The sequence below is a fragment of the Virgibacillus dokdonensis genome, assembly GCF_900166595.1.
GTDB lineage: Bacteria > Bacillota > Bacilli > Bacillales > Amphibacillaceae > Virgibacillus > Virgibacillus dokdonensis.
Genome location: NZ_LT745763.1, coordinates 807402 through 865072 on the forward strand (window position 1 = coordinate 807402; position 57671 = coordinate 865072).

Annotated in this window: 50 protein-coding genes, 14 tRNA genes, 3 rRNA genes and 1 pseudogene (1 of these 68 only partly in view); 50 read left to right on the forward strand and 18 right to left on the reverse strand. The window is 37.5% G+C overall.

Annotation, left to right across the window (positions count from 1 at the left end; translation table 11 throughout):
* On the reverse strand, positions 1-1286 hold the 5' portion of the coding sequence (locus tag B2C77_RS05490; RefSeq protein ID WP_077702737.1) for a heavy metal translocating P-type ATPase. Its footprint begins 589 nt before the window's first position; 1286 of the gene's 1875 nt are visible here — the first part of the coding sequence; it begins with the start codon at positions 1284-1286; its stop codon lies beyond the left edge, outside the window.
* 567 nt (positions 1287-1853) lie between these two features.
* Between B2C77_RS05490 and B2C77_RS05495 the strand changes: the two genes are divergently transcribed.
* The 3 genes from B2C77_RS05495 to B2C77_RS05505 all read left to right on the forward strand — a co-directional run bounded on the left by B2C77_RS05495 (position 1854) and on the right by B2C77_RS05505 (position 5035).
* A complete protein-coding gene (locus B2C77_RS05495; protein WP_077702738.1) occupies positions 1854-2732 on the forward strand; it encodes a transporter substrate-binding domain-containing protein in 879 nt (292 codons plus the stop codon).
* Between the two features lie 307 nt (positions 2733-3039).
* Complete coding sequence (locus B2C77_RS05500) at positions 3040-3735, forward strand: amino acid ABC transporter permease (RefSeq protein ID WP_077702739.1); 696 nt, start codon at positions 3040-3042, stop codon at positions 3733-3735.
* A gap of 733 nt (positions 3736-4468) precedes the next feature.
* Positions 4469-5035, forward strand: coding sequence for a Uma2 family endonuclease (locus tag B2C77_RS05505; protein ID WP_077702740.1), 567 nt, complete (start codon positions 4469-4471; stop codon positions 5033-5035).
* Positions 5036-5234: 199 nt separating this feature from the next.
* On the opposite strand, the gene B2C77_RS05510 is transcribed toward B2C77_RS05505, so the two are convergent.
* The gene (locus B2C77_RS05510) at positions 5235-6410 is read right to left on the reverse strand and encodes an MFS transporter (RefSeq protein WP_077702741.1); all 1176 of its coding nucleotides are present in this window, start codon (positions 6408-6410) and stop codon (positions 5235-5237) included.
* A 410-nt stretch (positions 6411-6820) separates the two neighbouring features.
* Between B2C77_RS05510 and B2C77_RS05515 the strand changes: the two genes are divergently transcribed.
* From B2C77_RS05515 to B2C77_RS05570, 12 genes are all read left to right on the forward strand, one after another.
* Positions 6821-7213: an OsmC family protein gene (locus B2C77_RS05515; protein WP_073011308.1), complete on the forward strand. Its 393-nt coding sequence runs from the start codon at positions 6821-6823 to the stop codon at positions 7211-7213.
* Between the two features lie 120 nt (positions 7214-7333).
* Positions 7334-8080, forward strand: a complete 747-nt coding sequence (locus B2C77_RS05520) for a YfkD family protein (protein WP_414930284.1) — start codon at positions 7334-7336, stop codon at positions 8078-8080.
* 291 nt (positions 8081-8371) lie between these two features.
* Positions 8372-9673: a Na+/H+ antiporter family protein gene (locus tag B2C77_RS05525; protein ID WP_077702743.1), complete on the forward strand. Its 1302-nt coding sequence runs from the start codon at positions 8372-8374 to the stop codon at positions 9671-9673.
* A gap of 167 nt (positions 9674-9840) precedes the next feature.
* Entirely contained in the window at positions 9841-10632 is a 792-nt protein-coding gene (pdaA, locus tag B2C77_RS05530; RefSeq protein ID WP_077702744.1) for a delta-lactam-biosynthetic de-N-acetylase, read from the forward strand.
* A gap of 256 nt (positions 10633-10888) precedes the next feature.
* Complete coding sequence (mbcS, locus tag B2C77_RS05535) at positions 10889-12466, forward strand: acyl-CoA synthetase MbcS (protein WP_077702745.1); 1578 nt, start codon at positions 10889-10891, stop codon at positions 12464-12466.
* Between the two features lie 678 nt (positions 12467-13144).
* Positions 13145-15280: an ATP-dependent Clp protease ATP-binding subunit gene (locus tag B2C77_RS05540; RefSeq protein WP_077702746.1), complete on the forward strand. Its 2136-nt coding sequence runs from the start codon at positions 13145-13147 to the stop codon at positions 15278-15280.
* Positions 15281-15611: 331 nt separating this feature from the next.
* Complete coding sequence (locus B2C77_RS05545) at positions 15612-16484, forward strand: ComEC/Rec2 family competence protein (protein WP_077702747.1); 873 nt, start codon at positions 15612-15614, stop codon at positions 16482-16484.
* Positions 16485-16549: 65 nt separating this feature from the next.
* Positions 16550-17395 carry an SPFH domain-containing protein gene (locus tag B2C77_RS05550; RefSeq protein WP_077702748.1) on the forward strand — a complete coding sequence of 282 codons (846 nt, stop codon included), beginning with the start codon at positions 16550-16552 and terminating at the stop codon, positions 17393-17395.
* Positions 17396-17411: 16 nt separating this feature from the next.
* A complete protein-coding gene (locus tag B2C77_RS05555) occupies positions 17412-17591 on the forward strand; it encodes a type II toxin-antitoxin system antitoxin (RefSeq protein ID WP_077702749.1) in 180 nt (59 codons plus the stop codon).
* 282 nt (positions 17592-17873) lie between these two features.
* Entirely contained in the window at positions 17874-18242 is a 369-nt protein-coding gene (locus tag B2C77_RS05560) for a GntR family transcriptional regulator (protein ID WP_077702750.1), read from the forward strand.
* A complete protein-coding gene (locus tag B2C77_RS05565) occupies positions 18239-19114 on the forward strand; it encodes an ABC transporter ATP-binding protein (protein ID WP_077702751.1) in 876 nt (291 codons plus the stop codon). The genes B2C77_RS05560 and B2C77_RS05565 overlap by 4 nt, the downstream gene beginning before the upstream one ends.
* Positions 19098-19799 (forward strand): hypothetical protein, encoded by a 702-nt coding sequence (locus B2C77_RS05570; protein WP_077702752.1) that lies wholly within the window; start codon positions 19098-19100, stop codon positions 19797-19799. The genes B2C77_RS05565 and B2C77_RS05570 overlap by 17 nt, the downstream gene beginning before the upstream one ends.
* 72 nt (positions 19800-19871) lie before the next feature.
* On the opposite strand, the gene B2C77_RS05575 is transcribed toward B2C77_RS05570, so the two are convergent.
* The 6 genes from B2C77_RS05575 to B2C77_RS05600 form a co-directional block, all read right to left on the reverse strand.
* Positions 19872-20651, reverse strand: a complete 780-nt coding sequence (locus tag B2C77_RS05575; RefSeq protein ID WP_077702753.1) for an ABC transporter permease — start codon at positions 20649-20651, stop codon at positions 19872-19874.
* The gene (locus tag B2C77_RS05580; protein ID WP_077702754.1) at positions 20648-21556 is read right to left on the reverse strand and encodes an ABC transporter ATP-binding protein; all 909 of its coding nucleotides are present in this window, start codon (positions 21554-21556) and stop codon (positions 20648-20650) included. Before B2C77_RS05580 ends, B2C77_RS05575 begins: the two co-directional genes overlap by 4 nt.
* Positions 21557-21760 carry a PLDc N-terminal domain-containing protein gene (locus tag B2C77_RS05585; protein ID WP_077702755.1) on the reverse strand — a complete coding sequence of 68 codons (204 nt, stop codon included), beginning with the start codon at positions 21758-21760 and terminating at the stop codon, positions 21557-21559. It abuts the gene before it with no gap.
* Positions 21761-21774: 14 nt separating this feature from the next.
* Positions 21775-22869: a DUF1648 domain-containing protein gene (locus tag B2C77_RS05590; protein ID WP_077702756.1), complete on the reverse strand. Its 1095-nt coding sequence runs from the start codon at positions 22867-22869 to the stop codon at positions 21775-21777.
* Positions 22866-23261: a GntR family transcriptional regulator gene (locus B2C77_RS05595; RefSeq protein WP_077702757.1), complete on the reverse strand. Its 396-nt coding sequence runs from the start codon at positions 23259-23261 to the stop codon at positions 22866-22868. The genes B2C77_RS05590 and B2C77_RS05595 overlap by 4 nt, the downstream gene beginning before the upstream one ends.
* A 236-nt stretch (positions 23262-23497) precedes the next feature.
* Complete coding sequence (locus B2C77_RS05600; protein ID WP_077702758.1) at positions 23498-23911, reverse strand: helix-turn-helix domain-containing protein; 414 nt, start codon at positions 23909-23911, stop codon at positions 23498-23500.
* A gap of 148 nt (positions 23912-24059) precedes the next feature.
* On the opposite strand from B2C77_RS05600, the gene B2C77_RS05605 reads away from it, so the two are divergent.
* Entirely contained in the window at positions 24060-24368 is a 309-nt protein-coding gene (locus B2C77_RS05605; RefSeq protein ID WP_077702759.1) for a hypothetical protein, read from the forward strand.
* Positions 24369-24474: 106 nt separating this feature from the next.
* Here the strand turns inward: B2C77_RS05605 and B2C77_RS05610 are convergent, their stop codons facing one another.
* Entirely contained in the window at positions 24475-25365 is an 891-nt protein-coding gene (locus B2C77_RS05610; protein ID WP_077702760.1) for a TIGR01777 family oxidoreductase, read from the reverse strand.
* Positions 25366-25805: 440 nt separating this feature from the next.
* Here B2C77_RS05610 and recX point away from each other — a divergent pair, with 440 nt between their 5' ends.
* Positions 25806-26627, forward strand: a complete 822-nt coding sequence (gene recX / locus B2C77_RS05615; RefSeq protein WP_077702761.1) for a recombination regulator RecX — start codon at positions 25806-25808, stop codon at positions 26625-26627.
* Positions 26628-26772: 145 nt separating this feature from the next.
* The gene (locus B2C77_RS05620; protein ID WP_077702762.1) at positions 26773-27111 is read left to right on the forward strand and encodes a YfhH family protein; all 339 of its coding nucleotides are present in this window, start codon (positions 26773-26775) and stop codon (positions 27109-27111) included.
* A 334-nt stretch (positions 27112-27445) separates the two neighbouring features.
* Here B2C77_RS05620 and B2C77_RS05625 read toward each other — a convergent pair whose 3' ends face one another.
* On the reverse strand, positions 27446-28432 hold the full coding sequence (locus tag B2C77_RS05625) for a metal-dependent hydrolase (protein ID WP_077702763.1): 987 nt from the start codon (positions 28430-28432) through the stop codon (positions 27446-27448).
* 162 nt (positions 28433-28594) lie between these two features.
* Here B2C77_RS05625 and mutY point away from each other — a divergent pair, with 162 nt between their 5' ends.
* Positions 28595-29683 (forward strand): A/G-specific adenine glycosylase, encoded by a 1089-nt coding sequence (mutY, locus tag B2C77_RS05630; RefSeq protein ID WP_077702764.1) that lies wholly within the window; start codon positions 28595-28597, stop codon positions 29681-29683.
* A gap of 140 nt (positions 29684-29823) precedes the next feature.
* On the opposite strand, the gene yfhS is transcribed toward mutY, so the two are convergent.
* Positions 29824-30000, reverse strand: coding sequence for a mother cell protein YfhS (gene yfhS / locus B2C77_RS21585; RefSeq protein ID WP_164085468.1), 177 nt, complete (start codon positions 29998-30000; stop codon positions 29824-29826).
* A gap of 243 nt (positions 30001-30243) precedes the next feature.
* Here yfhS and B2C77_RS05635 point away from each other — a divergent pair, with 243 nt between their 5' ends.
* The 3 genes from B2C77_RS05635 (at position 30244) to B2C77_RS05645 (ending at position 33273) form a co-directional block, all read left to right on the forward strand.
* Positions 30244-30423, forward strand: coding sequence for a gamma-type small acid-soluble spore protein (locus tag B2C77_RS05635; RefSeq protein ID WP_073011385.1), 180 nt, complete (start codon positions 30244-30246; stop codon positions 30421-30423).
* 321 nt (positions 30424-30744) lie between these two features.
* A complete protein-coding gene (ntdP, locus tag B2C77_RS05640; RefSeq protein WP_077702765.1) occupies positions 30745-31272 on the forward strand; it encodes a nucleoside tri-diphosphate phosphatase in 528 nt (175 codons plus the stop codon).
* A gap of 237 nt (positions 31273-31509) precedes the next feature.
* Positions 31510-33273, forward strand: a complete 1764-nt coding sequence (locus B2C77_RS05645; protein ID WP_077702766.1) for an ABC transporter ATP-binding protein — start codon at positions 31510-31512, stop codon at positions 33271-33273.
* A gap of 291 nt (positions 33274-33564) precedes the next feature.
* On the opposite strand, the gene B2C77_RS05650 is transcribed toward B2C77_RS05645, so the two are convergent.
* The 6 genes from B2C77_RS05650 to B2C77_RS05675 all read right to left on the reverse strand — a co-directional run bounded on the left by B2C77_RS05650 (position 33565) and on the right by B2C77_RS05675 (position 40055).
* Positions 33565-33810: a DNA alkylation repair protein gene (locus B2C77_RS05650; protein ID WP_077702767.1), complete on the reverse strand. Its 246-nt coding sequence runs from the start codon at positions 33808-33810 to the stop codon at positions 33565-33567.
* 180 nt (positions 33811-33990) lie between these two features.
* The gene (locus B2C77_RS05655; RefSeq protein WP_077702768.1) at positions 33991-35286 is read right to left on the reverse strand and encodes a glutamate-1-semialdehyde 2,1-aminomutase; all 1296 of its coding nucleotides are present in this window, start codon (positions 35284-35286) and stop codon (positions 33991-33993) included.
* Positions 35287-35495: 209 nt separating this feature from the next.
* A complete protein-coding gene (locus B2C77_RS05660; RefSeq protein WP_077702769.1) occupies positions 35496-37418 on the reverse strand; it encodes an ABC transporter permease in 1923 nt (640 codons plus the stop codon).
* Positions 37393-38169 (reverse strand): ABC transporter ATP-binding protein, encoded by a 777-nt coding sequence (locus B2C77_RS05665; RefSeq protein WP_077702770.1) that lies wholly within the window; start codon positions 38167-38169, stop codon positions 37393-37395. Before B2C77_RS05665 ends, B2C77_RS05660 begins: the two co-directional genes overlap by 26 nt.
* A 183-nt stretch (positions 38170-38352) precedes the next feature.
* Positions 38353-39357 carry a sensor histidine kinase gene (locus B2C77_RS05670; protein ID WP_073011405.1) on the reverse strand — a complete coding sequence of 335 codons (1005 nt, stop codon included), beginning with the start codon at positions 39355-39357 and terminating at the stop codon, positions 38353-38355.
* The gene (locus B2C77_RS05675) at positions 39357-40055 is read right to left on the reverse strand and encodes a response regulator transcription factor (RefSeq protein ID WP_077702771.1); all 699 of its coding nucleotides are present in this window, start codon (positions 40053-40055) and stop codon (positions 39357-39359) included. The genes B2C77_RS05670 and B2C77_RS05675 overlap by 1 nt, the downstream gene beginning before the upstream one ends.
* Before the next feature lie 407 nt (positions 40056-40462).
* On the opposite strand from B2C77_RS05675, the gene B2C77_RS05680 reads away from it, so the two are divergent.
* The 4 genes from B2C77_RS05680 to perR all read left to right on the forward strand — a co-directional run bounded on the left by B2C77_RS05680 (position 40463) and on the right by perR (position 43400).
* The gene (locus tag B2C77_RS05680) at positions 40463-40888 is read left to right on the forward strand and encodes a potassium channel family protein (RefSeq protein WP_077702772.1); all 426 of its coding nucleotides are present in this window, start codon (positions 40463-40465) and stop codon (positions 40886-40888) included.
* A 57-nt stretch (positions 40889-40945) separates the two neighbouring features.
* Positions 40946-41416: a thioredoxin-dependent thiol peroxidase gene (gene bcp, locus B2C77_RS05685; RefSeq protein WP_073011413.1), complete on the forward strand. Its 471-nt coding sequence runs from the start codon at positions 40946-40948 to the stop codon at positions 41414-41416.
* A gap of 613 nt (positions 41417-42029) precedes the next feature.
* A complete protein-coding gene (locus B2C77_RS05690; protein WP_077702773.1) occupies positions 42030-42581 on the forward strand; it encodes a cob(I)yrinic acid a,c-diamide adenosyltransferase in 552 nt (183 codons plus the stop codon).
* Positions 42582-42941: 360 nt separating this feature from the next.
* Entirely contained in the window at positions 42942-43400 is a 459-nt protein-coding gene (gene perR, locus B2C77_RS05695; protein ID WP_073011417.1) for a peroxide-responsive transcriptional repressor PerR, read from the forward strand.
* A gap of 218 nt (positions 43401-43618) precedes the next feature.
* Here perR and B2C77_RS05700 read toward each other — a convergent pair whose 3' ends face one another.
* On the reverse strand, positions 43619-44011 hold the full coding sequence (locus B2C77_RS05700) for a YgzB family protein (RefSeq protein ID WP_077702774.1): 393 nt from the start codon (positions 44009-44011) through the stop codon (positions 43619-43621).
* Between the two features lie 324 nt (positions 44012-44335).
* On the opposite strand from B2C77_RS05700, the gene B2C77_RS05705 reads away from it, so the two are divergent.
* The 24 genes and pseudogenes from B2C77_RS05705 (at position 44336) to B2C77_RS05820 (ending at position 57471) form a co-directional block, all read left to right on the forward strand.
* Positions 44336-45202: a nucleotidyltransferase-like protein gene (locus tag B2C77_RS05705; protein ID WP_077702775.1), complete on the forward strand. Its 867-nt coding sequence runs from the start codon at positions 44336-44338 to the stop codon at positions 45200-45202.
* Positions 45203-46048: 846 nt separating this feature from the next.
* Positions 46049-47613, forward strand: a 16S ribosomal RNA gene (locus B2C77_RS05710).
* Between the two features lie 238 nt (positions 47614-47851).
* A 23S ribosomal RNA gene (locus B2C77_RS05715) occupies positions 47852-50771 on the forward strand.
* A 157-nt stretch (positions 50772-50928) separates the two neighbouring features.
* A 5S ribosomal RNA gene (gene rrf / locus B2C77_RS05720) occupies positions 50929-51044 on the forward strand.
* Together the 16S, 23S and 5S rRNA genes with 14 tRNA genes alongside form the textbook arrangement of a ribosomal RNA operon.
* 23 nt (positions 51045-51067) lie before the next feature.
* Positions 51068-51142 (forward strand) — tRNA-Asn (locus tag B2C77_RS05725).
* 2 nt (positions 51143-51144) lie between these two features.
* Positions 51145-51236 (forward strand) — tRNA-Ser (locus B2C77_RS05730).
* Between the two features lie 24 nt (positions 51237-51260).
* Positions 51261-51335, forward strand: a tRNA-Glu gene (locus tag B2C77_RS05735).
* Between the two features lie 5 nt (positions 51336-51340).
* Positions 51341-51416, forward strand: a tRNA-Val gene (locus tag B2C77_RS05740).
* Positions 51417-51489: 73 nt separating this feature from the next.
* Positions 51490-51566 (forward strand) — tRNA-Met (locus B2C77_RS05745).
* A 17-nt stretch (positions 51567-51583) separates the two neighbouring features.
* Positions 51584-51660 (forward strand) — tRNA-Asp (locus B2C77_RS05750).
* Positions 51661-51696: 36 nt separating this feature from the next.
* Positions 51697-51772 (forward strand) — tRNA-Phe (locus tag B2C77_RS05755).
* A gap of 18 nt (positions 51773-51790) precedes the next feature.
* A tRNA-Tyr gene (locus B2C77_RS05760) sits at positions 51791-51875 on the forward strand.
* A gap of 11 nt (positions 51876-51886) precedes the next feature.
* Positions 51887-51960: transfer RNA gene (locus B2C77_RS05765), tRNA-Trp, on the forward strand.
* An 8-nt stretch (positions 51961-51968) separates the two neighbouring features.
* Positions 51969-52041: transfer RNA gene (locus B2C77_RS05770), tRNA-His, on the forward strand.
* Between the two features lie 12 nt (positions 52042-52053).
* Positions 52054-52128, forward strand: a tRNA-Gln gene (locus B2C77_RS05775).
* Positions 52129-52132: 4 nt separating this feature from the next.
* Positions 52133-52207 (forward strand) — tRNA-Gly (locus tag B2C77_RS05780).
* A 16-nt stretch (positions 52208-52223) separates the two neighbouring features.
* A tRNA-Cys gene (locus B2C77_RS05785) sits at positions 52224-52297 on the forward strand.
* A 9-nt stretch (positions 52298-52306) separates the two neighbouring features.
* Positions 52307-52391: transfer RNA gene (locus tag B2C77_RS05790), tRNA-Leu, on the forward strand.
* Positions 52392-53003: 612 nt separating this feature from the next.
* Positions 53004-53602 (forward strand): annotated as a pseudogene (locus B2C77_RS05795) (Type 1 glutamine amidotransferase-like domain-containing protein).
* 72 nt (positions 53603-53674) lie between these two features.
* Complete coding sequence (locus B2C77_RS05800; RefSeq protein WP_077702776.1) at positions 53675-54448, forward strand: DJ-1/PfpI family protein; 774 nt, start codon at positions 53675-53677, stop codon at positions 54446-54448.
* Positions 54449-54527: 79 nt separating this feature from the next.
* Positions 54528-55064 carry a GNAT family N-acetyltransferase gene (locus B2C77_RS05805; RefSeq protein WP_077702777.1) on the forward strand — a complete coding sequence of 179 codons (537 nt, stop codon included), beginning with the start codon at positions 54528-54530 and terminating at the stop codon, positions 55062-55064.
* Between the two features lie 206 nt (positions 55065-55270).
* Positions 55271-55840 carry a putative glycolipid-binding domain-containing protein gene (locus B2C77_RS05810; RefSeq protein ID WP_077702778.1) on the forward strand — a complete coding sequence of 190 codons (570 nt, stop codon included), beginning with the start codon at positions 55271-55273 and terminating at the stop codon, positions 55838-55840.
* Positions 55841-55946: 106 nt separating this feature from the next.
* The gene (locus tag B2C77_RS05815; protein WP_077702779.1) at positions 55947-56471 is read left to right on the forward strand and encodes a GrpB family protein; all 525 of its coding nucleotides are present in this window, start codon (positions 55947-55949) and stop codon (positions 56469-56471) included.
* A 118-nt stretch (positions 56472-56589) separates the two neighbouring features.
* Positions 56590-57471: a phosphotransferase gene (locus B2C77_RS05820; RefSeq protein ID WP_077702780.1), complete on the forward strand. Its 882-nt coding sequence runs from the start codon at positions 56590-56592 to the stop codon at positions 57469-57471.
* Positions 57472-57671 lie beyond the last annotated feature (200 nt).

Consider the following 57671-nt stretch of genomic DNA (forward strand, 5'->3'; position numbering starts at 1 on the left):
GAAGCAAGTTGCTTCGTTATATCCTCAAAATCCGCTTCATAACCAATATAATCAGGCTTACCAATCTCCCAAGTTTCATCCTCAATTACGGCTGAAATACCGTTTCCAGTAAGCGTAGAAACTTGAATATCTTGTAACGAAGTACCTATTTGTTGTTGCTTGCCAAATGTAACTATAGCGTAGGCAAGAGGGTGTGTTGAATCTTGCTCCATAGCCATTGCAATAGGTAATACATCCTCTTGCTTATGATCTGGATGTACATGAAAATCAGTCACTTCCGGTTTCCCTTTCGTTAATGTACCTGTCTTATCAAATGCAATGGCATGAATATGTCCCATGTTTTCAATGTGGACACCCCCCTTAAATAGAACCCCTGCTCTTGCGCTTTTAGATATGGCGGATAAAGTAGCTGGCATAATGGAGGCTACAAGGGCACATGGAGAAGCAACAACGAGTAAGATCATAGCTCGATAAATACTTTCCTGAAGTGTCCAGTCAAACAAAAGATGGGGAATGAACATCATCAAGACGACAACAATTAATACGATTTTCACGTAAGCTCCTTCAAACTTTTCAATAAATAACTGGGAAGGAGATTTTTCATCTTGTGCGGATTGAATCATTTGGATGATTTTTTGGAATAGCGTTTGATTTGCTGCTTTCGTAATTTCGATATATATCGAACCATCCAAAGCAACTGTTCCTGCAAAAACTTCTTCATTTTCTGTTTTTCGAACCGGAATAGATTCTCCGGTAATGGCACTTTCATCTATGGATGTTGCTCCACGGGAAATGATCCCATCTGCAGGGATTCGCTCTCCGGCACGTACATAGATCATGTCACCTATTTGTAAAGACGAAACAGTAACCATTTCTTTTTGATCGCCATTCATTCGTAATGCTTCTTCAGGTTGTAATTTCATAAGTGAGGATATTTCTTTGTTACTTTTATTCATCGTATACGTTTCAAGCGCACCTGATAAAGCAAAAATAAAGATTAGAATGGCACCTTCTGTCCAATAACCAATTGCAGCAGCACCAATCGCGGCGAATATCATTAACATTTCTACATTTAAGTCTTTATTACGTATGGTTTCTGTAATTCCTTCTTTTGCTTTGGCATACCCTCCGATTACAAATGCGACGAGATGAAGGGTAACCCATAAAGCGTCAGACAGATGATTTTCGAATGTCCAAGCAATTGCAATAAGTAACCCACTAAATAGAGCTGCAATTAGCTCTTTATGTTCAGATATTTTTTTCGTTATCTTTGTTTCGGTTAACATGATCGGCCTCTCCTATCGTTACTTATTGTTAAAAAGTTTACGGTTTTTTAACGGAGGGGTGAGAAGACACACAGAATGCATGGCTAAAATTAAATTCCCCAACCTAAAAAACAATACGCCTTTTTTCTATAATTATTATTATATAATATTTATTGTTATATTATCATAATGGGTGAGATTGTCAAGACCGCATATGCTTATTTTACCATGAAACTGTGCTTGAATTTGCTTTTTTGCATTAAAAATTAGCCTAATACAACAATAATAGCACTTTTTTAGAAAAATTAATAAAGTAAATGTCGCTTATTTTATTAATTGATAGAAATTATCAATTAATAATTTTATAAAAAGTATGTGTGTAAGCCATTTGTTTTGAAAAAATATTTTCATTTAAATATATATAACAATTGAAAATGTGTGTACATAAGTAAGTTGTTGTTTGTACTTATGCTTCCCTAACAATTAGAGTGAAAGGATAACAAGTTGTTTCTATTCCCCTTTAATTTATATGTATATTCTGTTACAATCCGATATGTACTTATAAATACAACAGATGGAGGAGTCATGATGAAATATATAAAGATATCCTTGATTTTAATTGCTTCAATAGTGTTTATTACTGCTTGCTCTAACAGTTCAGGTGATTCAAACAGTGAGGGTGAAAATGGTGAAACAGATAAGAGATGGCAAGAGGTAAAAGAAAAAGGAGAGTTAGTTGTTGGGACGTCCGGTACACTAATAGCAGCCTCCTATTATGATGGGGAAGAAGAAAGTGAGGAGCAATTGACGGGATATGATGTAGAAGTAATGCGTGAAGTTGCTAAGCGTTTAGATGTAGATATTTCGTTTGAAATTATGGGAATCGACAGCATGTTACCCGCCATTAAAAGTGGCAGAATTGATGTTGCAGCAAATGATATTGAAGCAACAGACAAGCGAAAAGAGTCCTTTAACTTTAGTGAGCCTTACAAATATTCTTATTCTACCATGGTAGTGCGAAAAGAAGATAATTCTGGAATTGAATCGCTAGAAGATTTAAAGGGGAAAATAGCTGGTGGTGGAGCCACTACTATATATAGTCAAATTGCCGAACATTTTGGCGCAGAAGTAAAAACGTACGGAAATGCTCCGAATGAGGCTTATTTACGTGATGTTCACAACGGTAGGTCAGATGTTATCGTAAACGATTATTATTTATCTAAATTTGGTGTCGCAGGATTTCCAGAGTTTGATATTCATCTTCATCCAGATTTAAAGTTTCACCCAACAGAACAAGCTGTAGTAATTCCAAAAGATGCAGACATGCTTACTGAAAAAATAAATGATGCTTTAGCTGCAATGAGAAAAGATGGGACGCTATCAGAGTTAGCTAAGAAATTCTATCAAGAAGATGCTTCTCAAAAACCTGAGGGTGATATACAAGAAATTGAAGGATTAGATTTATAATTCATATAAACGAATTTTTAATTAGTTGGGGTTTTCTTTCATCCGCACTAATTATTAATCGACCAGGGATATGACTTCAGCCTTTTATGAAAAAAGGCATTTAGGTGCTGTTACCTCCCACTTAGAATTTTCCCATACTAGTGGGAGTCTTATAGCGCTTTACACCCGGAATAACCGGTTTAGAAGCCATTTTTAAGGCCATCCACAGTATCTGGATGGCTTTGTTACAAAATAGGAGAGCTTTTACAAACAAACTCTTGTATATAAGCGATAGCTTTTCCTATACGTGTGACAGAAAGGGAGATGAATGGTGCAAACATTCCAATTTAGTGACATATTTGATGTTCAGTTAGCGATAGATAATCTTCCGTTTGTATTGAGCGGACTGCCAATGACTTTACTTGTCTCGGTTATTGGTATGCTATTGGGGCTTGTTTTAGGGCTATTGCTTGCTTTAGCGCGAAATGCTTCTTATTTTTTCTTGCGCTTACCTGCTAGATTATACATATCGTTTATGCGGGGGACGCCAATCCTTGTTTTTTTGTTCATTCTGTATTTTGGACTTCCGGTTATTGGGATTAAATTGACAGCATTCATGGCAGCTTGCTTAGGGTTTGGTTTAAATAGTGCTGCGTATATTGCTGAAATTGATCGTGCCTCGTTGAATAGTGTAGATAAAGGACAATGGGAATCAGCAAAAGCATTAAATTTAACTTATTGGCAGACGTTGCGAAAAGTTATCTTGCCACAAGCGACTAGAATTGCTATTCCACCATTAACAAATGTATTTATGGATTTAGTCAAAGCTACTTCGTTAGCAGCTGTGATTACGGTCCCAGAGCTGTTCCAAAAAACACAAATTGTTGCAGGTAGAGAATTTGATGCCATGACGATGTATATTCTCGTAGCGCTCATTTATTGGCCGCTATGTATCGTTATTGCTTTTATCCAAGAACGTTTAGAAGCACGCTTCAGTAAATATGTCGTGCATGAAGCAGTTTAAGTTTTTTTACTATAATATTTAAAGGTTTATCGTATAAGAAAATAAAAACTACAGCTTTTGCCAAGTATTATGGGGAAAGCTGTAGTTTTTCTAATCTAGGAAGTAAAAAGTTTAGTCTATCACAGTAATTGTAACTATGGTATATTTAGTATTTTGCTCATTGCATTAACCGTATGGAAAGGTAGTCGTTTTATTTAATGTGTCCAACTGCCGATGTACTTTGGGAAAATCTCCATCTCTAAACGAATGAACTGTTCCACTGCAAAGGATACTTTGCCACGTATATAGTTCGATTTATTAAAATTCCTTTGAAATCATACATAGTCTGATTTTAATTTACTCAGCTTAGCTTGTAATAATTTTTTAATCCTTTCCCTATATCTCCTTACAATGAGTTTATTGGGAGTAAATGTATAAATTTGTCAAATAGCTGAAGTTCACAATTATTCATAAGTCAATTATTACATTTTAAAGTTATCATTTATCGTGCCAACACTGAAACTGAAATCGCAATAAAATCCACTTATACTTCCATTGATTCAGAGTTGCCATACTTTAAAAACTTTCTCTTATATACGGCAACATTAAACCTTTTAAATATCTATTTCAAAGTGTACATTTTTGCTTAACATGTGTATGAACATTACAAGGTGATACGGACCCTTCCCCAAGGTTGGTGTAACTTTTCAAATGACAGATAATACTATACAATTAAAAAAAGGGTGTGAGTAAAATGAGTTTACCAAACGAAGAACTTGTCTCCTTAAAAAAATTTTACCAAATGCGGGAGCAGACCGATCAGCTCCTTGAATATATTGATGGCGTCGTTTACATGTCGCCCTCACCCTCCACCGTTCATCAACGGCTATCTATGCGATTAGCCGCGCAATTATATAACCTATTAGAAAGCGGTGATTGTGAGGTTTTCTCGGCGCCGTTTGATGTGAAACTAAGTAATGAAAATATTCCTGGAGATAAAGTGGTTATCCCTGATTTGTCTGTCATCTGTGACAAAAGTGGCTTGGATGATCAACAATATACAGGTGCTCCTACAATGATTATTGAAATAATTAGCCCATCCAATCAGGCACATGACCTTATTACAAAATTGAATTTATATATGCAGTATGGGGTCAAAGAATATTGGATTGTGAACCCCCTGCTCAACACAATCATGGTATATGCCTTGAATGAAAAAGCGAAATACGAACAGAAAGACATTGTCCGTGAAAAGGGTATCGTCACATCATCAGTGCTTCCTGATTTTTCAGTTGATGCTGAGAAGTTTTTTCAGCAATAACAGCGTTACGCGGGGATGGTTCTCTCGTCCCTAAAAAAGTCAGTCCAAATGTAACATCTGGACTGACTTTTTGCGCTATAGGAACGTATAATCTTTTATGGATTATAATATAAGCAAAACGACGAAAGCCGCTTCTGCTCGTCGAAAATTCGCTCATCCTCGCGTAAAACTCGCTCATTAAGTTCTAATAATTTCCTTTTTACGTCCCCACTCGATTTGTTTCGTGTTGGGTGTTCTTCTTTACTAACATAGCTACTGTAATCAACATTAAGATAAAGCTTATAAAATAAAAGAATGAAACGCGTTCAAAAACGTCAATAAAATAACCGCCAATAAAAGGTCCGCTAATGCTACCAACACTAAACATGATGCCAACCATTAAATTTCCAGCTGGAAGTAAGTTTCCGGCGAGTAAATCTGTCATATAAGAGATACCTAAGGAAAACAAAGAACCTACACACATTCCTGCTAAAGTGAACAGGATAAATAAAGCAAGGGCAGAAGACTCTAAAATGGCAGTAAACAGAAAACATAGCGAACCGAGCGATAATACAGTTATTAGTACCGATCTTCTACCGAATTTATCGCTTAATGCACCTAACGGGAATTGGGTAATTAAGCTACCTGCTGCAAAGCAAGGAATAATGAGTGAAAGTGTATGAACATCATGCCCAATACGCAGGCCATAGATAGGGAAAATGCTATGTAAAGAGGCCTCTAAGAAACCATATCCAAAACCAGGTAACATCGCAATCCAGGCTATTTTAAAGGTTTGTTTAAAGCGTTGCATTGAACTTGTCGGATAAACTGGGTCTACAGATTGTTCAGGCCATTGATTACGAAGGAAAAACAATAATAGCCAGACGGTGAAGCTCAAAGCTGCAGAAGCTAGAAAAGGCACCGATTGGTGAATGGATAAAAGTCTTGTCATTAATGGACCTATAGCAAAGCCTGCTCCAAACGATAAACCATAAAGAGCAATACTTCTTCCTCTTGTTTCCGCTGTAGCTGTTGCCGTTATCCATGTTTGTGTGCCAAAATGCAACATTTGGTCACCAATTCCTATAATAAGTCGCAATATAAACCAAAACCATAAAGACTCCCATACTGGAAATATAGCCAAAGAAAGGATGACGAGCAAACCGCCGACAAAAATCATTGGTTTAAAACCAAATTTTCGCATTGGCTTTTCCATAAATGGAGAAGCGATTAAAACTCCAATATATAATCCTGTTGCATGCAAGCCGTTAATAGAAGAGGCTACGCCATTTTGTTCAAGAATAATAGAAATTAATGGTAATAACATTCCTTGTGAGAAACCAGATATAAATACAAGCGCAATTAGTATCCACAAACGATATTTGGTCAGTTGCATGATGGACTCTTCCCTTCTGAGTGGTTCTCTGTTGTTTGTTGACTTGGCAACTCTTTAGGATGCTTGAGCTGTGAAACAACAATCTTCACTGGATGACGTTTTTTGGGGTGAAATATTATTATGTGTATCTGTCTTTTGGTTCTAATAAATTAAGTAAATTGGTGTGGCAACATTACTATTGTATCAATGTGGCAGTTCGTATTGTTGTTTTTATAAGGATCGTAGCTTCTAAAACGACAAGGTGGTAAACAATTACTTGCCCATACAAACCGTTAATTCGATCCTGTAATTGGATAAACCTAGCAATAATTTACTAGGAATAGAGGAAAAGGTCAATTATTGTGAATAAATTGGCCATATCGTTTATGATAAAAAGGAGAAGTATATTAAAAAATAGGAGGGAAGTTCTGATGAAATTACATTTAAAAGAACATGGTTTTAGAACTGAATTAGACTTTGGTCAGTTAGATATTTCTGGAGATGAGGAATTTGGCTTTCGCCCGTATCAACTAATGGTTGCTTCGATCGCTAGTTGCAGTGGTTCAGTCTTTCGTCAAATCCTTCAAAAGCAGCGCACAGACGTTCATGACATGCAAATTAATGCTACTGTTGAAAGAAATAAAGATGAAGCAAACCGCATCGAGAAAATAGCGCTTACTTTTATTATTAAAGGTAGTCATTTAGATGCAGAAAAATTGTACAAAAGCTTACATGTAGCCCGTAATAACTGCTCTATGGTGCGTTCTGTGGAGGACAGTATTGAAATTGTAGAGAGAATAGAAATTATTGAACTTAGCAGATGATTTGTTCACGTAGGTATAAAATTCATATGTCAGAAAAAGCTAAGAAAAAAAGAAAGGGTTTGACATATGAACAGACTGAAGCATTCTATTTTCCTGATTCTTTTTGTTTCTTTCATAGTTATGGTGCTTGGACCAAATCAATTACTAGCTGAAGAAAAGAAAGAGACTTCTTTTAATATCCCTAGCCATGTACTAAATATTTCAAAAGATAATACTTTTCCTAATTCTACAGAGGATGAAGAAGTAATTGAGCCAAGTGAATTAACGAAAGAATTAACAGATAGTTTAGATATTAAAATTGAAAATCCAGTGTTAATTAAAATGTTAAATGAAACAACTTTAAACCCATCTCCAATTGCTTTTGGTTATCGAGGAATGGTTTATTTAGGACGTTGGCCATTAAATTATGAATCGCTGGAAACAACGATTAATTGGGAATACCAGCAAGTAAATAAAAATGAGTTGAATAATACAAGTGGGTCAGAGCCTCAAGAAATAAACTATATACAACAAGAACAAAAAGAAATCAAAGGAGCATTGACGAATAAAATCAGCAAACCATCTGATGTGAAAAAAATGATGTTGCTCACAGCAAAAGAAAAAACGAAACTGCCTCTTTCGTATCAGACAGTTATTGGAAAAAACACAAAAAAAGATAATACGTATAAAGTGCCCAGTGATAAACTTGCCGTTCTCCAATCGTATGCGCCAGCAGTAAATGAAAAAGGACAAGTTACATTTGGGGAAGTATATGTGAAGTTAAAGGGATCCGATAAATCCATTGCTGTCAAAAACGTGACGAAACAAGGAATTGGAGCTTGGATTCCCATTCAAGATCATGTCTCCTTCTCTTATAAATTAAAATAATGTTTAAAACAAAAAAAGCTATCGCCCTAGCGATGGCTTTTTTTACATTTGCTCTATAACGAATGGAAGGATTCGCTTTCCATTTTCTAATTAGAATATCTTGGCTTGTAAGCAAGTATTGTGTGATAGTTTTTCTCTAAGGAAGTAAACGTTTGAAAATCATATTTCCTTTACCATAAGCGTATAATAAATTTGAAAAATACTGAAAATGTAAGAAAGGGTTGATTTTTTCTCTTTAATACTTTATCATAATGAAGTACTAAAGAGATGCGAAAGTGGGGAAGAAATAAAATGGAATGGGTCGTCCTTATATCTGTTCTCATATTAACCATATTAAGTTTGTTACGTGTAAATGTCATTATCGCTATTATTGCAGCTGCGATTAGTGCTGGTTTGATGTCTGGGCTAAATATAAAAGAAGCTGTTGAACTGTTAGTTAGTGGAATGGGTGGTGGTGCCAATACTGCATTAAGTTATATATTATTGGGTGCTTTTGCTGTAACAATTAGCTATACAGGTATTACATCATTATTAGTAACTTACCTTATTCGAATATTATCAGGTAAAAAGACGATGCTTTTACTCGTAATAGCAGCTGTAGCATCACTATCACAAAACGTCATTCCTGTTCACATTGCATTTATTCCAATACTTATCCCACCTTTATTGCCACTATTTGATAAAATGCGATTAGATCGGCGTGCAGTGGCGACGGCATTAACGTTTGGGTTAAAAGCTCCCTATATTCTAATTCCGGCAGGATTTGGCCTCATTTTCCATGAAACGATTGTGGAGAGTATGAAGCAAAATGGGGCGAGTATCACAGTGAACGAAACGGTGTTAGCTATGCTCATTCCAGGTTCAGGGATGATTGTAGGTTTGCTGATCGCTATTTTTATTACGTACCGTAAAGATCGTGTAGTCAATGATGGAATGAAAGAAGAGACATCAAAGGAAGAAACAAAGGCGGTACCATTCAACAAACAACATGTATTTACACTTATAGCAGTTGCTGGTGCTTTAACGGCGCAAATTATAACAGGCAACCTCATTATAGGAGCTCTTACGGGGCTTGTGCTCATGTTTATATTTTTTGTTATTCCTTTTCATAAAGCAGATCAAGTTGTCAGTGAAGGTATCGGCATGATGGGAACAATTGCTTTTGTCATGCTTGTGGCCTCAGGTTTTGGAAATGTATTGACAGAAACAGGTTCCGTAGAAGCGCTTGTAGAAGTATCTTCGGGGTTTTTAGATCAAAATAAGGCCCTTATTGCTTTCATTTTGTTGCTAGTAGGACTTATCGTTACGATTGGGATCGGCTCTTCTTTTGGAACCATTCCTATCTTAGCCGCATTGTATGTTCCCATTTGCTTAGCTGCAGGCTTTTCTCCATTAGCTACAGCTGCATTAATTGGAACGGCAGGTGCACTAGGTGATGCAGGGTCGCCAGCTTCAGATAGTACATTAGGTCCAACTTCAGGATTAAATGCTGACGGCAGACATCACCATATTTGGGACACGGTGGTACCAACTTTTATACACTATAACATTCCCCTATTTATTTTTGGTTGGGTAGCTGCTATTATTTTGTAAACAATCAAATAAAAATACTGTTTGAAATTAAAATTGCTATGACCCGTAGGAAGCTTTTCATCCTACGGGTTGTTCATTTTAGTGTTGCTTCTATTATTGTTTGCGATAATACATAAGAATAAATAGGCTGAAAATGTGCATAGTAAGATCAAAAAAGGTGATTATCCATGAGAAAAAGATTTTCTATATGTGCAGTTTTAGTTATATTGGCTACCTTATATACACCACTTTCATCTTTAGCATCTGGCTATGGATGGGGGTACAGTAAAAACGAAGTGCATAAAATCCCTGATATTGGAAAATATGCAAGCCTGCTTGAAAAATACAATGCGTATTATGCAGATCCATCTGGAGAAAAAAATGTATACGTAACATTTGATAATGGCTACGAACAAGGTTATACAGCTGATATCTTAGATGTATTAAAAAAGCACCAAGTTCCAGCAACTTTTTTTGTTACAGGGCACTACGTAAAAGAAGAACCTGAATTAGTAAAACGTATGGTAAAAGAAGGGCATATTGTCGGTAACCACTCGTATCATCATCCTGATTTTACGATTATGAATAAAAAAAATATACAAGAAGAATTAGAATCATTGGAGGAAGCAGTTGCAGCAATTTCCGATCAAAAAGATATGAAATACTTACGTCCGCCAAGAGGAATGTTTAATAAAGATACATTAGAATGGGCGAATGAATTGGGATATATTCACATCTTTTGGTCGCTTGCCTTTAAAGATTGGGAGACAGATAAGCAAAAAGGGTGGAAATATGCATTTGATCAAGTAAAAGAGCAAATTCATCCAGGTGCGATCATTTTATTACACACTGTTTCCTCCGATAATGCAAAAGCACTTGAAAAAATGATTCGTGCGTTACAAAAACAGGGCTACTCATTTAAAAGCCTTGATGATCTGGTGTTAAGAAATAAACTTCCTGAAGCTATATACGGCTTGTAGTTTTCCCTTACAGTGCAGTAAGAGGGGGCTTTCAACAGAAGGAAGTTGAAGGTCCTCTTCCATTGTTGGAAACCATTATGCTTGTAACAATGGAAGGTGCAGGTGTAAATTACGGGGAGATATAGCAATTGGCAAGCAAAATGAAAGTTTTTGCTTGCCAATCATTTTGAAACTAAAGTCACGTGTACATTTTTATTTAAAATTTTCCTAATATTTGATATGATTAGAAAAAGTATTTAAATGAGGAGTTGATATTTTGAAAAGGGAAGCACTTATTCCGCCAAAAGCTTATAATATTGCCATGGAGATAGAGCGTCACGCCAACAGCAAGAATAAACTAGCACTGATAAAGGAGAATGAATTTGGAGAAACCGATCAGCTTACATATAAGGAGCTAGTAAAGCGAGCTAACCAAATTGGTAACGTTTTCTTAAAAGCTGGCTTAAAAAAAGGTGACAAAATTTTAATTATGGTCAATCGCTCTTTTGAAGCCTATGAAGTATATCTGGCTGCATTGAAAACAGGAATCATTATTATTCCTAGTTCCGAAATGTTAAAAACGAAAGATTTGCAATACCGTGTATCACACGGAGAAATAAGTGGTGTCGTTAGTTTGTATCGTTTCGCAAACCAGTTCGAAGGAATACGTGAATATGATCAGTTACATAAATTTGTTATTGGTGAAGCGGTAGATGGATGGGTATTTTTGGATGAAGAAAAGAAACAAGTTAGTGAGCAATTAGAAATTGTTGATACGAATAGAGAAGATACCGCTTTTTTACCATACACATCAGGTACAACTGGGAATCCAAAAGGGGTTGTCCATAGCCATGCTTGGGGGTACGCTCACTTAAATGCAGCTGCATATAATTGGCTTGCTATCCAAGATGGAGATCGTGTATGGGCGACAGCAGGGCCTGGTTGGCAAAAATGGGTGTGGAGCCCGTTTTTATCCGTTCTTGGAACAGGTGCAACAGGTTTTTTTTACACCGGAAAATTTAACGCTGAAAAACATTTACAATTAATAGATGATTATCAAATAAACATAATATGCAGCACGCCGACAGAATATCGTATGATGGCGAAAGTCGATAGCCTTCCACACTATAATCTAATGTCCCTACATAGCGCTGTATCAGCAGGGGAGCCACTAAACGTTGAAGTAATAGACATATTTAGGCATCATTTTAATATTACTGTACGAGATGGATATGGACAAACGGAGAACACATTATTGCTCGGGTTTACAAAGGATATGCAGGTGAGGCCGGGATCAATGGGAAAGCCTACTCCAGGTAATAATGTAGAGGTAATTGATGAAAATGGTGATCCACTAGGTCCAAATGAAGTCGGAGATATTGCAGTGAGATTAGATAGCCCAGCTTTATTTTCTGAATATTATAAGGATACAGAGCGTACCAGTATGGCTAAACGAGGTTTGTATTATATAACGGGGGATCGTGCCTATAAGGACGAGGATGGCTTTTTCTGGTTTGAAGGAAGAAGTGATGATATTATTATTAGCTCTGGCTATACGATTGGTCCTTTTGAAGTGGAAGATGCGCTTATAAGGCATGCAGCCGTACAAGACTGTGCAGTCGTTGCAAGCCCTGATGAAATAAGAGGAAATGTAGTAAAAGCATTTATTGTTCTTCGGGAAGGATTCCAACCGAGTGATCAGCTAATAGAAGAATTACAAAATCATGTAAAAACGATAACGGGGCCCTATAAGTATCCAAGAAAAGTTGAATTTATGGATGATTTACCAAAAACAACATCTGGTAAGACGAGGAGAGTAGAATTACGTAATAAAGAAAAGATGGTAAATAAATAGAGCTATCAATGTGAGGAGATCAAATAAATGATTCTCCTCTTTTTCTTGTAATAAGAAAGTATAAAATTTGTTGCTTTAAATACCGATTTAACGGAATAGCCACGTTCGGCTCCAGCGCCCAGCAACTAGGCGACTTCACGAATCGCCCTAAGATAAGTCATCATCAGTTCGTGCTAAATAGGAAGGTCGACTAAACAGGGGTATGCCGCCCAACGTCGGCATACCCCTGTTTTAGTGGCATAATTCCTAAAACTTCAGTTGATTCGCTCCACTCGCTATTGCTAATGGGGCTTGCGCCTTTGTTCTGGACTATAGAAAAGTATAAGTTTATAGTATAAACCAAACTGACGGCGTTTTATCTGCATAGAGAATGAATGATAGCCAAGTTTTCTAATAGAGGATTCATACATCTTGTGGATGTTATGATACGTGAGCAAAGACCTTGAAAGTCAAACAAAGTCAAAGTATAATAATAGTCAAAAGGTCAAATAAAGTCAAAGTCATACGAAAACCATTAAAAACAAGCTTAAAACTTCGTATTATAGAAAAAATAAAAAAATAATACAAATCCCTTGAAAGTCAAAGAAGGTCAGAGTATAATATTAATTGAAAGGTCAAAGATAGTCAAAGTCAAACATTGATGAGTATATAGATAAACTTTAAAAGGAGGAGTTCCATATGTTATGTCAAAATTGTAAACAAAATGAAGCAACAGTTAATGTAGCAATGCAATTAAACGATCAACATATGCAAATGCATTTATGCAATGAATGCTTCCGTAAAATGCAAGGCCAAATGATGGATGGTAATAATAACTTTTTTTCTCAATCCCCGTTTAGCAATGCTTATGGGTCATTTGCAGAATCGGGAAATGGCTCACCGAAAATGGGAACACGCACAAGACAACAGACAGGAAATCAAGGAAATGGTCTACTTGATCAGTTAGGTAAAAATCTAACAGATGAAGCAAGGGGTGGAAAGATTGACCCAGTAATCGGACGAGATAATGAAGTGAAACGGGTTATTGAAACATTGAATCGTAGAAATAAAAACAACCCTGTTTTAATTGGTGAACCAGGCGTGGGTAAAACAGCTATTGCAGAAGGTTTAGCTTCAAAGATAGTAGAAGGTGACGTCCCAACCAAATTATTGAATAAAGAGATTTATTTGCTTGATGTAGCATCACTTGTTGCCAATACTGGTGTACGAGGACAATTTGAGGAGCGAATGAAACAATTAATTCAGGAGCTGCAACAACGTCAAGATGTGATTCTATTTGTTGATGAAATTCATTTACTAGTTGGTGCAGGAACAGCAGAAAGCTCACAAATGGATGCTGGCAACATTTTAAAACCAGCGCTTGCTAGAGGAGAGATTCAACTAGTTGGAGCAACGACACTAAAAGAATATCGTCAAATTGAAAAAGATGCAGCATTAGAACGTCGTTTACAACCAATTATCGTTGAAGAACCAACTCCGGAAGAAGCGGTGCAAATATTAAAGGGTATTAAAGATCGTTACGAAAAATTTCATGAGGTACGCTATTCTGATGAAGTTATAGTAGCTTGTGTAAACTTGTCTAAACGCTATATCCAAGATCGCTACTTACCAGATAAAGCAATTGATTTAATGGATGAAGTTGGTTCTAGACTAAATTTAAATAATTCATCTAAAGATTCTGAGTCTATTTATCATCGTTTAGAAGAAGTAAAAAAAGAAAAAGAAGCTGCGGCTGAGCGTGAAGATTATGAACGAGCAGCACACTTACGTTATCAAGAAATTCAGTTACAAAAACAGTTGGAAAAAGCAAAAGGTGAAGAGCAAGATATAGATGTAGATGTGTCTGACATTGAGTTAATTGTCGAAGAAAAAACGGGTATTCCAGTAACGAAACTACAAGCAGATGAACAAGAAAAGATGAAAAATCTTGCTAAACATCTAGGCGAAAAAGTTATTGGACAACAAGAAGCAGTTAATAAAGTAGCTAAAGCAATTCGTCGTAGTAGAGCTGGTTTAAAAGCAAAAGAACGCCCAATCGGTTCGTTCCTATTTGTTGGACCAACTGGAGTAGGTAAAACAGAATTAACAAAAGTGCTAGCTGAAGAATTGTTTGGTACAAGAGATGCGCTTATTCGACTTGACATGAGTGAATACATGGAGAAACATGCTGTATCTAAAATTATTGGTTCACCTCCTGGTTATGTAGGACATGAAGAAGCCGGACAATTAACTGAAAAAGTGCGTCGTAATCCGTATTCCATCGTTTTATTAGATGAGATTGAAAAAGCGCACCCAGATGTACAAAATATGTTCTTACAAATCATGGAGGATGGTCACTTAACAGATTCTCAAGGCAGAACAGTGAGCTTTAAAGATACTGTCATTATTATGACAAGTAATGCGGGAACTGGATTTAAAACAATAAGTGTCGGCTTTAATAAAGATAAGCACGATTCCGTCTCCACGTTGGAAAGACTAAGCGACTATTTCAAACCAGAATTTCTTAACCGTTTTGATGCGATTATTCGCTTCAATGAATTAGAAAAAGAACACCTACTAGAAATTGTTGACTTAATGCTTCAAGAGCTACATGATACAATCGAAGAAAACAATATTTCAATTACTATTACGGACGAAGCAAAAGAAAAGCTTGTTGATGTAGGATTTGATGCAAGATTTGGTGCGCGTCCACTACGAAGAGTGATTCAAGACAAAGTAGAAGACCAGTTAACGGATTTAATACTTGAAAATGAAAATGTAAATCATGTTCAAGTCGACGTTATAAACGACAATATCGTAGTTAAACAAGCTTAAAAATTATAATGAAAAGCTACTGAGCACGAAGAAGTGTTCAGTAGCTTTTTTTTAGGACTATAGGAAAGCAATTTAGATTTTATCGTATAAGAAAAACCATTAAGAGTTGGTGAAAGCCTTCGTTTTTCTAGTGAAAAATCTTATAAGGTAAGTCAATGATGGAAGACCCACTTCATACTTTTGTCTATAAGGAAAACAACCGTTCAATTTACACTAGTCTAAGGGTAACAATAAGTACATCCAAAAAATGACTGTTTGTATCGTTCATAAATACGCCCTGTTTGCAAGAGAATAAACAGTATACTCCAAAATGCAAAGGGTGCAGTTTCTTATGTACAAAAGACAGCATATTTCTATAATAATTCTCACTATATTTATTACTTTTATTCCTTTTCAATCTGTACATAGTGATAATGCTGCAAAGGATATGCAAGTTCATTTTATTAATGTCGGTCAAGGTGACAGTATATATATTCGAACCCCGAGTAGTAAACATATTTTAATCGATGGCGGACCGCCAAAATATGGTAAAAAGGTAGTCAATTACTTAAAGCAGCAAGGTGTAAAAAAATTAGATTTAGTAGTAGCGACACATCCAGACATAGATCATATTGGCGGGCTCGTCACCGTAATGAAGCAATTGGAAATAAAAAAGATGTTAGATTCCGGTAAGCTGCATACAACGAAAAGGTATTCCAAATATATTCAGGAGCTTGTAAAACAGGAAATTCCTATATCAATTGCAAAAATGGACGAAGAAATAGAGCTTGATCCATCATTAAATATTCAAGTACTCAATACGTATCAACCATCTAGGACGAATAATCAATCTTCTATCGTTTTACAAGTATCGTATAAACAAGTTGATTTTTTATTTATGGGGGATGTAGAAATGAAACAAGAAAAAGATATTCGAAAAAAAGTCGATGCATCAGTCGAAATATTGAAAGTCGCACATCATGGATCGAAAACAAGTTCCTCGCTCTCGTTTTTGCAATCCATCCAGCCGAATATAGCTATTTTAACGTATCACAAGAATAACCGTTATGGGCATCCAGTTGAAAGAGTGATTCATCATTTATATAAAGTAGGAGCTTCCATATATTCAACTGGAGCGTTAGGGCATCTAGTAATTCGTACAGATGGGACAACCTATATGGTCGAGCCGGAAAAAGAACCTTATGATGCTTTATATGCCAGTTAATTATTTACAAAAATATACAAAAGTGATATCATTATAATATAAAAATGATAGGTAGGTGCAGGCACATGAAGGAGAAACCAGCTTGGACGTTTAATGGGTATGCGGGAGTTTTAATTATTGCATTTTTGTTGGCGGGTACGGTATTTAGCTTTTTAGAACAACAATTTATTATTGGAATTCTTTGTGTCATCGTAGCTGTTACTTTAGGAAGTGGAATTACTTTAATCCAGCCAAACCAGTCTGCAGTTGTCATGTTTTTAGGGAAGTACATGGGAAGTATTCGGAAGGAAGGAATTGTGATAACAGTCCCTTTCTCTGTTCGAAAAATGATTTCGCTTCGTGTGCGAAATTTTAATAGTAATCGCTTAAAGGTTAATGATGTTAACGGAAATCCAATTGAGATTGCTGCGGTTATTGTTTTCAAAGTCATTGATAGTGCAAAAGCCGTATTTGATGTGGATCAGTATGAACAATTTGTAGAAATTCAAAGCGAGACGGCAATTCGTGCGGTAGCTACCAAATATCCTTATGATTCTTTTTCAGACGCGGAACTATCCCTTCGTGGAAATGCGGAAGAGGTATCGAATGAACTGCGTGTTGAATTACAAGAGCGTTTGAAGGTAGCAGGTGTAGAAGTAATTGAAACACGGTTAACCCATTTAGCTTATTCTACGGAAATCGCTCAAGCAATGCTCCAACGTCAACAAGCAAGTGCGATTATTGCAGCAAGAAAACAAATTGTGGAAGGAGCCGTAGGGATGGTGCAGGATGCCATTACGCAATTAGAGCAAGACGGCGCAGTAGAACTTGATGATGAGCGTCGTGTGGCCATGGCCAATAATTTACTCGTATCCATTGTTGCTGATCAAGGCACGCAACCTGTTATAAACACAGGATCCCTATACCAGTAATAAAAAGAGGGGTTTTATGGCAAAAAAGAAAAGCTTTCCGTTACGGATTGACCCAAAGTTGTATGAGATATTGCAAGTTTGGGCTAAAGATGAATTTCGCAGTGTAAATAGTCATGTAGAATTTCTGTTACGAGAAGCAATTAAAAAAGCGGGTAGACTACCAAAAAGTGATGATAAAAAAATAGGGGAAGATTAGTTGTAAAGCTTGCAAGAAGCCAAGATGGCATTCTGCAAGCTTTTTTGTATTTATTTTATGTAATGAGTCACATTCCAGATAAACTTTTCCATAGTTATCCCGAACATATAGCTTGTGTGTTTATAAAACAATCATTGTATAAAAAATAGCAAAAGTGTTTGATAAATAGCGCTCTGAAAATATGTCGAGAAAAACTTGATACATATGCTAAAAAAGGTTGACGAGTGAGCTGTTTTGTTATATGGTTAGTTACATAAGTAATTAACCAATGAAGGTGATGAGATGAAGCCTAAATTAGATGAAAGCAAACCGATCTTCTTGCAAATTAAAGAGCAGTTGGAAGATTCGATTATAACTGGTGCTTTAAATCCTGGCGAACGAGTACCATCGACAAATGAATTTGCCAGTTACTATAAGATAAATCCGGCAACGGCTGCAAAAGGAATTAATGAACTCGTTGATGAGTCCATTTTGTATAAGCGAAGGGGTGTAGGTATGTTTGTAACGGATGATGCAAAGCAATTATTAATTGATAAGCGAAAGCAATCCTTTTACAAAAATTATGTATTACCGTTAAAAAGTGAAGCAAAGAAACTGCATATTAGTCAATCAGAGTTGGAAAAAATGGTAGAAAGGTTGGATGAAGAATGAAAATTGAAGTTCGCCAGTTGACAAAGCAGTATAAGAACAAGTTTGCTTTAAACCATGTTTCCTTCACCTTAGAAGAACCGAAAATTTACGGATTGTTAGGAAGAAATGGCGCTGGAAAAACAACGTTTATGGATATGCTAGCGGGAAATATTTTGCCAACAAAGGGCGATATTTTCGTGAATGGAGAGAGACCTTTTGATAATCGACATGTACAGGAAAATGTTTGTTTGATTAAAGAAGGAAATAACTTCAAAAAAGAGTGGAAAGTGATAGAGGTAATTCGACTTTATTCATTTTTCTATCCAAAGTTTGATCAACAGTTAGCGAAACAGTTATTAAAAACATATAACTTGAATCCAAATGCAAAAGTAAAGACACTCTCCAAAGGAATGGAATCCGCACTCGGTATAACAGTTGGATTAGCTAGCAAGACGCCAATTACGATCTTTGATGAGCCTTATATTGGGTTGGACGCTGCAGCGCGAAAACAATTTTATGATGTCATGTTACAAGAGTATGAAAATGAAAAACGAATGATTATTTTTTCCACGCACTTAATTGATGAAGTGAGTCTTATGTTTGAAGAAGTGCTTATATTACAACAAGGGAAATTGGTATTGCAAAAATCCGCAGAAGCATTACGCCAGCAAACGATTTCTGTAACCGGACGACAAGAACAAGTACAGACGTTTATAAAAAATAAACAATTAATTAGTAAGAAGGAATTTATGGGTACGATGACAGCTTATGTATTTGCAGATAGGCAAGAAGCAAAAGAAGAAGGGCTGGAAGTCGAAAGTATTTCAACGCAAGACTTAATGATACAGTTAACAGAAAAAGAAAGAGAGGATCGCCATGAAGCAATCAGTTAAAGGGATAATTTATTTTTTGTTAGTCGAAATACGTAGGTCATTAATCATTTTTTGGACCATTTTATTTACTATTTTACTTGTTTCACTCGCTTTTTCTTATTGGCTATCACAAATAGAAGAAGGCCCTTTTACTTTTAGTTTAACAGGTCCTATCTATGTGTTCTTTAGTGTTTGGGGATTTATTTGTATTAAAGAAATTATTCCTTTTTCTATTAAGCTTGGCGCTACTCGGAAGCAAATATGGAGTACCATCGGTCTATTTTTTCTTAGTTTAGCAATGATCAAAGCCGTATTTGTTCAATTTTTACGAGAAGCGATATGGATATTCAACGATTGGGTTGGCATTGATGTTTTTAGGTTTTTGCACCCTGTTCATTTTCTTACCGATAACTGGTATAGCCGTATGGTCATAGATGTTGCTATTTTTTCCTTTCTCTTTGTAATATCCTATATTATTGGCTCTGTATTCTATAAGTACGGGCTCATTGGCGGTGGAGGTTTGTTAGGGTTTATTTTACTTGTTTTACTAATGACAATTGCCACAGGGGACTTTGCTCCATTTGTACGAGAAATGATAGCGAATATGAGTCTTACTTTTTATATACAATTGTTTGCAGTGAGCGTAGTGCTTTACCTGTGTTCTTTCTTACTCATCCGTCGAATGACAACGATAAAAGTCCAATAATCTTTAATCTTTAGCTTACCCTATCCACATGCTTTGTTAGTTTGAAGCAAATGGATAGGGTAACGATTTATTTTATTGGTTTCGACGAATAAAAGTCCGGTTAAAACGATAGAAGGATGCTAGTAGTATAAGCGCAATGAGCACGATACTTATAATCGTTGTATACATCAATTCAGAAGATACGTCGCCGGTAACAAGGAGTTCTTGAATATACACGGATAAATTAGTTGGACTCCATGCTAAACGGGTTCCTAGTAAGCTTGTTACAAGACTGATAACAGCTGTTGTCCCAATGGTTGCAAAAGCGACTATGCCAGGTGATTGTGTTACCGTATTAAAGAAAATGGAAACGGTGCAAACAAGCAGCAACCATAGCCCGTAGTAAAAAATGACAGCGAGCAACATAGAGAAAGTGATTTCCCCATAAAGTATGTTCGTATAATACCAGCTCGCCGTCATACCAATAATAAAAGCAGCGAAGACGAGTAAAAGGAGGGAAAGCCACTTCGCAAGCACAAATTTGGTATATGACACAGGTTTGACAAGGACAAGCTCTATAACTCCGCTTTTTCGCTCACCACTAATGATACCCATGGATAAGAGGACAATAACTAGAACACCTAACGTAGAATATTGGCTTACACTCATCATGATTGCATCAGCTGGTGAAAACGTAGGTAACTCAATTACTGCACCATCTCCTAAACCACCAACCGATTCTAATATTTCTGGAAGGTAATAATTCGTTATCGGGTCCATAATAGCTAATAGAATAAAAACGAGCGGTACCCATATCCACTTTTTATTACGCCAATTTTCCAAAACTTCTTTTTTAAAAAGTACTTTCATCATATATTGTTCACCGCCTTCATAAACATCTCTTCTAGTGTAGCTTGCTCAAGTTTAAATGCCAATAAAGGCCACTTTTCATCCACGGCTTGTTGCAATATTTCTTGTCTTGCTGTTTCTATATTATTAGCAATCACTTGTACGGTGTCTTTTTCTAGTAATGTGCTTTTAACATGATGAAGAGCTGCTACTTTCTTTTGATAAAATGCTTGATTTTCCGAGAATTGTAACGTTATTTTTGTCGTTTGATATTTTTGACGTAAGTCCTTCATTTTTCCTGATTCAATCATTTCTCCCTTACGTAATAAAATTAATTCATCACTAATTTCATCCGCATCACTTAAAATATGGGTGGAGAATAATACGGTCATTTCTGTTTTTAGCTGATCCAGTAACGTAAGCACTTCTCTACGTCCGATCGGATCAAGGGATGATACAGGTTCGTCGAGCATGAGTAGCTTCGGTTGATGGATAATGGCTTGGGCAATGCCGAGACGTTGCTTCATACCACCTGAATAATTGCCAATTCGTTTGTTTTTTGCTTCAGCAATCCCTGTTATATCAAGTAGTTCCGCACTTCTTTTACGTGATGCGGTCTTGGTTAGACCACCCAGCTGTCCGCTATAGACGAGAAATTCACTTCCTGTCATCCATGAATAAAATACAGGATGCTGTGGTAAGTAACCAATAAGCGTTCGCCTATCGATACTTTTATGCTTGTCAAAAATGATTTCCCCAGACGTAGGTTGTAAGAGACCAGCAATCATTTGCAGTGTCGTCGTTTTTCCGGCACCATTTGGACCAATTAATGCAATACATTGATGTGGAGTGAATTGGTATGCCAAATCTTGTACCGCATATGTGTTGTTAAACTGCTTTGATAAATGAGAAATAGTTAAAATCGTCATTTATTGGTGTCTCCTTCCGAATAGAAAATATAAAATAGGACCAATTATATTAAGAAAAATGATGATAATGAGCCATAACCATTTAGGACCATTTGTATTTTTGACTTTTGCCCAATCAATGAGTGCAACAATCACTAATATAAGTTGAATAATGATAATCGGTGCTACGATAGCCCAGTTAATAGAATGTAAGATATCTTCCATTACCCATCTCTCCTTTAACGAGTTAGCAAAATAATACTGAGCGTAAGCAGTGAAAATGCGAATAGTATTCCCCAAGATTTAGGGTTTGCCCAATTAAACGCCCAACCAATTCCAAAACGTTTTTCTAAAAAAATCGACGGATCCTGTTTATTAACATAAAATACGCCTAGTTTCCAATAGCGGTCATTGTCACGATCAATGATTTTATCGTTTCCCTCATCCGCTATTTTTACCCTACTACCACCTTGACCAGTAGAAAAGGCTAAATAGATAACGCCAACTAACAGAAGCCCATGAATAATGACAGATGTGACAGTAAATACATGGTTACCTTTAGGGAGAAGCAAAATAAATTGTGCTACAGAGAGCCATATCGTGAGCAATATACTGCTAGCGATCATATACAGTGACCACCGTCTCCGAAAAATGACATTTTGTTGTAAAGATCTATCTGGATTTTCCGAACTAATTTGTTGCTTTACCTTTCCAATGAGAATATTGACTGCGAAGAATAAACCTATTAGAAATAGCTGGGTTAACGGTAAAGCGAATACGGATAAATAAGATTTGGATACAAAATTTGTCGCTTCACCAAGAAAATCAAAGTTAGTCGGCAATTGATCTGGAAATTGGTCATACCATATATATGTTAGTGTGGTGGTGATTAGGAAAATTAGAAATGGTATGATAAACCATTTATTAGAGAACTTTAGTTGCTGCGTACGAAACTTTGTGTGAACCATTACTTTTTCTGTTTTATCGTCCCACCATGTAGCGGCTTTTTTCCGTTGCTTCATTATCCTGTGAAAATAAAGATAAATAAAGAATTCAATGATCATATAGCCAAAAATGAGAAAGGTGAGAAATACGCCTCCTCTTTTATCTTCCATGATCGATTCGGGCGAAACTAATACAATTCCAAACACAACGATGCTTACAACTACTGTAAGTAAAGCGTATTTTCTTCGTAATTGTTTCATTTCTGAGGTTGCATATATTTCTTCAGGGATGGACACACCAAAGCTTTCTGTTTTCCTAGTCAAATAAGGTATGAAAATGAAAAAAAGTGCTAGTGGAATAAATGTGATAGCTAAACTAAAAGTGTTCATAGCTGGTCGCCTCCTTTCATAAGGTTATCGAAAATACGTTCGCAAATTTCCGAAAATTCTTCCTGCTTTAAATCACGGCAAATGCTCTCAGCTATGAGTGGTCGTAAATTCTTTTCTAACGCCATTTTGCAAGCTTCTGTCGCCTTTGGGATGCCGTCTGGATGAATCATAACTCCTTTCTGGCGATGAATTTGTAAAAACCCTTCCTGTTTTAATTGTTGGTAGGCTTTATTAACAGTATGTAAGTTAATGCCGATATCAGCAGCTAGTGACCGAACAGATGGTAAAGCATCACCTGGAAGTAGCTCTTTCTTTGCAATTCCTTCAATAATTTGTCTCATCAATTGTAAGTAAATGGGATCTTCGGATTCAAAATCTAGTTCAATAAACACACTATATAAACTCCTTTTTTTGTTCTATCTGTTATACTTATAATATAACAAATAGATAAAAATAGCAATGTTTGTTTTATTTTTCTTGAAAATTTGCTTAACAGTAACTATGTAAAATGGATAGCACTTTATGCCTTTTACAATAATAAAAAAACTATCTTGCCTGGTGAACGCCCTTTTTTATCGTAAAAAAAGAGTCGGAATAAAGTAATCTTTATTCCGACTCCATGTGCGAGTTATAATTGCTTATATTGTTGAATGATAGCTCCTAGCAATTCGTGTATAGAATGTTGCTTTTTAGGAGTGAGTTGTTTTAATTGAAATAATCTTTCTTTAATTTCTGGAAATGTCATTACATATTCCATTATTTCTACAGCCTCATCGTCAAATGATTGATCAGAAGTTTGAAAGACGTGCTTTAGTTCAGCAATCACATTTTCATGAAATGTGTTATTGCCTGCTAAATAGTCAATGGATACATGAAAAAGATCTGAAAGTTTCATTAGCGAAGAAATATCTGGGGTAACATGGCTGTTTTCCCATTTGGCTATGACAGAGCGTGAAAGCTGAAGCTTATCTGCTAATTGCTGCTGAGTCCAACCTTGTTGCTCTCGTAAACGTTTGATGTTGTATGCAATTTGTATGTTCATGGACTATCACACTCAATTGGTTAAAATTAGAAAAGATTCTATAGTAATTTCCATCCTACCATGATTCTTAAAAGAAAATGGGAAATCATTGTTCTTATTTTGAACATATTGTAAAATGTTCCTATAAAGAATAAAGAGGAGGAAACACATGATCTGCTGTCTAAAGATTTATCACCCAACAGTTACGACTTTAACCAAATGTAAGATGTTACGATTTATGTTTAAAGATTATCCACTTCAAATTGAAGTGATATCAAAAAATGCTGTACTTATATATGTATGGGATGTACCAAAAAAGGAGGTTTGGCAAGCTTTTATTAACTTTGAAAGTACGAATGTAATTACTGGATATGGATTTAGTGAGGAAAAAGCGGAAGCAAGACTGATAGCAGAAGCAATGGTAATTAAGTTGTTATCCATGCGAAACAAGAGACAAAAGCATCCACTTGTTTTTTAAAATTGATGAAGGTTTCAATACATCTAATAAATAAACTGGCAGCTTAAGGTATTATATTGCAAAACTGCCAGTTCATTTTTTCATAACTTTGCTATCCCGCACAGATTTATTTGTGGTGAAGATGGTGTAGTGCTTCCTGCAGATAAGGGAAAGAGAACGTAAATGAATGATCTAGTGCTTTTTGGGGGATAACGTACTGACCTTTAGTTATTAAGCCCGCCATTTCGCCAAGTGCCGTGTACATAAATATGGAAGGAACAGGAAGCCAATAGGGTCGATTTAACACTTTTGCTAATATCTGCATAAATGTTTTGTTTTGCTTTGGGTGTGGTGCAGTTACATTTACAGGTCCAGATATAGCTTTATTTTCGATACAAAAAACGATTAATTTCACAGCATCTTCAATATGAATCCATGATATCCATTGTTCCCCGGAGCCAATTTTGCCTCCTACACCTAGTTGGACAGGGAATCGCATCATTGGTAAAGCCCCACCGTTTCCTAGAACAACACCAAAACGAGTAAGTACTGTGCGAATATTGTATTTCTCAGCTTGTTTAGCGACGTTTTCCCATTTCGTTGTAACCTTTGCTAGAAAGTCATCACCAGGAGTAGTCGTGTTTTCGGAAAACATCAGGTCATTGGAAGTTCCGTAATATCCTACAGCAGAACCACTAATGAATACATCTGGCTTATTTGGCAATTTTTCCATAAATGCTAGTGTTTTTTCGGTTGTTTGAATTCTGCTGGATAAAATGGATTCTTTCTTTGTTTTTGTCCAATAACCAAATAAAGATTCACCAGCAAGGTTAATCACACTTTTAATAGGCGGCAATTGTTCATTAGGATAGTCATAACCAATGAAAGTTTGTTTATTTGTATCTGTATGTTCTTGGGGGGAGCGTGTCAACACATATACATGATAATCACGCTCACATAAATAGTCCGTTAATGCTTGGCCAATAAATCCAGTTCCTCCTGTTATTAGTACATTCATGTTTTCTCCTCCTTCATATTCAATATGTAAATCTTAAGTTAATGTCAGTTTCCCCAATATGTGCTATTCCATGTTTCTCATCGGCAGAGCGCATTCAAAGGTGCTATCATTTTGTGAATTTTATTTGCTCATAAGATGTAGCGGCAAGGGGTTTTGGGTCTAAGTTAGTATAAGTTTTCTTTATAAAGACTTGCAATCATGAAACGGCTACATTACATTTCAACTTATATCTAATTATAAACGATACAAAAAAGCTAGAGTAGCAAAAGGTGCTATCCACAAAGTACGGCGAAAAGATGATCTGTACTCGAAAATGTAACAATGCTACAGTGGAGAACGAAAATTTGTTAGCATGTAAAAAAAAGCCTTCCTTAATAAAATAGAATAACTTTTTCATTCCGCTCCATTTTGGTATGATGAAAAAAAGGAGAGAGAGTGGAATGTCAAAAATCACTCGTATTACAACACAGAAAAAAATGCATCAACGATATAATATTTTTTTGACTGATGATAATAAAGGGGAACGCTACGGTTTTAGTGTAGACGAATCTGTATTGATTCATTTTCAGTTACGAAAAGGCATGGAAATATCAGATTCCATGATGGACGCCATCAAAAGAAGTGATAGCATGTACCAATCTTATACCCTTGCTATTCGATATTTAAGCTTCCGCATGCGAACAAAAAAAGAAATAGAGGACTACTTAACAAAAAAAGAAGTAGATCAAGCTCATATAGTAAGCGTGATGGACAAGTTGGTAGAAGAGCAACTTCTTAATGATCATCAGTTTGCTGACATGTTTGTACGATCACGAATAAATACATCCACAAAAGGCCCGGCAATCATTAAGCAGGAATTGTTGAAAAAAGGAGTAGAGGAAAACATTGCAGATAATGCGTTAAAGCAATTCTCATATGCCATTCAATATGATAAAGTGAAAAAATTGGTGGAGAAAAAACAACAACAGAAAAAAACAGAGTCATATAAAAAGCGACTACAAAAAATGCAAACTTTTTTACAACAAAAAGGTTATGATAAAAGTGTAGTCCAAACAGTGGTGCAGGAACTTCCATCATCCATTGATAGGAATGCCGAATGGGATGCTATTATCCATCATGGAGAAAAATTAAAGAAAAAGCATGCAATGAAAAGAACAGGGTTTGAGTTGAGGCAGAAAATAACAGAAGGATTGTATAGAAAAGGTTTTTCTTTTGAACTTATTCAGCAGTATTTAGAAAGACATGTGGATGATAAAGAGTAATAGTGATAGGGCTGTTAGGTTTCTTTTCTGTTTGTTGATTGGTAAAATTAAAGAGGATTTAGTTTCTATCGCTGTAGGAAATAAGAATTTTCCTAAGATAAACATGTAATAAAAATGCAAATGGGGAGAAGGATGGGAAACAAAAATGAACAATAATTATCGCTATAGTGACTATTCTATTGAGCAATTGCGTCAGGAAATAGGCAGGTTAAAAGAAAAAGCGCAAAAAGCAGAACAGCTAGGAAATATTTCTGAGGTGGCAGTTAATGAGCGTAAAATGCAGGTTGCTTTAGCTTATACAATAAATCCAGATGACTTTACAGCAAATGAGACGTATGAATTTACAACAGATCAAGGATGGAACTTCAAGGTGGACTATATAAATGGTGTGTTTGCTTGGGGGCACAGAGTTAATCTATTAGGAGAGGTACTAGAAAAACAGGAAGCAATTCCGATATCTTTGTTAGGGAAACGTATAGAATAAATCCGTTGTTTTCAAGTTGTTATAGTTTTTTTAATCTACAGGTGGTGCAGGGCTTGCCTTATGTGCATGCTAATGGTATGATATAAAGTCTAAAATTGCCTAACCAAAGAAAACAGCAGGGGTTAGCCTGCTGTTTTACATCGGAAGAAAAGAAAGTGTAGAATTTGATTTAACGGAATAGCCACGTCCGGCTCCAGCGCCCAGCAACTAGGCGACTTCACGAAATCGCCTTACGATAAGTCATCATCGGTTCGTTCCTCACCGTGATTCCTAAAACTTTAGTTGATTCGTTCCACTCGCTACGTTGCTAACCGGGCGCTTGCGCCTTTGTTCTTTAAATGGGACTTTCTTCTACATAAAGTTTATGCTGAAGTTTCTTTTCTGAAAAGATCCATCCTGTGTAAGAACTTGTAATGTGCATCGAATCATCTATTTGCACAACGGCAACAAATGGATAATGCCCCTTGGAGCGATAGCGTAAGTCGATAAATCGCACTTCCGTATAATCTTTATATTCGTTAATTTCCCATCGGTATACGGGAGAAAATGAAAGGAACGCAGCAATATTTTTATCAGTCTTGGCCACTTTCATCAGCTCTGTATCTGGGAGCGGTACTCTTGTAAACTCATCAATAATTTCAATGTGATTGTTATCAACGACACCAACATAGAACCTATCCTTTGTCGTTATAGCGACACGCCAATAATTTTGTTTAATCGTTGGTGATGTAGCAATCTGCTCCACGTCGGAAAAATAGCTGTTGATTTTTTTTACGATGAATCGTTTATCCATGTAACGTTTGATGTAATAAAGTACAATAACGCTATAGATAACAGCCCATATAAATGCAGGGTTTGCTCCCAACGCCCAAGCAGCAATGCCGGCAATATGCAAGAAAAATATATATGGATCGAACGTATTAATAAAACCATAAGCTACCCATCGATTAGAGAAGGGCCGATATGCTTGTGTTCCATAGGCATTAAAAATATCCACTAACACATGGATTATTACGGCTATAGCAGTCCATAGCCAAATATGAAAGAAACTCTTTTCTGGTATAAACAAATGGATCATACTTGCAATTAAAATTCCCCACATAAGAACTGCTGGAATAGAATGTGTAATTCCACGATGATGGCGTATATAGGTAGCATTATTTTTTAATTTTAAAACGGTATCAAAATCTGGTGCATGGGAACCTACAATTGTTCCTACTAGAACAGCATTGAATAAAGCTGGGTCATTGCTTATAACAGGATCAATTGTAGCTAATCCCCCAAGCGCAACTCCCATTACAATATGGGTACCAGTATCCATAATGTTTTTTCCTCCTTAAGCTGCGTTTATAGTTGTATATTCCTACTGCAGTAATAGGTATGTTCAAAAGCTTACGTATGTTTTTGCGAACTCTGAACACGCACTATAAAGGACAGGAAATATTTAATGATGTTTTTATTGTACCATATAGGAAGTGATTTTATGAATGATGAAAAACTACAATCTATTGACATTTTAACATTTCGACGTGATTTACTAAGCTGGTATAAGGAAAATAAACGCGATTTACCTTGGCGCCAAGATCAGAATCCTTACCGAGTATGGGTCTCTGAAGTAATGCTACAACAAACAAAAGTAGATACGGTTATTCCGTATTTTAATCGTTTTATGGCTAAATTCCCAACTGTAGAAGCATTAGCACAAGCGGATGAGCAAGAAGTGTTAAAGGAATGGGAAGGGCTTGGCTATTACTCTAGAGCGCGAAATTTGCAAAATGCGGTGAAAGAGGTAGCAACGAAGTACAATGGAAGGGTGCCAGATGATGCGGAGGAACTAGGTGTATTAAAAGGGGTAGGTCCGTATACAAAGGGAGCGATTTTATCCATTGCTTATAATCAGCCAGAGCCAGCTGTAGATGGAAATGTCATGCGTGTTTTATCCCGAGTATTAAAAATTGAAAGTGATATTACGCAACAACGGACGAAAAAACTATTTGAAGCCTATGTACGCAAGCTCATTGATCCACAAGACCCCTCATCGTTTAATCAAGCTGTCATGGAATTAGGGGCTTTAATATGTACACCTAAATCTCCAGCTTGTTTATTATGTCCGGTTCAAGCGCATTGCCAAGCTTTTGTTGCAGGTATGGAAGAACAGTTGCCCGTAAAAAAGAAAGCAAAAAAACAAAAGAATATTGCTTATGTTGTGTTGTTAGCAGTTGATGACCAAGATAATTATGTAATTGAAAAGCGAAAAGAAGCTGGTTTGTTAGCTAATTTGTGGCAATTTCCTATGGTTCCTATAAAAGAAGTAGAGTGGGTTCATTTAGAAAATTGGGTTTATAATGAATATGGATTAGAAATAACGCTAGGGGAAAAACAAAGTAAGTTAAAGCATGTTTTTTCACATTTAATATGGCATTTAGAAGTATATGAAGCAAAATTAATTAAAAAATTAAGCAAAAGTAACAGGTTACAGTTAGTTAATAAACAGGATTTAACAAATTACCCTTTTCCTGTACCACATCAAAAAATTAGGAATAGTTTATATGAAAAGGAACAAAATATGTAACAGGAACACAAGGCAAATTGTTGCCTTGTGTTTTTTATACTATAGGAAAGCATAAATTTTTAGGACTTATAGTATAAGCAAAACGACGGCGTTCTATCGTTATAAAGATTTTGGCGATAGCCATCGTTTTTCTAAATGTTTTAATTTTTTCTCGCTTGCATCTCTTTATTAATTTCATGCAGGATGCTTAGTCCTTCTGGGTTTATATATGGCAAAAGCTGTGACAAAGCGTGTTGGAAATAATCTAATTCATTCTTATCCCAATCTTGTTTACTGATCATGGAAAGTTCTGTGAAATCACGTCTGTTTTCTTCCATAATTCACCCTCCAGTAAGTCCATAGCAATTTCTATTCTCTCTTCAAACGTATTCAGTTATAGGATAAAGCTATTTAGAAAGCCAACTATAGCGCCTATAATAATCCCTCGTTCTTAATATGCGTATTTAACAAAATTATATTCGTTTATGGAATAAATAACCAAAAAACCATTATTTTACTACAAAAATAATGGATAACTTCATGTGTTGTCGGACAAATTAATTATTGCGGAGGTGATATTGATGGCTAAAAAGCAACAACCAAACCAAACTTCTACTGGTACAAACATTCAAAAGGTTAAGCAACAGAATCAACAAGCCGCTCAAGGGCAAGGTCAGTACGGTACAGAATATGGTGCTGAACAAACAAATGCTCAAGAAGTAAGAAAGCAAAACCAAAAATCTCAACAAAACAAAAAGTAACGATTTATAGCCTCAATTATGCCAAGGACTATACCAAAAGCTGTGTTAGAGCTTTTGGTATAGTCCGATTTTTGTTTTGCTATAGGAAGTATAATTTTTTAGTATTTATAGTATAAGAAAAACTACAGCTTCTGAAATAAGACTTGGTGACGAGCAAAGTTTTCTAATTTGCATTCTTAGTAGGGTGGGTATATTTTTCAAATGGAAACAGGCAAGATGTTTGCATATTGAAAATGAATTACTTTATATTTCTCTCCATTACTATTATAATAATATGCATGATTCGTTATGGAGGTTTTTTGTAAAGGAAAGGGAGATTGAATGGTTGCTCCGATCCCAGGAACTAATATACAAATACAAAGTTATAAGCATAATGGACGGTTGCATCGTATATGGACAAACAGTCTTGTTTTAAAAGGGACAGAGACCGTTGTTATCGGAGCAAATGACCGAACAGAGGTAAAAGAAAGTGATGGTAGGTCATGGTTTACGAGAGAACCAGCTATTTGTTATTTTCATGCTGCGCATTGGTTTAACGTCATCGGTATGCTTCGAACAGACGGTATTTATTACTATTGTAATATCAGCTCTCCATTTCTATATGAGCATCGTGCAATTAAATATATTGATTATGACTTAGATGTAAAAGTTTATCCAGATATGACATATACTTTATTAGATGAAGACGAGTATGAACTACATCGACAACAAATGAAATACCCAAGTAAACTTGATTATATCTTACATCACCAATTGAATATTCTTGTAAGGTGGGTGAGACAAAGATATGGTCCTTTTTCACCAGGGTTTGTCGATGAATGGTATGAGCGATACTTAACATATCGATAAAGCAAAAGGAGAACGAAAATAGAATGATTATACCTTGTTACAAATGAGTAGCAAGGCTTTTCTTTGCAATGTAGGAAAGTAAAAAGTCTATAGTATAAGAAAAACTACAGCTTTAGCCATAAGACCTGGCGAGCGACAAGCCAGGTGATTCTAGTGTTGGCTTAATGCTGCAATTGCATCGTGTATTTAAACGGACAACTGCTCTTACTTTATTTTTTCGTAAAGGACGTATTCGAAATGAATTCAATGAAGCAATATATGTATTTTGTAAAACCTTATAAATGGAAGATATTTTGGACGGTTATAGTCGGAATTGTAAAATTTGGCATTCCGTTATTAATGCCTTTAATCCTCAAATTTGTAATTGATAACATTATTGGTAATGAAGTACTGAGTCAAACGGAAAAGACAACCCAACTCATTTGGTTGATGGGAACGGCTTTTATCATTTTCTTTGTTTTACGACCACCTATTGAATATATTCGACAATATTTAGCTCAGTGGGTTGGAAATAAGGTGCTTTTTGATATTCGAGACCGTTTATTTGACCATTTACAGCATTTAAGTTTGAGATTCTATTCCAAAACAAAAACAGGCGAAATTATTTCCCGGGTAATACATGATGTCGAACAAACAAAAACGTTTGTCATTACAGGTCTAATGAATATTTGGTTGGACCTGATAACGATACTGATTGCTATCGGAATTATGTTGTCGATGGATATCGAATTAACCATTGTAGCTATTATTCTATTTCCTTTGTTTGGCTTTTCTATTAAATATTTTTATGGAAGACTGCGGCAACTCACTCGTAAACGCTCACAAGCGCTTGCAGAAGTTCAAGGACATTTACATGAACGCGTGCAAGGCATGCCGGTAACGAGAAGCTTTGCATTGGAAGATTATGAACAAGAACAATTCGCTAAAAGAAATAATAATTTTTTGAACAGAGCACTGGAGCATACAAATTGGAATGCTAAAACTTTTGCAGTAACGAATACAATTACAGATGTAGCACCTTTATTAGTAATCGCGTATGCGGGCTATCAAGTTATTCATGGTCATTTAACAATGGGAACAATGGTCGCTTTTGTCGGATATATGGAACGGGTGTATAGTCCGTTAAGAAGATTAATTAATTCTTCGACAACACTTGTGCAATCGATCGCTTCCATCGACCGCGTTTTTGAGTTAATGAATGAGAAATATGATATTACAGATCGACCTCATGCGGCGGAATTAGATAACCTACGTGGTGAAGTAACTTTTGAGGATGTTTATTTTCAATATGAGGATGAAGAACAGGCTGTGTTAAGGGATGTTTCCCTTCATGTGAAAGAAGGAGAAACCATTGCTCTTGTCGGTATGAGTGGCGGAGGAAAATCAACGTTTGTAAGTCTTATACCACGTTTTTATGATGCTACGAGTGGAGCAATAAAGGTAGATGGAATCGATGTTAGAGATGTGAAGGTGCGTTCACTACGAGATCAAATTGGAATGGTGCTGCAAGACAACACCCTGTTTAGCGAATCAATCGCAATGAATATTCGCATGGGAAACCCTCATGCTACGGATGAAGAAGTGGTGAAAGCAGCTAAAGCGGCAAATGCTCATGAATTTATTCAGCAGTTACCATATGGCTATGATACGCTTGTTGGTGAACGAGGTGTGAAATTATCAGGGGGACAGAAACAGCGAATTGCCATTGCACGTGTTTTCTTAAAGAATCCACCAATGCTTATATTTGATGAAGCAACATCCGCTCTTGATTTAGAAAGTGAGCATACGATTCAAGAGGCAATGGAAAAATTAGCTTCTAACCGAACAACGTTTATTGTTGCGCATCGATTAGCCACAATCACGCATGCGGATCGTATTGTCGTAATGGAAGATGGAAAAATTAAAGAAATTGGAACGCATTATGAACTGATGTATAAACAAGGAATATATTATAATTTGTACCAAGTGCAACACCTAGACACTACTGTTGAACAAGGTTAAGCAAAGAAGCATACGTGATAGCCTTAAAAAATTGGAAATTAGATGATGATTCGCACAATGCGTGTTATGAAGGTTATAGGAAAGTATAAGATTTTTTTGTTCATAGTATAAGAAAACTGTATGAAAGTTTTACATGATCGGGGCGAGTAGATTACCGCCCCGTAGCTTTTGTTCCACTATAGGAAGTATAAAAATATGACGCTAAGCTCTGTTTTTCTAACAATTTTTACATGTTCACTTCCTTCTTAAAGTGAACATGCGAGTATATAAAGTCTAAATAGATTCTGGTTATCAAGACTTGTATTGCGCGTATTGAATGAAAGTTGTTTCATCTTCAATGACGCCACAAGCTGCACACTGGATTTTAAATTTAGGCCCTTGATACATGATATGAAAGGTTTCCACTTGATTTGTTTCATATGTCTCGACTATTTCTCCCGTTTGTGCATCCATCTTCATAGGGTTTGCTACTTGATCAATTTTGTTAAATCTCGTCTTATTTGTTTTGCAATTGGGACAACAATATGGCGCTTGCATTATGATCCTCCTTCTGTTCTTTTTCCTATTATTCTAATAGAGAGGTTATTTTATGCATACGTAAAAGGACTGCTTGTAACTTTACAAACAGTCCTTGCTTACTATATAGGGAACCATCAAGCTGTATAAATGAGATTCGTTTCGGTATCACAAGCGATAAGCTAACTTATCTTACGTGGCTTATTTCGTTTGCATGTGTTGAAATGTTTTCTCTACAGCCGCGATTGTTTCCTCAATATCTTTTTCCGTATGTGCAATGGTTAAGAACCAAGCTTCATATTTTGATGGGGCTAGGTTAATTCCTTGGCGAAGCATGAGGCGGAAAAATGTTGCAAAGCTTTCTCCATCGCTAGCCTCAGCTTGCTCATAATTGGTAATCTCGCCATCACCAAAATATACGGTAAGGGCTCCGCAAAGTCGATTGACCGAAATGGAAATACCGTATTTGTCAGCTTTCTCTAAAATTCCCGTTTCCAACTTTTCACCAAGCTGATCAAGCTTTTCGTAAAGGCCATCTTCTTGTAGTACTTCTAGACATGCTATTCCAGCTGCCATGGAAGCTGGATTTCCAGCCATCGTTCCCGCTTGGTAAGCAGGGCCAAGCGGAGCTACTTGTTCCATGATCTGTTTTTTACCGCCATATGCACCAATTGGTAGACCACCACCAATGATTTTACCCATAGCTGTCATATCAGGTTCAATACCATATATTTGCTGAGAGCTTCCATATGTAAAGCGAAATGCAGTAATTACTTCGTCATAAATAACGAGGGCTCCAGCATTGTGTGTAAGGTCGTTGACAGCTTGGAGAAAGCCTTCCTTAGGCTCTACAATCCCAAAATTTCCAACGATAGGTTCAACAAGCACAGCTGCTATTTGGCCTTTCCAAATATCTAAAGCATGTTTCAACGCTTCTATGTTATTAAAAGGAACCGTAATAACATCTTGGGCTACGGATTCCGGGATACCTGCTGAATCAGGTGTACCGAGCGTTGCTGGACCAGAGCCCGCTTCTACGAGGACAGAATCAAAATGTCCATGGTAACAGCCAGCAAACTTAATAATTTTTGTTCGGTTAGTATAAGCTCTTGCAACACGAACAGTGGTCATTACGGCTTCTGTACCTGAGTTGACAAAACGCACTTTTTCCAACGAAGGAATGGCTTGCTTCAGCATTTTAGCAAACTGGTTCTCTAATTTTGTTGGTGTACCATATAACACACCATTCGTAGCAGCGTGTGTAATCGCTTTGGCAATATGTGGGTGCGCATGCCCTGTAATAATTGGCCCGTAAGCCCCTAAATAATCAATATATTTATTACCGTCGACATCCCAAAAATAAGCGCCTTCCCCTTTTTCCATGTAAACGGGTGCGCCGCCTCCAACTGCTTTATAAGCACGTGATGGTGAATTAACACCTCCCACAATATGCTTCAATGCTTCCTGATGAAGTGCTTCTGATGTTGAAAAATTCATAATTATTTTCCTCCTAGGTTACATGAATCCATGTAATTGTATACCAATTACCTAAATATGCAATACGTATCTTGCAAACTTGTTGAAAACTGGAATCATGCCTTGCTTGTAAAACTTTGAAAACATGGTGTATTCACCTGAGCCCTTTAGCTCCTGTTGTAAAAAGTAAGTTAATCACCTATTTTATAGCTTATCAGATTAGAGTGCTGTTATAAAGCAGAAGAGCGTGCCGCTTTTTTAAGTCTAGAAAGGTAGAAATTACGAATAAAAATAAAATTGATAAAGTGCACAATAAAATAAAATGAAATAATATACATACTAGGTATGAGCACAGATGATGCAAGCATATTTTGTAATGCTTTATAGGCAAAAGCAGCATGAATAACGGCTACGAAAAATGGTAGAAAAAATAGAAAGGCAATTTGCCTCGTTGCAATTTTCTTCATTTCTTTATTTGTTAAGCCAATACGATAAAGTGAATAGTAATGGGCAATGTCCTTATCAATACCTTGATACATACGGAAATAAAGAATCGATCCAGCGGCTAGAAAAAATAGCACACTAATAAAAATCCCAAAAAAGAACAAATACGACATCGATTCATTGAAACTTGTATATAAGTCTGCTCTAGAGCCTGCATGGATAGTATCATTGGAAGCAGCGACTTCTGCTTGTTCTATTTTCTCGACGTAATGTACCCAATTAGGTATATTTGCCGTATAATAAAAAGCTTTTTCCCCGTGTTTTTGAAATTTGTCAAATGTAGCATCTGATACAACTAGTGCACTTCCACCTAATGTGGTAGCGTTCGTCGTATTTTTCCCCGGCTTTATTTTCAGTTCGATTTGCCCTTTTTCAGGAATAAATCGTAATTTTTTTGGTGGAGGTGGGATATATGGGCTAAACACAGCTTCCGTAAGTAATATGGCCTCATTATGTTGTAAAGCTTCTAGTTTTTTTTGTTGATTTACATCCATCATTTTATTGTAATCGGAGAAACCAAATACAATTACTTCCACATTGTCCCACTCAGATTTATTCGAGACAGACGACGTTTTTACAGCAGGGATGGCTAAGGATTGAAAGGGTATTTCTGATTCATGAAAAAAAGATTCCACTTCTTTTATAGTTTCATCCAATTCCGCTTTATTTTCTTCCCCTTCTGTAAGCAGAGAGTAATCATGCGGTACGAAACGTTCGCTTTCTTCTTCCGCTGCTTGGAATAGCCCGTACAATACTCCGGAAGATGTAAAAGCAACGGCGCTTAATATAGTTACCATAGAGAGTAACTTAGCGTTATCTTTTAATTTATATGTTAAGTCGGAAATAATTAATAAGTTTAGTCGCTTGTAAAAAATGTTTTTTCTGCGTTGTAAAAAACTAGTTAAAGCGATACTAAATTGCGTAAATAAAAAATATGTCCCTGGAATAATTAATGCTAAAATAATAAACATTCGATACATCATAGATATAAGGTCAGAAGTATATGCTAAATAATAGGAATAAGTTACAGCAGCTAACGCTAGTACGCTTATAATCCAAGAAAAACGCGGTTTTTTCCTTGGTGCTTGAGCGCCACGAAATACTTCCATAATCGATTTTGTTCGCAATGTAAGTACAACAAGCAGCGAATTGATTTCAAACATAAAAAAGAACAGTATCACGGTGATAGCAATTGCCTTCCAGGATAAATAAAAGGAAAACACTTCCCCTGTTCCTAAAATGACAGAAAATATCATTAAGAAAAGCTTCGTGAATAAAGCTCCTACTAATATTCCTGCAACAATAGAGGCTACACCGATAATTGTATTTTCCAAAATAAGCATTCGATTTAACTGGAATTTACTAATTCCTAACGTTGTTAAAATACCATATTCTTTCTTGCGTGATTTAATAAAGGCAGAGGTTGAATATAGTACAAATAAAAAAGAAAACAAATAAATAATGACTTCAGAAGCAACGATGCCCGTTTTTACGGCATCAATAAAGTCGTATGTTGCTATTTCAGGGTGGAAGATAACTACGGCATACATAAAAAAGACGATGACAGCAAACATACAACTTAGAAAATAACTTAAATATGCACGTGTATTACGTTTGACATTATTAAAAGTGAACTGTCTGAAGGTCATGGATGTTTCCTCCCAATAATGACTGCATGTTTAAGATTGCTTCAAAAAAAGTTTGCCGATTGTCACCTTGATGTATTTCGTTATACAATTTTCCATCTTTAATGAAAATAACTTTTTGGCAAAAACTTGCAGCAAACGGGTCATGCGTTACCATTAGTGTTGCTGTTTCATAATGCTTTTGCAAGTGACTTAGCGTATTCATTACTTGTAGTGACGCTTTAGAATCTAAATTACCAGTTGGTTCATCAGCAAATATAATGGAAGGATTATGAATAAGCGCTCTAGCGATGGCCGCTCGTTGCATTTGACCACCAGATACTTCCATAATGCGTTTTTCTAAAATATTTTCAATGCCTAATTGTTTAGAAATGATATGTAATTTTGGTGTCATCTCTTTCACTTTTACTTTATTTAATGTTAAAGGGAGCAAAATATTTTCTCCAATAGTTAATGTTTCCAATAAATTAAAGTCTTGAAAAACAAACCCCATTTCTTTTCTTCTAAATTTCGCCAATTTATGATGAGAGAAAGAAGTGACATCTTCTCCATGAATAATAATTTTTCCCGAACTCGGTTTATCAATGGTCGACAGTAAGTTTAGCAAGGTCGTCTTGCCACTTCCTGAAGGTCCCATAATACCTATGAATTCTCCTTGTTGTACAGTAAGCGTAAATTGGTGCAAAGCTTCGTACGAAATTCCACGTTTGCTACCGTACGTTTTGGATAGATTTTCTGCTTGTAGTAACGGCATATGTGCACCTCCCTATTTGGTAGCGATTTTATACTATGTTTAAAAAGTTAGGTTATATAGTTTTAACTTCAAACGTGTTTATAACCAAACGAATCTATTCATCATAATTCTATGATACAGGAGCCATATATCCTATTGATTTTTCTTTCAAACAGTAATGGTTAAGCTTACAAGGTTGTAAGCCTAACGATGACTAAAATGGATGGACACGGTAGTTCCTTTTCCTTCTTCAGATGCAATGGTTAACTCGTGTCCAAGTTCTGTACAAATTTGTTTAGATAAATATAGACCCATTCCTGTTGATTCTCTAAATTTCCTCCCATTTTTCCCGGTGAAAAAGGGATCAAAAACTCTGTTGATGTCTTCACGCGGAATTCCGTAGCCAGTATCGGTGATTTGCAATACCAGTTTATGATCGTCGGATAAACTTGTACAAAAATATATTTTGGCTACTTCGTCTTTCGAATATTTGATGGCATTGGAAACAGCTTGACTAATTACAAAACGGAGCCATTTAGAATCGGTTGTTACCACGTATTTTTCTTCAATGGTAAGTTCAGGATACACTTGGTTACGAATAAAGCTAGATTTAAATTCTTGAATAATATCTTTAACTAAATCTCTTAATACAATTTGTTGTACTTGAAAATCACGATCAAACTTTTGCAATCGAGATTGGTATAAGGCTAAATCTAAACCTTGTTGCATACGCTCTAATTCTTCGTGCATACTGTGCAAGAAATTTTGGGACAACTGTAATTTTTCTTTTTGCAAAGTTAGATGCATGACAGAAACAGGTGTCTTCATTTGATGCACCCATTGTTGAATGAAATGAAACTCCATTTGTTTTTGTTCTTTCAACTGCTCGATTTCTTCGGCGTAGCGGTTTGTTTGTGCATCATGTTGCTGCTTAATATTTAAAAGTAATTGTGTTGGCGGATCTGGTAGCCACGTTGCATTATCCTTATCATGATGGATTGTCACGTAATAATCACGTAATCGGTAATAACGATAGGCCAGAAATAGGAGTAATCCAAATGTTAATAAAATAAATAAATAGATAATCAAATCCCAGTCCATTGGTACAGCTTTAATACCATAAAATAGCTGAACGATGAGGATGAAAACAATTAACTGTGTGTAAAAGAAAAGTATGGTTGGGACACTATCTTTGAGAAAATCTTTCATTATTGTTCACTCCACGTATCGATCATTTTGTATCCGGCACCACGAACGGTTTGAATACTTTGGTGCACACCAATATCTTCAAGCTTTTTACGTACGCGCGTAATATTAACGGATAACGTGTTGTCATCCACAAAATGTTCGTCATCCCATAGCATTTCCAATAAGAAGGTTCGTGATAATACGTGATTTACATTCTCCATAAATGCTTTAAGTAGAATAAATTCATTTTTTGTTAAAATAGCTTTATGCCCGTTAAGACTAACTTCCATTGCAGTTAAATGTAAGCATAAATCACGTATCTCTAACAAGTCTGTAGGTGTGCTTGAGGCGTATTCTCCATAGATTCTACGCATAATTCCTTTTATTTTTGCTTGTACTACATCAAAGTTAAATGGCTTGGTAATATAGTCATCTCCACCGTTTTCTATTGCCATCACCTGATCCATACCTGAATCACGTGCGGAAATAAATATAATTGGGCAATTAGATATACTGCGGATTTTTCGGCACCAATAAAACCCATCATAGCTAGGAAGATTAATATCAAGTAATATTAGATGTGGTTCAAAGACTTGAAACTCTTCTACAATACGGTCGAATTCTTGAACAAGCTGTATGTCGTATTCGTATTTTTCTAGATAATCTTTTAATAAGTCAGCAATTTTTTTGTCATCTTCTATAAGATAAATTTTCTTCATTGGATTCACCTTCCTTTTCTACTTTATAGCTAACCCACCAACAATCCTACGCTGTGCCACAAGTAAATGGTTAATGCTCGAACAAATTCATGTATTTTAGGTTAAAACAATTAGTTCATTAGTTCATAAAAACTAATACATTCCATCTTTAAGTCACTACTACTATATAAAAGCTTACATCCTATTTTACTCTATCTCTTTTACAATTTGAACTGTACTCTTTTTATAGGGGCACTTTATTTGAAAAAACGGTTTTGGAATTTCTATAGTCTGTCTTATGGAAAACGATAAACGATAGAAGTCGTCATCAATTGTTCTTGGGAAGCCACGTTTTACTAAAAGTATTGACAACCATGTCTAATCCTTTGCATAAACTAATAATACTATGCAATTGGAGAGGGTGTGCTATGTTAGCGTGGTTACTAATCATTGCTGTCACTTTTGTTATGGGTAGGAGCTTCATTGATTTTATCCATGTAGGGAAAATGCAGACTTATATACGACGCAGTGGCTTTTCATTAGAGTTCTTTTATATGTTATTAATTATTTATGCAGTAGTTATCGTTGGATTCGGACTCATTTATTTTGTGCTGTCCATGCAAGATATCGTACTTGTAGAAAATGGAGCATTGAGACAAGTGAGTATACTTGACGCCCTTGGACAGGCTGTTTATTTTAGTGGAGTAACAATGCTAACAATCGGATATGGTGATATAACGCCTGTCGGTATTGGGAAAATTATCGCCCTCATGCAGGCCTTAATTGGTTATATATTACCTACTGCTTTTGTGTTAAGATTAGTGCAATACCAAGATCAGAGCAGGAATCAGTGAATAAGTAGGCGAATATATGATATAGTAGAAACGCAACTATTGGATGGAGGGATAACGATGACTGTACAAGTAGGAGAAAAGGTAGCGGATTTTTCTCTACCAAATCAAGCTGGAGAATTAGTTCGTTTATCTGATTATAAAGGAAAATATATCGTTTTATATTTTTATCCAAAAGATATGACACCAGGCTGTACAACAGAAGCTTGTGATTTTAGAGATGCGCATGAGAGCTTTGAAGATCTTGATGCGGTGATTATTGGTATTAGTCCTGATCCTGTTGCATCGCATCAGAAGTTTATTGATAAGCATGACTTGCCATTTATGTTATTGGCGGATGAAGAGAAACAAGTGGCAGAACAATTTGGTGTTTGGAAACTAAAGAAAAACTTTGGCCGAGAATATTATGGTATAGAACGCTCCACGTTTATTATAGATAAAGAAGGCGTGTTACAGAAGGAATTCCGTAAAGTAAAAGTGAAGGGGCATGTAGAAGAGGCGCTGTCATTTATTCGCGAGCAATTGCAGTAAATATGTAACAAGTGGCCTCTCATAGAACTTTACTATCTTTATAACTAAAGGCAAACAAACGGAAGTGCTCTTAGCTCTCATATGCACTTACTTTTAATCCGTCGTTTTAAGGGCAGATAGTCGATTTTGACTATCTGCTTTTTTATAGTCTAGGAAATTATAAAAATTTTGCAGCTGGATAAACTTACTAAGTTATTTAGCCACGCCCGGCTCCGCCGCCCAGCAACTAGGCGACTTCACGAATCGCCCTACGATAAGTCATCATTGGTTCGCTCCAGTCGCTACGTTGCTAACCGGGCGCTTGCGCCTTTGTTCTTTACGGTATAGGGAAACTTTAAATTAGGAATAAGCCTGATATTTTAACAAACAATGAAGAAAGGTAGCGATACATTCAATTTATTGTCATCACGGTTAATAAGCTAAGTCTCTATAACGAAAAAATTTAAATTTTCGTATTGGGAACAAGTTTTTAAAAACGGTTATAAGACGATAAATTTTTAATAGCATACTAGGGAAAAAGAACTCTTATTTCTATGTTAAAGTGTTAAATTCTTTTATAATTTAAAAGCATAAAGGATGATAAAAACTGATAAATTAGGAGGGTAGGATACATATGCGAATATATACACGTTCTGGAGATAAAGGAAAAACATCGCTTATATATGGTGAGCGCGTGAATAAAAATGATCTTCGCGTTGAAGCTTATGGAACTTGTGACGAGGCAAATTCGATGATTGGTTTAGCTATTAGTTATTTGCAACAAGAGAGTACGTTTAAAGAAAAAGAATTTGTTATCGAAGAACTTTCCCGTGTGCAAACATTGTTGTTTCATGTTGGTTCAGAGCTAGCTACACCATTAGATAAAGAAGTCCCTTGGAAATTAACCGAGAAGCATATTGAAACATTGGAAAAGCAAATTGATGATTGGGATAAGCAGTTAGAGCCGTTAAAAAATTTTATTTTGCCATCTGGAGTACCAGCCTCTTCGGCCTTGCATGTCGCGAGAACAGTATCGCGAAGAGCAGAACGTCTAGCTGTAGGGATAGAAAACGTCAATCCATTAAGCCTTACTTTTCTGAATCGCTTATCGGATTATTTATTTGTTGCAGCGAGATACATGAACCAATTGCTTGAAGGAGAAGAAAGAACTTTGCACACTACATGATTTTTGTAGCAGAATAATAGCGTAAGCAGCCTTCTTAAGATAATACCTAGAAATGTGTATTATAGGAAAGTATGAAGTTTTAATTTTTATAGTAACAAGAAAAACTACAGCTGCTTCCGTAAAAATTTGATAAGCCAAGTTTTTCTAATATGAGAGTGTAGGTAAATGTGTGTATGCATGTAATTGATCTGTGCGGGGTAAAATAATTATAATATGATTACTTGTTAATAGAAATTCTACGCAAACAATTATTTTAAGGGGCTATGATTGACAGAACGCGGTTGTAGGGCTTAAACTATTTATAAAGATTATAATTTAAGAATAGAATTATTTTTGTATAAACTACTGAAAGTGAGGTGGATGAGGGTGTCTGAAAACAGATTGCAAGAGGCTATAAGCACATTAAAAGCATCAGGCGTCCGTATCACTCCACAACGACATGCGGTTCTTGAGTACTTACTCAATTCGATGGTTCATCCTACAGCTGATGATATTTATAAAGCTCTTGAGGGTAAGTTTCCTAATATGAGTGTCGCAACGGTTTACAATAATTTACGTGTATTGCGTGAAGTAGGCCTCGTTAGAGAATTAACATATGGCGACTCTTCAAGCAGGTTTGATTGTAATACTTCAGATCATTACCATATTATTTGTAACTCATGTGGAAAAATTGTTGACTTTCATTATCCTTCGTTGGATGAAGTCGAGGCATTAGCTGAGCAGGTAACTGGATTTAAAGTCAGTCATCATCGCATGGAATTGTATGGTGAATGTGAAGAATGCCAAAAAGAAGAAAAAAACAAACAAAAAAGTGGATAATGAATGTAAAAAAGTCTCGATTGCATTTAGCGATCGAGACTTTTTTACAACTACAGGAAATGACAGTGCGTATTTCACTATAAATATGGCACTAAGCCAAGTTCTTCTAAACTTTAATTAGAATGCAATGCGTGTGTGTTTGTATTCCGAATATAAATGTGCTTTAAGAAACAATATTCATACCCAATAACCATCTAAATAGGCTGACGCGGGGATGGTTATTTTTTTGTAGAACTTTCCTCTTTTTTCATTGCTTTCCAATAGCGCCTTGTATTGTATTTTTCATCAAATTCTTTACCTTCTAATTCTTTATCCAGTGTCAATGGTTGTTTACAATGCATACAGGCGTCAACGCGGCCAAGCATCTTTGTTGGTTTTTCGCAGCTTGGACAAATAATCGGCACTGCTTTTAGCGATAAAGTCCCGATCCAAAGGTAAACTACACAACTTAAGACGACCATTATAACCCCTAGTATGAAGAATGTAACCATAAGCCACGGAATTTTTTTGGTTAGTATGCCACCATACATAAGAAGAATACCAGCAAATATAAGAATCAATGCAAAGGATCTAATTTTGTTTATTTTGCTTGAATATACGATTTGAGCCATGATGTCCCCCCTTAACCCCTTCATAAGTAGTATAGCATATATTATATGAAAAAGATTTGATAATTCAATTCGCATTTTGTGTTGTCTATTACCGAGTAATGAGCTGAAAACATCATGCACTTCCCTGAACCCTTTTATTTTCCATTCCTAAGAAGACTACTTAAAAACAAATAAGACTAGGAAAGAATTTGACTAATAAAAGAGGGAATCGAACCTTTTACAGCGAATGTAATATAATACGACAATTTGTGCAAGTAAATGTACATATAAATGACATTCTATGTCGATTTAAGTTCATATCTGTAAACAAATGGAGGAAAAGTAATGGAACAATACTTGCGATCAATTTATCAACACCATGCTAGCAATTCTGATGTATTAGGTATTTTAATATTGGAAAAAACGAAGCCTGATAGCCCAATAACGGATAATTTCGATGTCGTTTTACTTATCATTGTTCAAGAAGCTGAAAAAACTTGGAATGTGAAACACTATGAATTTGCGGATAAAACGTGTGCGCTTCATATAGTAACGGAAGAACTATTAATGGAATGGATAGATACGAGCGGTTACCGGAATGCAGTGGAGTGGATAATCTATGGTAGAATCATTTTTGACCGAAATGAATTTTTTAATAATTTAAAAGCTACGTTGCAAAGCTTTCCAGATGATAAACGAAATTTACGTAAAATCATGGAGTTTGGTAAGCTTATAAAAAGCTACAATGAAGCCAAAGAGTTATTTGAAGCGGGTGAATATATGGATACGAATAGTAAAATTTTATATTCACTTCATTATTTGGCTAGATTGGCTGTTATTGAAAAAGGGTATTATCCGGAAGTAACTGTTTGGAGCCAGGTAAAACAAATTGATATTGAAGTTTATAAACTATACGAAGAATTTATAGAAAGTAAAGAAGAACTGAAGAAGAGAGTACAGTTAATGTTAATCGCTATGGATTATGTCATTAAAGCAAGAGCAAATATGGCTGTAAAGCATTTGTTAGACATGATGCACGCAAAAAACGAATGGTACTATGGTGAATTAAAAGCTTTGCCTAAGCTTCAGCCTTATTCTCTAGACTTATCAGCGATTATAACGTACCTTGTTGATAAAAATATGATAACAAATGCTACAGAGCAAACAAAAGGTGAAGGAGTGTATCATAGAAAATATATGGTAAGTAAATAGTGGAACGATTTTTTATACTATAGTAAGTAAATCATAAAAGCTTAAAGGTTTATAGCATAAAAAAATCGGGCTTCCACGATAAAGAGTTGGAGATGAGCCAATTATTTCCAATGTTTTTCAAACGGTTATTTTGGGGTAATGAGCAAGAGGTTCGTCATAATTGTGTTCAACACGCCCTTTCTATTTTGCTTATTTGCAATGAAATGAAGTATAAATTAAGAACATCTTTTATACGTATTAAATTTGTTGCACTAGTGATGTAAGGAAATGAACTTTTAATATAATTAAACTCTAAGACGTTTTCATATGAAAAGGCACTTCAGATTTCGAAAAGGAAAAGGTTAAAGATTACTACTCTATTTCAAAGAAAGAAAGAGAACTGCTCATTTGTATCAGAACTTCAGATTTCCATCGCAATATTTAAATTTTCATAGTATAAGAGAAAGGATTGTTTTAGCAAAAAAATATAAAAAAGGATTGACTTTAAAATTAACACATGGTACAGTTATAAGCGTCGCAAAAATTGCGTTGGAAATTAGCGGTAAAAATGTTTGAAAAAACTTATTGACATATCTTATAGAAATGTGTTAAGTTAATTAAGTCGCCATTTTGAATGAATAAATCACAAAAAAACTTTTTGAAAAAAGTTGTTGACAAGATTTTTAGAAAATGGTAAACTTAAGAAGTTGCGTCAAAAAAGACGGACTAACATATTTGCTCTTTGAAAACTGAACAAAACAACCAGTATGTCAAGAAAAAAACAAACCCTGTTTTTTCTTAAGAAATAAACTGAGAGAAATCTCAGCAGCTAAGAAGGATGAAGAACGGTGTTCATCATCACAAACTTTTATGGAGAGTTTGATCTTGGCTCAGGACGAACGCTGGCGGCGTGCCTAATACATGCAAGTCGAGCGCGGGAAGCAAGCAGATCTCCTTCGGGAGTGACGCTTGTGGAACGAGCGGCGGACGGGTGAGTAACACGTGGGCAACCTACCTGTAAGACTGGGATAACTCCGGGAAACCGGGGCTAATACCGGATGAAACAAAGCGTCGCATGACGCAATGTTAAAAGGCGGCATATGCTGTCACTTACAGATGGGCCCGCGGCGCATTAGCTAGTTGGTGAGGTAAAGGCTCACCAAGGCAACGATGCGTAGCCGACCTGAGAGGGTGATCGGCCACACTGGGACTGAGACACGGCCCAGACTCCTACGGGAGGCAGCAGTAGGGAATCTTCCGCAATGGACGAAAGTCTGACGGAGCAACGCCGCGTGAGTGATGAAGGTTTTCGGATCGTAAAACTCTGTTGTTAGGGAAGAACAAGTGCCATTCGAATAGGTTGGCACCTTGACGGTACCTAACCAGAAAGCCCCGGCTAACTACGTGCCAGCAGCCGCGGTAATACGTAGGGGGCAAGCGTTGTCCGGAATTATTGGGCGTAAAGCGCGCGCAGGCGGTCCTTTAAGTCTGATGTGAAAGCCCACGGCTTAACCGTGGAGGGCCATTGGAAACTGGAGGACTTGAGTACAGAAGAGGAGAGTGGAATTCCACGTGTAGCGGTGAAATGCGTAGAGATGTGGAGGAACACCAGTGGCGAAGGCGACTCTCTGGTCTGTAACTGACGCTGAGGTGCGAAAGCGTGGGTAGCGAACAGGATTAGATACCCTGGTAGTCCACGCCGTAAACGATGAGTGCTAGGTGTTAGGGGGTTTCCGCCCCTTAGTGCTGAAGTTAACGCATTAAGCACTCCGCCTGGGGAGTACGGCCGCAAGGCTGAAACTCAAAAGAATTGACGGGGACCCGCACAAGCGGTGGAGCATGTGGTTTAATTCGAAGCAACGCGAAGAACCTTACCAGGTCTTGACATCCTCTGACACCCCTAGAGATAGGGCATTCCCTTCGGGGACAGAGTGACAGGTGGTGCATGGTTGTCGTCAGCTCGTGTCGTGAGATGTTGGGTTAAGTCCCGCAACGAGCGCAACCCTTGATCTTAGTTGCCAGCATTTAGTTGGGCACTCTAAGGTGACTGCCGGTGACAAACCGGAGGAAGGTGGGGATGACGTCAAATCATCATGCCCCTTATGACCTGGGCTACACACGTGCTACAATGGATGGAACAAAGGGCAGCGAAGCCGCGAGGCCAAGCAAATCCCATAAAACCATTCTCAGTTCGGATTGCAGGCTGCAACTCGCCTGCATGAAGCCGGAATCGCTAGTAATCGCGGATCAGCATGCCGCGGTGAATACGTTCCCGGGTCTTGTACACACCGCCCGTCACACCACGAGAGTTGGTAACACCCGAAGTCGGTGAGGTAACCTTTTGGAGCCAGCCGCCGAAGGTGGGACCAATGATTGGGGTGAAGTCGTAACAAGGTAGCCGTATCGGAAGGTGCGGCTGGATCACCTCCTTTCTAAGGATTATGAAGGAAACATACTTGGTTGTTTGGTTCAGTTTTGAGAGAGTAAATGCTTGTCTCTCAAGGATGAGATAGAAGGATCTTCTGTTAAAACCCGTCACGTCCTGTGACGAACACAGAAGTCACCACATCCTGTGGAAGCTTGTACCTTGAAAACTAAATAAGAGTAACAACGACATCAAACCAAAAACTGAAAAGCAATATGCTTATTCATAGATAAAAATGTAAGATTAGTTAAGTGAATAAGGGCGCACGGTGGATGCCTTGGCACTAGGAGCCGAAGAAGGACGGGACTAACACCGATATGTCCTGGGGAGTCGTAAGTAGACATCGATCCAGGAATTTCCGAATGGGGGAACCCGCTGCTCGTAATGGAGCAGTACTTCTATCTGAATTCATAGGGTAGAAGAGGCATACCCGGGGAACTGAAACATCTCAGTACCCGGAGGAAGAGAAAGCAAACGCGATTTCCCGAGTAGCGGCGAGCGAAACGGAATTAGCCCAAACCAGAAGGCTTGCCTTCTGGGGTTGTAGGACACTCCATTGGAGTTATCAAGAGATTCTTTAGATGAAGCGATCTGGAAAGGTCGGCCAAAGAAGGTAACAGCCCTGTAATCGAAAAAGAATCTCCTCCGGAGTGGATCCTGAGTACGGCGGAACACGAGGAATTCCGTCGGAATCCGGGAGGACCATCTCCCAAGGCTAAATACTCCCTAGTGACCGATAGTGAACCAGTACCGTGAGGGAAAGGTGAAAAGCACCCCGGGAGGGGAGTGAAATAGAACCTGAAACCGTGTGCCTACAAGTAGTCGAAGCCCGTTAATGGGTGACGGCGTACCTTTTGTAGAATGGACCGGCGAGTTACGATCGCATGCAAGGTTAAGTGGAAGACACGGAGCCGTAGCGAAAGCGAGTCTGAATAGGGCGAATATAGTATGCGGTCGTAGACCCGAAACCGTGTGATCTACCCATGTCCAGGGTGAAGGTCAGGTAACACTGACTGGAGGCCCGAACCCACGTATGTTGAAAAATGCGGGGATGAGGTGTGGGTAGGGGTGAAATGCCAATCGAACACGGAGATAGCTGGTTCTCTCCGAAATAGCTTTAGGGCTAGCCTCAAGGAAAGAGTACTGGAGGTAGAGCACTGATTGAACTAGGGGCCCTCATCGGGTTACCGAATTCAGTCAAACTCCGAATGCCAGCTACTTATCCTTGGGAGTCAGACTATGGGTGATAAGGTTCATAGTCGAAAGGGAAACAGCCCAGACCGCCAGCTAAGGTCCCAAAGTATACGTTAAGTGGAAAAGGATGTGGAGTTGCCTAGACAACCAGGATGTTGGCTTAGAAGCAGCCACCATTTAAAGAGTGCGTAATAGCTCACTGGTCGAGTGACTCTGCGCCGAAAATGTACCGGGGCTAAACGTATCACCGAAGCTGCGGATTGTTCTTACGAACAATGGTAGGAGAGCGTTCTAAGTGCTGAGAAGTCAGATCGTGAGGACTGGTGGAGCGCTTAGAAGTGAGAATGCCGGTATGAGTAGCGAAAAAAGAGTGAGAATCTCTTTCACCGAAAGCCTAAGGTTTCCTGAGGAAGGCTCGTCCTCTCAGGGTTAGTCGGGACCTAAGCCGAGGCCGAAAGGCGTAGGCGATGGACAACAGGTAGATATTCCTGTACCACCTCATGAACGTTTGAACGATGGGGGGACGCAGTAGGATAAGGAATGCGCACCGATGGACGTGTGCGCCCAAGCAGTGAGAAAGTCGGATAGGCAAATCCGTTCGACAATTTCAAGCTGTGATGGGGAGGGAAATAGAGTACCGAAGTTCCGGATTTCACACTGCCAAGAAAAGCCTCTAGTGAGTTCATAGGTGCCCGTACCGCAAACCGACACAGGTAGGCGAGGAGAGAATCCTAAGGTGAGCGGGAGAACTCTCGTTAAGGAACTCGGCAAAATGACCCCGTAACTTCGGGAGAAGGGGTGCTCCTTTAAGGAGGAGCCGCAGTGAATAGGCCCAAGCGACTGTTTAGCAAAAACACAGGTCTCTGCGAAGCCGAAAGGCGAAGTATAGGGGCTGACACCTGCCCGGTGCTGGAAGGTTAAGGGGAAGCGTTAGCACTTCGGTGCGAAGCGTAGAACCGAAGCCCCAGTAAACGGCGGCCGTAACTATAACGGTCCTAAGGTAGCGAAATTCCTTGTCGGGTAAGTTCCGACCCGCACGAAAGGTGCAACGACTTGGGCACTGTCTCAACGAGAGACCCGGTGAAATTATACTATGCGTGAAGATGCGCATTACCCGCGACAGGACGGAAAGACCCCGTGGAGCTTTACTGTAGCCTGATATTGAATGTTGGTACAGCTTGTACAGGATAGGTGGGAGCCATCGAAGCGTGAGCGCTAGCTTACGTGGAGGCAACCGTGGGATACCACCCTGGCTGTACGAACCTTCTAACCCAGGGCCGTAATCCGGTCCGGAGACAGTGTCAGGCGGGCAGTTTGACTGGGGCGGTCGCCTCCCAAAAGGTAACGGAGGCGCCCAAAGGTTCCCTCAGAATGGTTGGAAATCATTCGCAGAGTGTAAAGGCAGAAGGGAGCTTGACTGCGAGACCTACAAGTCGAGCAGGGACGAAAGTCGGGCTTAGTGATCCGGTGGTTCCGCATGGAAGGGCCATCGCTCAACGGATAAAAGCTACCCCGGGGATAACAGGCTTATCTCCCCCAAGAGTTCACATCGACGGGGAGGTTTGGCACCTCGATGTCGGCTCATCGCATCCTGGGGCTGTAGTCGGTCCCAAGGGTTGGGCTGTTCGCCCATTAAAGCGGTACGCGAGCTGGGTTCAGAACGTCGTGAGACAGTTCGGTCCCTATCCATCGTGGGCGCAGGAGGTTTGAGAGGAGCTGTCCTTAGTACGAGAGGACCGGGATGGACACACCGCTGGTGTACCAGTTGTTCCGCCAGGAGCATAGCTGGGTAGCTACGTGTGGCAGGGATAAGTGCTGAAAGCATCTAAGCATGAAGCCCCCCTCAAGATGAGACTTCCCATCACTATAAGTGAGTAAGATCCCTCAGAGATGATGAGGTTGATAGGTTCGAGGTGGAAGCGTGGTGACACGTGGAGCTGACGAATACTAATAGATCGAGGACTTAACTAACCTTTTTGGTAGATGTACGTTGAATGATCTCTTATTTAGTTTTCAAGGTAACAAGGAAAAAATGACTTTTTTCAACAAAGATCTTGATTTTTTCACAAAAACGATTATAATAAGATTTGTGCCTCTTTGAAGCACAACATAACAGATAGCAACTTTGCCTGGTAGTAATGGCGGAGAGGTCACACCTGTTCCCATGCCGAACACAGTAGTTAAGCTCTCCAGCGCCGATGGTAGTTGGGACTTTGTCCCTGCAAGAGTAGGACGCCGCCAGGCATAGTCATTCTAATTGGTATTATTCCACAGTAGCTCAGTGGTAGAGCAATCGGCTGTTAACCGATCGGTCGTAGGTTCGAATCCTACCTGTGGAGCCAATGGAGAGCTGTCCGAGTGGCCGAAGGAGCACGATTGGAAATCGTGTAGGCCGTTACCGCGGCCTCGAGGGTTCGAATCCCTCGCTCTCCGCCACTATAAACTGTCACATACATAATTGGCCCGTTGGTCAAGTGGTTAAGACACCGCCCTTTCACGGCGGTAACACGGGTTCGAATCCCGTACGGGTCACCATTTGAGGAGGATTAGCTCAGCTGGGAGAGCACTTGCCTTACAAGCAAGGGGTCGCAGGTTCGAGCCCTGCATCCTCCACCAGTTCGAAAATGCTTGAAACTTTAATTTAGTTTTAGTAAACTGTTTTATAGGCTCTTGAAAATATCATTCATATCGCGGGGTGGAGCAGTCTGGTAGCTCGTTGGGCTCATAACCCAAAGGTCACAGGTTCAAATCCTGTCCCCGCAACCAATATTTGTTAGTTTTTTGGTCCGGTAGTTCAGTTGGTTAGAATGCCTGCCTGTCACGCAGGAGGTCGCGGGTTCGAGTCCCGTCCGGACCGCCACTTTAAACTAGTTTTGCTTTCATACATAAAACAAATGGCTCGATAGCTCAGTCGGTAGAGCAAGGGACTGAAAATCCCTGTGTCGGCGGTTCGATTCCGTCTCGAGCCACCATTTTTGTTTCCATATCGTGGAGGGGTAGCGAAGTGGCTAAACGCGGCGGACTGTAAATCCGCTCCCTCAGGGTTCGGGAGTTCGAATCTCTCCCCCTCCACCATTTTCATATTTAGGGGTATAGTTTAATGGTAAAACGAAGGTCTCCAAAACCTTTGATGTGGGTTCGATTCCTACTACCCCTGCCAATCATATGGCGGCCGTGGCGAAGTGGTTAACGCACCGGATTGTGGCTCCGGCACACGTGGGTTCGATCCCCACCGGTCGCCCTTTTTGTATATTGGGCCATAGCCAAGCGGTAAGGCATCGGGTTTTGATCCCGTGTACCCCAGGTTCGAATCCTGGTGGCCCAGCCATGAAGCGGAAGTAGTTCAGTGGTAGAACACCACCTTGCCAAGGTGGGGGTCGCGGGTTCGAATCCCGTCTTCCGCTCCAATTTTGTTTTTAGGATGGCGGTATAGCCAAGTGGTAAGGCAGAGGTCTGCAAAACCTTTATCACCGGTTCAAATCCGGTTACCGCCTCCAATATACTATGCCGGTGTGGCGGAATTGGCAGACGCGCGGGACTCAAAATCCCGTTCCCTTTTTGGGAGTGTCGGTTCGACCCCGACCACCGGTATCATTAAGATCGATATGACGACATTCTTACGGAATTTATTAGTAGGGATGTCTTTTTTTGCGTTGTATATAACATAGTACGTGCGATATTTGACACCCAAAGAACCAGATTGACATCTTCTATTCAGGGCGGCAGGCACGCCAAATCAATTTAATAAGGGAATTAACAACAAAAATTTTAGATTATTTGCTTTTTAAAATAAACGTGTTACTATATAAAAATACCCAAAATTGGAGATAAAGTATGCACTAATATTTCGATTTTGTCTATATCATCTCGATAAACTTAAACTTAGTATGTCTTTTGTTAATCATCAGTTTACTTACAGTATGAAACTTGAGGCGTGCGGCTGGTTTGAAAAACATCTTAGATAATAGTTGATCTTGGGAACAACTTGCTGGGGGACATAGGGCATACACCACAATCGGGCGCTATCGCGGGAAAAGAAAGCGCCCATTATTGCTTTCCGAGGCAATAGTGGGAATATTGTGTTGGTGGATTGAAAACAGAATGATTTACGCAGGATATAAATATTATTTACATTTTGCTACGGGGGTACTTATGAAAACTTATTATTAATTAGGTTGGTTTAGAAACTTTTTTCCTGAGAATCTGAAAAAGGTTTTAAAGGAAGATATCATTGATAGAAAATCAATTGTTATGTTAGCTCGAATCCGTCTCTTTATGAAGATAATGGTTCCACTGAACGGTCATGGCTTGATCAGGCAGGCATTAAGTTTGATGAATATCATTTAATTAATTATCGGGTTCAAAAGGAAGATGCTCAAACGTTAATTCACAATGCTTCAGTTATTTTCTTGCTGGGTGGAAATACTCTTAAACAAAATGCTTTTTTGATGGAATATGAATTGTCGGATTGGATTAAAAAAAGCAGGGCAGTTGTGGTGGGGGCAAGTGCTGGTGCAATTAACATGTCTGCTAAATGGTTATGCTCGAAGAACTTTGGAGATGAAATAAGCTCTGTTTAAGACGGAATCGACCTTGACGATTTTTCTGTCCTGGCTCACTTTGATCTTGAAAATAACATGGGGCTGGTTCAAAGCGAACTGTCTCCCTTATCGGAAGAAATGAATATTTATGCCTCGAACAAAGATTGCGCTGTACGAACAAAGGGAGACAAAATCGACATAATTGGCAATATATATTTAATTTCCCACTCAAAGATTCATAAATTGAATGAGACGCTCTAGTTGTGGTGAATGGTTATAGGCTTAATTGATTTAATTTCTTTATACAAAGCTTTTATTTAGTGAAGGAGAAATATGCAAAATAGAATTGTTTCTTCGTTATCTAGAAAGCATAGGTATGCAGAACGCTCTTCAGTAATAGGGCGCACTTACGGAATAAAGGTACTCGTTGGAGGATATTTATTTATCTTACAAACATATGACTCATACGGGGGAGAATGGTGGATGAAAAGAAGAAAAGTAGGCATTTTACTTTATGATTTTGTAGATATTTTAGATTTTACTGGTCCTGCAGAAGTGTTATCTCTTACCTCATACAGCAAAGCTGATCAAGCCGTCAATCTTTATAAAGAACATTTATTACCTACAAATCCATTTGACGTATGTACTATTACAGAATCTGGCAAGAAAGTACGAGCTCACTCAGGACTAAAGATTGAACCTGATTTCAGTATTGTTGATGCTCCCGAAATGGATATTCTCATAATCCCAGGAGGTCCTTTAAGAGCAGTACAATCTATAGCCAAAAAACAGAATATAATAAATTGGATTATAAAACAGAAGAATATTGAATTCATATGTTCAGTATGCACTGGAGCGTATATTTTAGGTGCAACTGGATTGTTAGATGGAAAAAAGGCAGCGACCCATCATTTAGCTGTCAAAGGTCTACAAGAAAAACATCCAGATATTCAGGTTTTATCGGATAGAAAAGTAGTTCATAGTTTAAATCTCGTAACTTCTGGTGGTGTTTCTTCAGGAATTAACATGGCACTATATCTTGTTGAGCAAACTTTGGGAAAGTCTACTGCTGAGCGAACAGCTAAAACGATTGAATTTATGTATTGAATGTTCTTCCATTATAGGGCGCGTTTATTTAATAAAGCTTCTTTTTAAACAAATGTGGAATTTTTAAAGGGGAAAAAATATGTATATAAAAACAGAAAGATTAATTATACGTAATTTTGAATTAGATGATTGGAAAGAAGTACATGAGTATACTTCCAAAAAGAGTGTGATGAAATATATGCCAGAAGGTGTATTAACGGAAAAAGATACAAAGGAGTTTATTAATAGAAATATTGGTGATTCAGCTGAGAAATTTCCAGTAATATTAGCTGATGAAAATATTTTAATCGGGCATGTAGAGTTCTTCAAATATTTTGGAGAGCATTCTTACGAAATAGGGTGGGTGTTTAACCCTGAATATTACAATAAAGGTTACGCTTCGGAAGCTGCATCTGCAATATTAAAATATGGTTTTGAGGATCTAAAGTTACATAGAATTGTAGCTACATGTCAGCCAGAAAATATTCCATCTTATCGTGTCATGGAAAAAATCGGCATGAGAAGAGAAGGTTATTTTAAAAAATGCATCCCTTATGGTGAACAATGGTGGGATGAATATTGCTATGCTATTTTAGAGGAAGAATGGGATAACCTAATGGTTTCTTCTAGATCGTAAGCTACCTTATTATGCTAACGAATGTAAAACGGGAGGTCATAAATAATATTTATCTTGATATAAAGTCTTCCGTTATCGGGCGCAGTTGTCGAATAAGGACTGCGCCTCAATCGGGCAAGTATATTGCAAGAAGGTTTTATGCTCATTTATGTAGAATTATAAATAATGAAAGATAATTAACTTTAAGAAAGGTGGGGAGATATGAAATGAAAAAATGCAAAAGCTGGGTGCGGAAAAAAGTTTTTTGGGAAAACATGGAAGCATTTGGCTCCGAGTATCTTTATCTGGAATATAATTCCAATAATATATTGGCTAAAGGAACAGTACTTTTTACGAATAAGCAAAAAGCTTATCAAGTTTTTTATGAAGTACATTTGGATAAAGCATGGAACACACGTCAGGTTAAAATATATGTAGATGATGAAAAACAGAAATTTTTATCTTCAGATGGCTGTGGACATTGGTTTATCAATAATACACATATAAAAGAACTGGACGGCGCCATTGATGTGGACATAGCAATCACACCTTTTTCAAATTCTTTACCTATAAATCGTTTTGATTGGATTAAAGGGGAAATGAGAAAATTTAATATGGTGTACATAGATATCCCATCATTAGAATTAAAAAATCTAGTACAACATTATACCTTTTTAGATGTACACAATGGCTATAGATTATTTAAATATGAATGTCTTGAATATAAAACGACAATTAAGGTTGACCAATTAGGGATAGTAGTTGAATATCCCGACGTATTTATTCGACATGTCTAGTCTGCGGCGATCGGGCGCATTTCTGGAAGTAAGGGTCTGGGTCCTTTTGCCTGAATTGGGCCATTATGTTGAAGAACACAGCAAAAATAAGAGAGAATAATCAAAATTGAGGAAACTCGAGGTAACACTGTATAACAAAGATTGGCCTTTGATGTTTGAAGAGGAAGCAGAGAAATTACGCAAGATTTTCGGGTCTGAAATAATTGAAATTTATCATATTGGCAGTACGTCCGTAGATGGTCTAATAGCAAAGCCTGTTATTGATATAATGCCTGTAGTTAAGGATGTTAATCAAGTTGATTACTTTAATACTGCAATGGTTGATATTGGTTACGAACCAAAAGGAGAAAACGGGCTTCCTGGTCGCCGATATTTCCAAAAGGGCGGAGATCAACGAACCCACCATATCCATTTTTATGAGATAGGCGATTCTGAAGTCGAACGTCATCTAGCATTTCGCAATTACTTGTGCTGGCACCCTAATGCTGTAAAAGAGTATGGTGACTTAAAAAAAGAATTGTCCCAGCGCTTTCCCAATGACATTGAAGCATACATAAATGGGAAAGAACGGCTAGTTTCGGAGATTGAAAAAAAGGCAATGGCTTGGCACCAAGGTTCAAGTAAGCATTAAGGCTATAGCAGCAATAGGGCGCGATATACTAATAAGAAATCGTGCCAGTGTCGCATATAAGGGCCATTATGTGAAAGAAGTGATATGGAAAGTACGGGTAAGAAAGTGGGACTGATTTATGGATTTAGAATTTTTATTTAACGAACCACTTAAAGAAATGCAAGAATTAAGTCCAGGTTATGATGACCACGCAAGCGACGTATGGCTGGTTAAAACTAAAAAACAGGAAGTTGTTGTACGTTCTTCCAGAATGACTGAAGAACCAAATAATGACTTTTGGTGGGGATGTAAAAAAATATTCGGTATTGACCCAAGGCAAGTTTATGAACTAGAAAGAGTAAATAACACTATAAGTGAAATAACCACCCTCCCAATTCCAAAGGTTATAAATAAGGGAAAAAGAAATTCAAAGGAATTCGTGATTGTAGAAAGATTAAATGGGAATACCCTTGAATCATTTAAAAATCAACCGTCTACCGTCTTACAGAGCCTAGGAGAAGGATTGGCAAGAATTCATAATCATAAAAAAAATTACGTCGGCAACCCTTCTGGGACCTTTAAAATTAGCTTAGAAGAGTTTAATCAACACCTGAAGGACACTATGACTGAATTAGTTGCAAGATTTTATAATAAAGAAAATGAAATACAAGAAAAACTTGTAGAAATTAAGATGCTTTTAGATAAAGCTCCTACTCCTAAATCTTCTACATTTGTACTAGTTGATATGGATCCTACACAATTTTTATATGATGGTAAAGTAATATCTGGACTAGTGGATACTGAAGCATATGTTATAGCACCTAGAGAGTTTGACTTCATTGGCTTGGAGTATGTTTTAGATGAAAAGTCCGCCTTTAATTTTAAAATAGGGTACGAAAAGTTTATGGAATTACCCGACTTAACAATGATTAGGGAACCTTATCGGTATCTGTATCGTTTATTATCTGTTCAAGGCGATATGGATATAGATGAGTGGCTAGGCTATAAGAAGCTATTTTAAATTGTTAATCAAACGAGCGCAGTTGTTGAATAAGCACTGTGCCTGCCTAAATCGGACCATATTATTGAACAAAGATATGGATGGTGAAGGGGTTTTGACACAATTTTAATAGGTTAATAAGAAATTAAATCCAATAAAAATAAGCTGTCACAACGGAGCACAAAAAGACAAGATGCACATATTGTTTTTCGCTATATTTA

Coding starts and splice junctions, on each gene's coding strand:
- perR (WP_073011417.1), top strand. CDS start 42,942: ATGAGGGTGTCTGAAAACAGATTGCAAGAGGCTATAAGCACATTAAAA.
- B2C77_RS05575 (WP_077702753.1), bottom strand. CDS start 20,651: ATGATGAAAGTACTTTTTAAAAAAGAAGTTTTGGAAAATTGGCGTAAT.
- B2C77_RS05820 (WP_077702780.1), top strand. CDS start 56,590: ATGGATTTAGAATTTTTATTTAACGAACCACTTAAAGAAATGCAAGAA.
- recX (WP_077702761.1), top strand. CDS start 25,806: ATGTCAAAAATCACTCGTATTACAACACAGAAAAAAATGCATCAACGA.
- B2C77_RS05560 (WP_077702750.1), top strand. CDS start 17,874: ATGAAGCCTAAATTAGATGAAAGCAAACCGATCTTCTTGCAAATTAAA.
- B2C77_RS05645 (WP_077702766.1), top strand. CDS start 31,510: ATGAATTCAATGAAGCAATATATGTATTTTGTAAAACCTTATAAATGG.
- B2C77_RS05550 (WP_077702748.1), top strand. CDS start 16,550: ATGAAGGAGAAACCAGCTTGGACGTTTAATGGGTATGCGGGAGTTTTA.
- B2C77_RS05675 (WP_077702771.1), bottom strand. CDS start 40,055: ATGAAGAAAATTTATCTTATAGAAGATGACAAAAAAATTGCTGACTTA.
- B2C77_RS05655 (WP_077702768.1), bottom strand. CDS start 35,286: ATGAATTTTTCAACATCAGAAGCACTTCATCAGGAAGCATTGAAGCAT.
- B2C77_RS05700 (WP_077702774.1), bottom strand. CDS start 44,011: ATGGCTCAAATCGTATATTCAAGCAAAATAAACAAAATTAGATCCTTT.
- B2C77_RS05610 (WP_077702760.1), bottom strand. CDS start 25,365: ATGAATGTACTAATAACAGGAGGAACTGGATTTATTGGCCAAGCATTA.
- B2C77_RS05605 (WP_077702759.1), top strand. CDS start 24,060: ATGATCTGCTGTCTAAAGATTTATCACCCAACAGTTACGACTTTAACC.
- B2C77_RS05505 (WP_077702740.1), top strand. CDS start 4,469: ATGAGTTTACCAAACGAAGAACTTGTCTCCTTAAAAAAATTTTACCAA.
- B2C77_RS05805 (WP_077702777.1), top strand. CDS start 54,528: ATGTATATAAAAACAGAAAGATTAATTATACGTAATTTTGAATTAGAT.
- bcp (WP_073011413.1), top strand. CDS start 40,946: ATGACTGTACAAGTAGGAGAAAAGGTAGCGGATTTTTCTCTACCAAAT.
- B2C77_RS05585 (WP_077702755.1), bottom strand. CDS start 21,760: ATGGAAGATATCTTACATTCTATTAACTGGGCTATCGTAGCACCGATT.
- B2C77_RS05510 (WP_077702741.1), bottom strand. CDS start 6,410: ATGCAACTGACCAAATATCGTTTGTGGATACTAATTGCGCTTGTATTT.
- B2C77_RS05600 (WP_077702758.1), bottom strand. CDS start 23,911: ATGAACATACAAATTGCATACAACATCAAACGTTTACGAGAGCAACAA.
- B2C77_RS05515 (WP_073011308.1), top strand. CDS start 6,821: ATGAAATTACATTTAAAAGAACATGGTTTTAGAACTGAATTAGACTTT.
- B2C77_RS05565 (WP_077702751.1), top strand. CDS start 18,239: ATGAAAATTGAAGTTCGCCAGTTGACAAAGCAGTATAAGAACAAGTTT.
- B2C77_RS05810 (WP_077702778.1), top strand. CDS start 55,271: ATGAAAAAATGCAAAAGCTGGGTGCGGAAAAAAGTTTTTTGGGAAAAC.
- B2C77_RS05665 (WP_077702770.1), bottom strand. CDS start 38,169: ATGCCGTTACTACAAGCAGAAAATCTATCCAAAACGTACGGTAGCAAA.
- B2C77_RS05680 (WP_077702772.1), top strand. CDS start 40,463: ATGTTAGCGTGGTTACTAATCATTGCTGTCACTTTTGTTATGGGTAGG.
- B2C77_RS05540 (WP_077702746.1), top strand. CDS start 13,145: ATGTTATGTCAAAATTGTAAACAAAATGAAGCAACAGTTAATGTAGCA.
- B2C77_RS05635 (WP_073011385.1), top strand. CDS start 30,244: ATGGCTAAAAAGCAACAACCAAACCAAACTTCTACTGGTACAAACATT.
- B2C77_RS05625 (WP_077702763.1), bottom strand. CDS start 28,432: ATGGATACTGGTACCCATATTGTAATGGGAGTTGCGCTTGGGGGATTA.
- B2C77_RS05570 (WP_077702752.1), top strand. CDS start 19,098: ATGAAGCAATCAGTTAAAGGGATAATTTATTTTTTGTTAGTCGAAATA.
- B2C77_RS05545 (WP_077702747.1), top strand. CDS start 15,612: ATGTACAAAAGACAGCATATTTCTATAATAATTCTCACTATATTTATT.
- ntdP (WP_077702765.1), top strand. CDS start 30,745: ATGGTTGCTCCGATCCCAGGAACTAATATACAAATACAAAGTTATAAG.
- B2C77_RS05650 (WP_077702767.1), bottom strand. CDS start 33,810: ATGCAAGCGCCATATTGTTGTCCCAATTGCAAAACAAATAAGACGAGA.
- B2C77_RS05500 (WP_077702739.1), top strand. CDS start 3,040: ATGGTGCAAACATTCCAATTTAGTGACATATTTGATGTTCAGTTAGCG.
- B2C77_RS05580 (WP_077702754.1), bottom strand. CDS start 21,556: ATGACGATTTTAACTATTTCTCATTTATCAAAGCAGTTTAACAACACA.
- B2C77_RS05495 (WP_077702738.1), top strand. CDS start 1,854: ATGAAATATATAAAGATATCCTTGATTTTAATTGCTTCAATAGTGTTT.
- yfhS (WP_164085468.1), bottom strand. CDS start 30,000: ATGGAAGAAAACAGACGTGATTTCACAGAACTTTCCATGATCAGTAAA.
- B2C77_RS05800 (WP_077702776.1), top strand. CDS start 53,675: ATGCAAAATAGAATTGTTTCTTCGTTATCTAGAAAGCATAGGTATGCA.
- B2C77_RS05705 (WP_077702775.1), top strand. CDS start 44,336: ATGGAACAATACTTGCGATCAATTTATCAACACCATGCTAGCAATTCT.
- B2C77_RS05620 (WP_077702762.1), top strand. CDS start 26,773: ATGAACAATAATTATCGCTATAGTGACTATTCTATTGAGCAATTGCGT.
- B2C77_RS05670 (WP_073011405.1), bottom strand. CDS start 39,357: ATGAAAGATTTTCTCAAAGATAGTGTCCCAACCATACTTTTCTTTTAC.
- B2C77_RS05555 (WP_077702749.1), top strand. CDS start 17,412: ATGGCAAAAAAGAAAAGCTTTCCGTTACGGATTGACCCAAAGTTGTAT.
- B2C77_RS05690 (WP_077702773.1), top strand. CDS start 42,030: ATGCGAATATATACACGTTCTGGAGATAAAGGAAAAACATCGCTTATA.
- B2C77_RS05660 (WP_077702769.1), bottom strand. CDS start 37,418: ATGACCTTCAGACAGTTCACTTTTAATAATGTCAAACGTAATACACGT.
- B2C77_RS05520 (WP_414930284.1), top strand. CDS start 7,334: ATGGTGCTTGGACCAAATCAATTACTAGCTGAAGAAAAGAAAGAGACT.
- B2C77_RS05590 (WP_077702756.1), bottom strand. CDS start 22,869: ATGAACACTTTTAGTTTAGCTATCACATTTATTCCACTAGCACTTTTT.
- pdaA (WP_077702744.1), top strand. CDS start 9,841: ATGAGAAAAAGATTTTCTATATGTGCAGTTTTAGTTATATTGGCTACC.
- mutY (WP_077702764.1), top strand. CDS start 28,595: ATGAATGATGAAAAACTACAATCTATTGACATTTTAACATTTCGACGT.
- B2C77_RS05525 (WP_077702743.1), top strand. CDS start 8,372: ATGGAATGGGTCGTCCTTATATCTGTTCTCATATTAACCATATTAAGT.